The organism is Ilumatobacteraceae bacterium (assembly GCA_033344875.1).
GTDB lineage: Bacteria > Actinomycetota > Acidimicrobiia > Acidimicrobiales > Ilumatobacteraceae > Ilumatobacter.
Map to the genome: position 1 here is coordinate 2,700,990 of JAWPMO010000001.1, position 56,192 is coordinate 2,757,181.

Consider the following 56,192-nt stretch of genomic DNA (forward strand, 5'->3'; position numbering starts at 1 on the left):
CGACCGCGACGACCGCACCACGACGACCGCACCACGGAGATCGACATGCCCGACACGAATCGCCTCTCGGCGCTGTCTCGATCGCTCGACGGCCGCTCGGCGATCGTCACCGGTGCGGCGAGCGGGATGGGCCGCTCGACGGCGCACGTCTTCGCCGACGAGGGTGCTCGGGTGTGCGTCGCCGACCTCGGTGACGATCGAGTCGCCGCCGTCGTCGACGAGATCCGCGAGATGCATGGCGAGCACGCCGCGATCGGTGTCGTGTGCGACGTGAGCGACCGCGCCCGGCTGTCGGTCCTCGTCGACGAGACCGTGGCTGCATTCGGTGGGATCGACGTGGTGGTCAACAACGCCGGGGTCGCGCTTCCCAACTCGTTCCTCGACCCCGACGACGACCTGTTCGAGTCGAACTGGGCCGCCACGATCGACGTCAACCTCACGGCGCACGCTCGACTCGTGCGACTCGCCCTCCCCCACCTGATGGCGTCCGACGCCGGCCGCATCGTCAACATCGCGTCGACCGAAGCGGTCGTCACCGCAGCCGGCCTCGCGGCGTACGCCGCGACCAAGGCCGGGGTGGTCGGTCTGACGAAGAGCATGGCGGTCGAACTCGGTCGGCACGGGATCACGGCGAACTGCATCTGCCCGGGTCCGATCCTCACCGGGATGACCGACGAGATCCCCGACGACGCGAAGGCGACCTACGCGCATCGTCGGGTGCCGCTGCGCCGGTACGGGACCCCCGAGGAGGTCGCGCACATGACCCTCAACCTCTGCCTGCCGGCGTCGAGCTTCGTCAACGGCGCGATCATCCCGGTCGACGGCGGCATGTCGATCCGGCACGTCTGACCGTGTTCGAACCGCTGACCCGCGTGACCGATCGGGTCCGTCCCTGGGCGGCTCCGATCCCGCGGGCGGGCGCACCCGAGTTCGCCGTCATCGGTGCGGGGCCGGCCGGGCTGGCGACCGCTGCGCTGCTCCGCCGACACGGTGTGCGCGCCGTCGTGTTCGACCGGTCCGACCTCGTCGGGTCGTCGTGGGCGGCTCGGTACGACTCACTGCGCCTCAACACCGTCCGCTGGATGTCGGACCTGCCGGGCCTCCGGATGGAGCGATCGCTCGGTCGCTGGGTGGGCCGCGACGACCTGGTCGACTACTTCGAGCGGTACGCCGAACATCACCGCCTCGAGTGCGTGCTGGGCGAGACCGGCGCGGTCGATCGCGTCGACCCGGACGGCGGTCGGTGGTCGGTGCTCGGCGCCGCCGGTCGACGGAGGTTCGCCGGCGTCGTGGTCGCCACCGGTCACTCGCAACAGACGACGGTCCCCACGTGGGAAGGGCACGACCGGTTTGCCGGCCGAATGATGCACGCGGTCGACTACCTCCGGCCGGACGACTTCGTCGGGTCGAGGGTGCTGGTCGTCGGCGCCGGCAGTTCCGGCGGCGAGATCTGCGTCGACCTGGCCGGCGCCGGGGTCGACGTGACATGGGCGGTGCGCTCGGCACCACGGGTGTTCCCTCGCGAGGCGGTCGGCGTCCCCACCACGCCGTTCGCTCCCGCCGCCGACGCGTTGCCCGACGGGGTCGCGAATCATGTCGCGCCGTGGCTCGAGCGGCGCATCTACGGCCCGCGCGACTACCTGCCGGAACCGGCCACTCCGATGATGGAGTTGCTCGCGGGCTGCAAGGAACCGATGACCGCCGACGGCATCGTCGAGTCGATCCGAACCGGACGGGTGCGGGTGGTCGCCGCGGTCGCCGACCTCGACCGTTCGGGCGCACTGCTCGCCGACGGTTCGCACGTCGATGCCGATTGCGTGATCTCGGCCACCGGCTACCGACCGGGGCTCGAGCCGCTCGTCGGGCACCTCGATGTGCTCGCCGACGGGCGACCGACCGCGCTCCTGCCGCGACCGGGTCTCGGGTTCGTCGGGTTCCGCGTGCCGCTGACCGGCACGCTGTGGGCGATCGAGCGTGATGCGCGACGGGTGGCCACCGAACTCGCCCGAAGGTGTCGGTGAACAGCGGCTCGACCCGTCGATACCCTCACCTCATGACGACGCCCGCATCGCTGGAACGACGACAGTTCGCCGACGACCTCGCCGCCGCCGGTCCCGACGCACCGACGCTCTGCGAGGGGTGGACCACCCGAGACCTCGCCGCCCACGTGCTGGTCCGCGAACGTCGACCCGACGCAGCGGTCGGCATCCTCGTCAGTGCACTCTCCGGCTACACCGACAAGGTGCAGGCGAAGACCGCCGACGACGATTGGGGCGATCTGGTCGAGCGGGTTCGCAGCGGGCCGCCGCGGTGGTCGCCGACCCGGATCGACAAGGTCGACCGTGCGGTCAACACGATCGAGTTCTTCGTGCACACCGAAGACGTCCGCCGCGCCGCCGACGGCTGGACGCCCCGCGACCTCGACGCCGAGTTGGAGAACGACCTGGCCGCGGCCTTGACACGGGCGGCGAAGATGTTGACGAAGTCGGCACCGACCGGCGTGACGCTTGCGCCCGACGGCCGCGAGCCGTTCGTCGCCCGCGAGGGCGAGCCGATGGTGACGGTGCGCGGCCCGATCGGTGAACTCGTGCTGTTCGTCTACGGCCGCCAGGACCATGCCCTCGTCGAGATCGACGGGACGGACGATGCCACGGCGCAGCTCCGCGCCGCGAAGTTCGGCATCTGACCGCCGGGTGCGGTGCGGGCACGTCGGCCCGGTCGCGGCGTCGTGCATCGGTTGGGTGCGCCCCCAGGGACTCGAACCCTGAACCAATGGGTTAAAAGCCCACTGCTCTACCATTGAGCTAGAGGCGCGGGACCGGCGCGACTCGCGGGAGAAACCCCGGTCGTCGACACGAGGCCGGCCGTGCGACGCACCAGCGTAGAGGTTCCGACGGCGTTCGCGAAGCCCGATGAGGCTCGAGGGTGCCGGGTGCGCGCTCCGGCCGCGGCTCGTTCGTCTGAGAGCATCATGCAGCGACGCGTGGCGCACGCTCGGGGATCGGTCGCCCTGGTGTCGCTCACGTCAGCTGTTGCTCACAACGGTTGCCCATCCCCTCGCTCGGGGGCTGGACCTCCGGCGGTCATGCCGACAGCACGGCAGCGCTCACACCGGCACACCCCAGCCACAGCGGGCCGAGCGCAAGCTGCATGGGATGATGCGAACGTGAGCGACGAACTCGAGACGGCGGCGCGTCAGTGGCAGGAAGAAGGCTTCGCCATCGTGGAGGGGCTGGTTCCCCACGACGACATCGACGCTGCGATACCCGAGCTCGACGCCCTGTACGGAGGCGACACCTTCGACGACTACAACCGGGCGAGCGGGCTCGGCGACGGCGAATCGGCGGGCAGGCGGTTCCGGTCGACGCAGTTCGACGGCATGCGCGGCTTCCCGATGCCAGGGTGTCCGCGACTGAACGACCTGTTCGTCCACCCGCACGTGGCCTGGTTCGCCCGCCGTGCGCTCGGCGACGACGATCTGCGCATCTACCAGGCTGCGACGTGGGCGAAGTGGGCCGGGGAGATCAACTACGACCAGCCGCTGCACCAGGACGGCAACCACTCGCTGCTGCCACCGCGTATGGAGCCGGGCTTCTGGCACATGGAGACGTTCCTGTTCCTCACCGATGTCGACGAGGGCTGCGCGCCACCTCGCCTCGTGCCTCGCAGTCGGTCGAACGGTTCGACGGACGAGATGTACGACCACGAGATCGCCGCCACCGGCACCCGCGGCACGCTGCTCGCCTATCGCTCCGACGTGTGGCATCGCGGCTCCGACTTCACTCGCCCCGACGCATCACGGGCGGTACTCGTGATCGGTTTCCGGCCGGCGGCGGCGGAATGGTTCAGCTACGACGCGTTCGGTCGACTGGGCGGCAACCCGCTGTTCGCCGAGTTCGTGCGGGGGAAGTCGCCCGACGAGTTGGCGTTGTTCGGGATCCCCCGGCCCGGCCACCCGTACTGGAATGCGGCGACCATCGACGCCATGTGCGAGCGGTACCCCGGCCTCGACATGGGGCCCTGGCGAATCGCACTCGACCACAGCTGAGGTCGGGGCAGTGCCACCCGCCACCCGCCACCCGGCGAGCCAGGCGAGGAGGAGTTCGATTCGTCTCAGCGGGTTGCGCATCGAACACATGTTCGATATAGTGGCTTCACCGACTTCCCCTCCACTCACCCCGATGGAGGCCACGTGCGACATCCACCCGACGAACTGTTCCGATTGGTGAGCGACACCGATCCCGATGTGTCCGACGCCGACGAACTCGACACGTACACCCGTCACGTCGCCGACCTGAAGGCATGGTGCGACGCTCGACTCGTGCGAGCGACCCGGCGCCAGCGAGCCCTCGCCGCCGAGGGGCGGGCCGCCGATCCACGCTCGTCCCTGTCCGCCCACGGTAGAACCTCGAGCAAGGAGGCGGCCGCCGCTGCCGATCGCGAGGCGGTCTGCACATCGATGCCCGGCTTCGAAGAGGCGCTCGCCGGCGGCGAGGTGTCGGCGGGCCACGTCGACGCGATCGCGTCAGCGACCAGAGGTCTCGATGACGCCGAGCGATCAGAGTTCGTCGGCGAAGCCGATTCGCTTCTCGACGATGCCACCGAGCACGGCGTCGACAGGTTCGCGAAAGACTGCCGTGAGCTCGCCAAGAGCATTCGAGCCCGACACAACGCCGGTTCCGATGTCGACGAGCTCGAGCGCCAGCGCGCGCAGTCGAAGATCACCCGCTGGATCGATCGGACCACCGGCATGCACAAGACGTTGATCGAGGCCGACCCGGTGTCCGATCGGATCATCTGGACCGCCATCCAGCGAGAGCGCGGGCGACTTCGGCGGCGCTCTCAGGTCACGGAGGGGCCCAAGCCCTCGTGGGACCGACTGACCGTCGACGCGCTGGTCGAAGCGGTCGCCACCGCGGGTGATGGCGACCATCGCTGTCGCCCGACGCTCGTGGCCCACGCCGATCTCGAGACCCTGCGCCACGGTCTCCACCAGAACGGCATCTGCGAGACCGACTCCGGCATCGATCTCCCCGTCGAGACGGTGCGACATCTGGCCTGCGACGCCGACACCATCCCCGTCGTCCTCGACGGCGACGGCATGGTGCTCGATCAGGGTCGTGCGAAAAGGCTCGCAACCGCCGAGCAGCGGGTGGCGCTCGAGGCCATGCACGCCACCTGCTCCCATCCCGACTGCACCGTGTCGATCGACGACTGCCGGATCCATCATCTGCACCCGTGGTCCCGGGGCGGCACCACCGATCTGTCGACCATGGCGCCGGTCTGCGAAACCCACCACCACCTCGTCCACGAGGGTGGGTGGGGATTCACCCTGGCCGACGGCCGCATCGCCACCTGGACGCGACCCGACGGCGAGATCTACTGGACCGGACCGATCGCCGATCGACGCCGGGTCGTGGCCTGACCCGTCGCCGGGTCCACTCGTGACACGCCCGACGTCGGGCACGAACAAAACTGCACAACGTGGCGGGCGAGCGACGTCGATGCGCGCCCGGCATCGCGGCGGACGCCGGTTCGGCAGTGTGCCACGACCGGACGCATCGTGGCGGCGGGACAGGTTGCGGTTCGTACCTATTGTCCGTACATTTGTTTTCCGACATCGACCAACGGGCCGAGACGACGAGCCGAGACGGCGACCGCGCCGCCAGGAGCTGGTCCGGGCCGAACCCGAGGAGACCAACGTGTGCCAGCGAACCACCTGCACCACCTGCCAGAAGCCGTCATGGCGCGGCTGCGGAGCGCACGTCGAGAGCGTGCTCGGCGACGTCGACCCCGCCGACCGGTGCAACTGTTCGGCGTCCGCCGCCCCGAAGTCGGGGCTGCTCGGTCGGCTCCTCAGCCGCTGACTCGGCTCGACGGCTACCGCGCCGCGGCGGCGTACGGCACCCAGGTGCCGGCGTCGAAGTCGTACAGCTTGCAGTCCCGCGTCGCTCCCAGGTAGTCACGCTGCGACATGCGCGCCGACCGGATCGTGTCGGGATACGCGGCGGCGATCGCCACCGCCGCCTTCGGGAGTTGATGGAACGGAATCCGCGCATCGACGTGGTGCGGCACGTGCACGAAGATGTTGTGGAACCACAGACGATTCACCAGAGCCGGGATTCGCAGGATCGTCGTCGACTCCATCTGGCCCTTGAACTGCGACCATTCGCGACGTGGCCACCACCTGATGTCGGGCGCGACGTGGTGCACGTACACCGTCCAACCGATCACCTGCACGAACACCAGGAACGGGACGATCACCAGCTTGACCGGCAACCAGATCGCACCGATCAGCCCGCCGGTCACGGCGCCGACCACCGCCGCCGCGACGAGAAGTACGCCCATCGCCGTGCCCAGCGTGCGCTTGTCGCTCACGATCGCGTCGTGGCGTTTGCCCGCCGGGCTGATGCGCCACATCTTGTCCCACCAGACGGTCCGCAGGTAGTACGCACCCGACCCGAGGAACGACCACTCGAACCGGTGGCGCAGGCGACCGAGCCGGCCGAGCGCTCGGTACTCCTCGACGGTCGACGGGTGCCACACGAAGTCGAATCCCTGACGCGTCGTGTAGCCGTGGTGAATGCGGTTGTGACCCAGGTCCCAGGCTGCTTCGGCGTGAATGCTCGGCGCCATGCACAGCCGGGCGACGACCCGGTTCGCCCGGCGCGATTCGACCAGCGCGCCGTGTGAGGCATCGTGGCCGAGCACGAACAGACCGGCCACCCCGAGACCGGCGAACACCCACAGGACGATGACCGCCCACCATCGGTCGGTCAGGGCAAGACCGACCACGGGAGCGAGGTACAACACCGCCGCCTGCACCAATGTTCGCCCGGCGGGCGCGGTCGGCCGCTCGTAGCACGCTCGCGGAATCACCGCTCGGACCTCGTTCAGCGACGCTGTCCGGGGTCGGCTCGTCACGTGTTCGCTCATCGGGTCCAGGCTAGAGAAGCGGGCGTTCGGGCATCAGGGACGGAAGTCCCGGATGCACCGTCGGTTTGTGGACCTTGCCGGGCAGGTCCACGACCCCGAGCGCCGGCGCGGTACGCCCGATCGGCGATCGGCCGCTTCGCCTACCATCGGCGCATGCGCTACGGGGTTGCGATCGATCTGCACGCGACGAGGGCGACCGCCGACGAGGTCTCCTGGCCTCGAGTTCGCGAGCAGGCACTCGCAGCCGAGCAACTCGGATTCGATCTGGTCGTCCTGCCCGATCACCTGGCATACCGTGCCGGGGGCGAAGGCGACTACGTCCATGCCGACGTGGCGGTCGGGGTGCGCGAGAGCGTCACCGTGATCGCGGGTCTCGCCGCGTCGACCACCCGGATCGGGGTCGGCCATTCGGTGATCAACGCGCCCTACCGCACGCCGGCGATGCTGGCCCACATCGCGGCCACGCTCGCCGACATGTCCGACGGGCGCTACTCGCTCGGCATCGGGGTCGGGAACAGCTTCGACTACGACCAGGTCGGCGTCGGCGCCGACCACCGGGTCGCCCGCTTCGAGGAGGCGGTCGAGATCGTCTCGGGGATGTTGCGCAACGGCAGCGTCGACCTCGAAGGAGTTCACTGGAACGCCTCCCGAGCCGAGCTCCCGCTCGGCCCGGACGCCGATCGTCGTCCTCCCGTGGTGGTCGCCGCCGGCGGACCGCGCACGATGGCGATCGCCGCCCGATTCGGCGATGCCTGGAACGGGTGGTGCCCGACCGACCCGACGAGCACGGCCGCCGCGGACCTGCTCGGGCTGCTCGACCAGCAGTGCGCTGAAGCGGATCGGGACCCGTCGACGATCGGTCGCACCTTCGACCTCGGCGTCGACCCGCTCGACCTCCACGACGCCCGTGGTCGCTCGATCGAGATGCTCGGACGACTCGCCGAACTCGGGGCCGACGAGATCCGCTGCTACGCAGCCGCGGCACCATCCCACACCGCCCGACAAGAAGCGATCGCGGCGCTCCGCGAGATGATCCCCGAGAGCTGACGCGGCACCACGAGCCGCCCGGTCAGGACGTGGCCTGTGGCAGCGTCTACCCGGCGGCGCGTACCCAAGCTCGCAACGGCGAAGCGATCGTCAGCCGGGCACCGATCGAGATGCTCGGACGACTCGCCGAACTCGGGGCCGACGAGGTCCGCTGCTACGCAGCCGCGGCACCATCCCACACCGCCCGACAAGAAGCGACCGCGGCGCTCCGCGAGATGATCCCCGAGAGCTGACGCGGCACCACGAGCCGCCCGGGTCAGGTCGGCGAACCGATCGTCACCCGTTGCACCGAGCGACCGCAACCGATCGGCGAAACGCGCCCACTCGACCGCCCGGCGCTGTCGGGCGTCGATGACGACATCCAAGTCGAGGATCGACTCGAAGAACGCAGCGTCGCGCGTGGACGCAAGTGAAGCCGTGTTGAAATCCGTGTCGGAAGCCGTGTCGGAAGCCGTCAGGTTGCTCATGACTCCACCCTGACGATCGGCGTCGCCGCGGTCATGAAGAGCACCTGGAGATCCGAGGGCCCGTCGCCCTCCACGAGGTCTTCAGCCGACCTCCAAGACCGTCCGAGCAGGGCGGCGCCGACCGACGCTCAGGAGACCGGATCGAGGCGGACGATCGCACGGTCGAGGGGGAAGATCGTCCGGTCACGACGCAGATACAGCACCCCGTCGTCGACCACCGGCACGATCGGCGTTTCGTCTCGCCACATCGGCGCCAGATCGCAATCGTCCCGCTGCAGCCCCTCGAACTCGACCTCGATCGACGGCACGTCGGTCGACCGGTCCGGGTTCGGCTCCTCGACCGGTGACCACGAACCGTCGCACCCCTCGATCTGGAACAGGCCGCGTGGGCCGATGTCGATCTGTCGGTCACCGCTGCGCCACGTCCCGGCGAAGTCGTCGACGCTCGCCGCGTCACGCTCTCCCAGCGCGACGGCGCGGACCCGACCCGTGTCGGTGGTGATCTCCATCACGGTGCCGTCGACATCGACCTCGCCGCCGTCGGGCAGGTAGGTGCGCGTCCATCCCTCGTCACAGTCGATCTGCGTCTGGGTCTGCCAGTCGAGCGTGAGTTCGGCCGCGCGCTCGTCGTAGCTCCAACGACCGCTGGCCACGTTGCACCGAACCGGGCCACGAATCTCACCGTTCCCGTCGAGCACGAACGTCGACACCGTCCCGATGTCGTTCGTGGCAGGTTCGCCGTCGACGTGGGTGATCGTCCATTCACGTCCGCCGATGCTCGTCAGCAGGTCGTCGGGACGTCGGATCCACCAGAACGCGACGCCGATCGCGACCAGCAGCACCAGCACGGCGAAGGTCCGGATCGAGTTGCCCAGTGGCGCCCGCACCGGACGACCACGGGCATCGCGCTCACCATGCTCGGGCTGCAGGAGCGGGTCGGAAATCGGGCGGTCTGACGGCGGCCCCATTTCGTCCAGCTTGTCAGCGTTCGGGGGCCGGCATGCTTCGGCTCGGAGGATTCCGGTGTGACGTCCGACTCGTCGAGCGGAGCGTGCGACCTGGCTTCGACGGACCCCGCACCGATCGCGCGAGACTGCGACATGGACGTCACCGCTGCTCGACTCGCCGAATCGGTCGCCGAACTGGTCCGGATCCCGAGCGTCAACCCGCTCCACTCGGGCCCGGTGTCCGATGAGCACGGTTCCGGCGGCGAGCGCGCGATCGCCGAACACCTGGCCACACGATTCGACGAGGTCGGGGCGAGCGAGGTGGTCCTCGACGACGTCATCGACGGACGTCCGAACGTCTACGGGTGGTTCCCCGGCCGGACCGACCGTCTCGTCGTGCTCGACGTACACACCGACACGGTCACCGTCGAACACATGACCGATCCACCGTTTGACGGACGGATCGAAGCCGGCCGTGTCTGGGGCCGTGGCGCCCTCGACACCAAGGCGTCACTCGGCATCATCCTCACGCTCCTCGAGTCGTGGCAGCACCGTGGGCTCCGACCCGACCCGACGCTCCTCGTCGTCGGATCGGTCGCCGAGGAGACCGGCGGGATGCTCGGCGCGGTGCAGTTGCGGGCGTGGGCCGACGATCGCGAGCTCGAGGTCGACCAGCTGATCGTCGCCGAACCGACGCAGCTCGCTCCGATCCACGGGCACAAGGGCGGGGTGTCGTTGCGGATCACCGCGATCGGGGCATCGGCCCACAGCTCACTCCCCCACCTCGGGAGCAACGCGATCGAGGCGATGGCCCCGGTGATCGTGGCGATGCAGCGCGAGCACGAACGCCTGCAGACGCTCACTTCCGAGACCGAGGTCGGCAACGGCACCCTGTCGGTCACCATGATTTCCGGCGGCACCGGATCGAACGTGATCCCCGACGAGTGCACGATCGTGGTGGGACGCAGGATCGCCCCAGGCGAGGACGCCCACCGGGTGTACGACGACCTGGCTGCGCTGGCGGCCGACGCCTGTCCGCTCGAGGTGCGTGTCGAATCGGCGCTCGAGCCCGGGCCCGACGGTCGTCTGGGCCTCGACGCGTTCTACCAGCAGCCCGATGCACGCCTGGTCGCCGACCTCGCGACGTGGGCCGGCACCGCGCCGGCGGTCGCTCCGTTCGGCACCAACGCACTGCGGTACTCGGGCTTCGCACGCGAGACGGCGGTCTTCGGCCCCGGGCCGATCGACGAAGCCCACCAGGCGACCGAGTCGGTGGCGATCGACGATCTCGTGGCCTGCGCTCGGGTCCTGACGCGGTGGCTCGATCCGGCCTGACGTCCGGGCTTCGCCCGCTCAGAGTTCGCCGCGGGCCCGGAGCGCGTCGCGGTCGAGCACAGTGACGGCACCGTCGGTGGTCGACACCCAACCGAGGTCGCGCAGCTTGCGGAGCGCCTTGACCACCGCCTCGCGCGACAGACCGCACCACTGGGCGAGCTCGGTCTGCGTGATCGGCAGGTCGATGTGCACCGCGTCGGGGGCATCGGCGCTGCCGTAGCGTTCCGCGAGTTCGTCGAGGCGGGCGCAGACACGGCCGAGCGCGTCGGACGTGGTGAACTCGAGTTGACGCCGGTTCGACAACCGGAGTCGTCGCACCGTCACCGCCAACAGCGCCCCCATCGAGGCCGGGTGCTGCTGGAGGAAGGTCAGGAACCGGTCGACCGGGATTGAGGTCAGGTCGACGGCGGTGAGCGCCACGGCGGTCGCCGACCTGGAGGTGCCGTCGATCGCCGACAGCTCACCGAGCACTTCGCCGGCGCTCAACACGTCGAGCAGCGTCTCCTGACCGTTCAGCGCCGTGGTGACCAGCTTGATGTCGCCCGACTCGATGATCATGAGGTCGTACGGGGCATCGCCCTCCAGGAACAGGGTGGCGCCCGCCGGCAGGGAGCGTCGCGTGCCCAGCTCGCGCAGCTGCCCCAGATCGGTGGCGCTCAGCCAGCTCGGTTCGGCAAGATCGTCGATCCCCATCGGGGCCCATCATGAACCACGAACCGGCCCGATACCAATCACGGCGAGTGAGCGACGCACCGCGATCCGTCACGGAGCACCAAGGCGTCTGAGCACCAAGACATCGCTGAGTACCAATACCCAGCGCCGGGGGTTCCAGGACGCTGCACCCCGGCTGGTGGTCAGCGCATCATGGGTGCATGCCGTCCATCACGTCGACCGCCGCCCACATCGGGCAGCACCCTCATGGGAACCTGGGACCGACCGAATGCACGGCGCCAGTGTTCGGATCGCATCACACCGGCGGCGAGTCGTCGGAACGGCGGAAGTCCGCCGACTCGTGTGTGATGCCGTTCGGATACGTCAACGAGGCTCTCCACAGCGTCGACCACACGCTTCTTCGGCCTCTTCCACGGAGCTGATCGTGGGGCACCCTTCGGGAGAGGGGCCCCACGATCGCGACGGTCGACATCGTCGCCCCGAGATCCGACGCTCTAGGGTCCGGATCCATGTCGGAATTCTCAGGTCGCGTCATCCTCGTCACGGGTTCGTCCAGTGGAATCGGGGAGGCGGTGGCTCGCCGCTTCGCCGCCCTCGGTGCCACGATCGTGGTCAACTCGGCATCGTCGGTCGAGGCCGGCGAGCGGGTCGCCGCCGAGCTCGGCCACGATGCGACGTACCTGCAGGCCGACATCAGCGATCGGGAGCAGGCGCGTGCCCTCATCGACCGGGTGATCGAGCGGTACGGGCACCTCGACGTCCTCGTCAACAACGCCGGCTGGACCACTCGTGTCGACCATCGCGACCTCGACGCACTCACCGACGAGATCTTCGAGCGGACCTTCGACGTCAACGTGTACGGCACCTGGTGGCTGACCAAGGCGGCGATCCCCCACCTCCGCGAGGTCGACGACGGCAACGTCGTGACGATCACCTCGATCGCCGGCATTCGTCCCGTCGGTTCGTCGATGGCCTACTCGATGTCGAAAGCGGCGCTCAATCAGATGACGCGGCTGCTCGCGAAGTCGTACGGCCCGCTGCGCTTCAACGCGGTCGCCCCCGGCCTGGTGGCCACGCCCTGGACGAGCGACTGGGAGGACCAGCACCGGGCGATGGAAGCCCGCAACCCGGTGCCCCGGTCGGCGACCCCCGACGACTGCGCCGAGGCGGTGCTCGCGTTGGTGCGCAACCGGTACGCCAGTGGCGAGATCTTCGTCGTCGACGGCGGGGCCACGCAGCTCATCTGACCGCGGTCGCGGCGGCCACTCCGCCCGCGCGGCTCGCAGCGTCTAGAGTTCCGATCAACGCACAGAGGGGGCGCACGTGGCGAAGAAGTCGCATCATGAACATCTCAGAGAGGTTCCGCTGTTCGCGAGCCTCGACGCCAAAGAGCTCGACGCGGTCGGCCTGACCGCCACCGAGCTCGATTTTCCCGCCGGACGGGTGCTCATGCGCGAGGGCGAACGCGCCCACGAGATGTACGTCTTGATCGAGGGCACCGTCGAGGTGACCCAGGACGGTGCCCACGTCGCCGACGTGGGGTCCGGCGGCTTCGTCGGCGAGATGGCGCTGCTGGCCCACTCGAGCCGGAACTCGACCGTGACCGCCAAGAGCGACATCGTGGTCCTGCACATCGACGGGCGCGAGTTCACGACGCTGCTCACCCGCGTGCCCACGATCGCGGCCAAGATGCTGCCGATCGTCGCCGGCCGCGTGGTCGACAACTCCGACCATCACAGCCACTGACGGCCGCTCCGACGGCGGCACCGATCAGGCCGCGTCGGCGGTCTCCGTGACCCCGTCGGCGTGCCGGGCGAACCGCTCGCCCGACGTGCCGTGCACCGGGTCGTCGCGATCCCACGGCCAGCCGCCGAACTGCGTGCGCTGGTAGTCGTCGAACGCCTGCTGGATCTCGGCGCGGGTGTTCATCACGAACGGCCCGTACTGCGCGACCGGCTCGCCCAGCGGCTTGCCCTGCAACATGAGGATCTCGACTCGTCCCGCCGCCGACAGTTCGACCTCGGCGGTCGGGTCGACCACGACCCCGGTCGACCCGCCGACCTCCTCGCCCGCGATCGCGACCCCGTCGCCGTCGAACACGTAGAGGGTGCGTACCGTCTCGTCGGAGGCGGCGCTCGGCAAGGTCCAGGTCGTGCCGGGTTCCATCACGATGTGCCAGATCGACACGTCGGCATCGACGCGCGACGCCCACGACGCGGGCGGCGGGGCCGGCGGCTCGGACTCGCCGAGCGAACCGGCGATCACGGTCACCTCGACCCTGCGTCCCGCGTCGTCGGTGGCGACGTCGCGGGGGATGTCACGGTCCCAGAACATCGAGAAGTGGGCGTCGACCATCTTGTCGGCTGCCGGCAGGTTGATCCAGATCTGGAACAGCTCGGTCGTGTTGGGCCCGTCGCGGTCGAGCAGCGGGAACATCTCGCTGTGCACGATGCCGCTACCCGCGGTCATCCACTGCACGTCGCCGCGGCCGTAGCGCGCCGCGGCGCCGAGCGAGTCGGAGTGATCGACCAGGCCCTGACGCACGTACGTGACCGTCTCGAAACCACGGTGCGGATGAGCGGGGAACCCGGGGACCACCTGACCGTGGTACATCCTCCAGCCGTCGCGTGGCTCGAAGTCCTGACCGAGGGGCCGGTCGGCCAACGAGGCGGACGGTCCGAGTTCTGCGGTGGCGGCCGGGTAGCGGTCGAGGTGGTGGACGCAGAACAGGAACGGGTCGACGGTCTGCCACTGGAAGCCGAGCGGCACCGTCTGCAGAATCGGGGAGGCCATGGCCCCATGCTACACGGGTTTCCTTGCGTCCGCAAGCTTTGATGAGCGGGGAGACCTCCATTCCCCGTGGTCGGTCCGGATCGGCAACGATGGCCGGATGGACACACCGCTCGAAGGGCTCGTCGTCGCCGACTTCACGAGGGTGCTGTCCGGCCCCCACTGCACCCGCATGCTCAGCGACCTCGGCGCCACCGTCATCAAGGTCGAACCGCCGGCGGGCGACGTCACCCGCTTCACGGCACCCCGCCGCCACGGCATGCCCTCGTACTACGCGCAGCAGAACACCGGGAAGATGTCGGTCAGCATCGACCTGCGCCGACCGGAGGGCAGCGAACTCGCGATGCAGATCTGCGAGCGAGCCGACATCCTCGTCGAGAACTTCCGGCCCGACGTGATGGAGCGATTCGGTCTCGACTACACCGCAGTGGCGGCCCGGAACCCACGCATCGTGTACGCATCGATCACCGGCTACGGGGCCACCGGCCCGTGGAAGGATCGGCGCGCGTACGCCCCGGTCGTCCAGGCCGAGACGGGTCTCACCAAATCGCAGGGCGACCACGGGCGTGACGGGGTGTACCGCACCGATCGTCACAGCCACGCCGACGTCTACACCTCGGTCGAAGCCGCGGCCGCCGTGCTCGCCGCGCTCTACCAACGCGAGCGAACCGGTCGCGGCCAGTGGATCGACATCGCGATGGCGCAGGTGATGCTGTACGTGAACGAGCACGTCCACGACGCACTGTGGGACGACGACATCGACCCCAACTGGGTTCGGAGTTTCGGCAACGAGGACCAGCCGGTGGTGACCGTCGCGAACGGCGAGGCGGTCGCGATCTCCGGGAACCCGACGGCGAAGGGACTCTTCGAAGCGTTCCTCACCCTGATCGGCCGGACCGAATTGGCCGACGAACCACGGTTCGCGACCGTCGCCGGCCGACAGGAGCACATCGCCGAGATCTCCGGCCACATCGCCGACTACGCGGCGACCGTGCCCGACGCCGCCACGCTCGAGGCCGAGTGTTCGCGGTACAAGCTCGCCGCCGGCGTGATCCGTTCGGTGGCCGACGTCTGCGACTCCGACTGGGCCCGTGAACGCGACGTCGTCGCTTCGGTCGACGACCGTGGGGGTGGCCGAGTCCGGGTCCCGAACGCACCGTGGAAGTTCAGCGACGCACCGGCGGTCGGGGTGACCGGGGTGCCCCGGTACCGCGGCGAAGACAACGCCGCCGTGCTGCGCGAGTACCTCGGCATGTCCGACGAACACATCGCCGAACTCGCCGAGGCCGGCATCCTCTCCGATCACCTCCCCCGGTGACGACATGGCACTGACCTTCCCGGTCAAGCCGATGAAGGCCGGTCTCGGTCGGTTGCCGCCGAACGACGACGAGTGGGCGTACGAGATCAAGTACGACGGCTACCGCACGCTGGCGTTCGTCGACGACGGCCAGGTTCGCCTCCAGTCGACCAACCTGCACGACGTGACCGCCACCTACCCCGAGCTCACCGAACTCCCGACCGGGGTCCACGCCCACACCGCCATCCTCGACGCCGAGTTCGTCGTGCTCGGCGACGACGGCCGTCCGCGCTTCGAGTTGGTGCAACGCCACGAACGACCGGGAGCGCTGTACCTGTTCGACGTGCTCCGGATCGACGACCACGACACGATCGGGCTCCCCTACGAGGATCGGCGCCGGCTGCTCGAGCAACTGGTCGAGCCCGGCGACAGCTGGCTGGTGCCCGCCCATCGGGTCGGCGACGGCGAGGCCCTGCTGGCCGCCACCGACGAACAGGGTCTCGAGGGCGTGATGGCGAAGCGCCTCGGCTCGGTCTATGTGCCCGGCAAGCGGTCGCCCAACTGGCGCAAGATCAAGAACCGCCGACGAATCGAGGTCGTGATCGGTGGCTTCACGACCGGAGACGGCAATCGGTCATCGACCTTCGGCTCGCTGCTCGTCGGCCGGTGGCAGGACGACACCTTGGTGTTCGCCGGCGGCGTCGGCACCGGCTTCGACCAGCGGACCCTCGAGGCCCTGCACCGACGACTCACCGACCTGACCGTTGCCGAGTGCCCGTTCGACCCGGCACCACCCGCCGCGTACCGACGCCAGGCGATCTGGGTGGAGCCGCAGCTCACCGCGACGATCGAGATGGCAGAGTTCACCAACGACGGCCTGGTGCGACACGCGAGCTTCATCGAACTCGCCGACGGCACCTGACGCCGGGTGAGTCACAAGAACCCGAGACATCAGACGGAGACGGAGCACGACGATGAACGACGACCTGCAGCGACGTGCCGACCGGCTCGACCGTGACGACCCGCTGGCGCACTGGCGGAACGAATTCCACGTCCCGAACCCCGACCTCGCGTACCTCGACGGCAACTCGCTGGGGATGCCCCCTCGACGAACACTCGAGCGGGTCGACGCGGTGATGCGCGGCGACTGGGCGACCGATCTGATCCGCAGCTGGGAACACTGGGTCGAACTTCCCCAACGAGTCGGTGACCGACTCGCGCCGTTGATCGGCGCCCGGCCCGGTGAGGTCGTCGTCCACGACAGCACCACGGTGAACCTGTACCAGATCATCCGCGCCGCACTTCGGCTCCGGCCCGACCGCTCGGTGATCTGTGTGGATGCCGGCGACTTCCCGACCGACCGCTACGTGGTCGACGCGATCGCCGCCCACGACGGACTCACGGTCCGTTCCGGATTCGATCGACTCGACGACGTCGCCGTGGTCGTGCGGTCGATGATCGACTACCGATCGGCCGAGATCGTCGACCTCGCCGCCGAGACCGCCCGCGCTCACGAAGCCGGTGCGCTCGTGGTGTGGGATCTCTCCCACGCGGCCGGGCTGCACCCGGTCGGCCTCGGCGCCGCCGGTGCGCAGCTGGCCGTCGGGTGCACGTACAAGTTCCTCAACGGCGGACCCGGTGCCCCGGCGTTCACCTACGTCGCCCACGAGCTGATCGACCGGATCGACGAGCCGTTCCACGGCTGGTTCGCACGGGCCGACCAGTTCGAGATGGGTGCCACGTTCGAGCCGCGGCCCGACATCGGTCGGATGCTCGCCGGCACACCCGGCATCCTCGGGTTGGTCGCAGCCGAGGCCGGGATCGAGGTGACCGCAGAAGCGGGCATCGACGCGATCCGCGCCAAGTCCACCGAGCTGGGTCGCTTCGCGCTCGAGTGCTGCGACCGACTGGGGCTCGCCTCGGCGACGCCGCGCGACGACCTCCGCCGTGGTGGCCACGTGTGCGTCAACCATCCCGACGCGCAGCGCATCACCGACCGGTTGGCAGCCGACCACGAGGTGCTGGCCGACTTCCGCGAACCCGACGTGATCCGGCTCGGCTTGTCGCCGCTCACCACCCGGTTCGGCGACGTGGCCCGGGCCACAACCGCAATCGCTGCGCTGGCCTGACCTCCGCCCGAAAAAGACACGTGGGGGTGCTCCGCCCGAAGCACCCCCACGTACGGCCGATCACTTCGAGTGAACGAAACGACCGGTCGATCTTGTTGGTGTGTCCATCATGCCACCTGGGGACCCGTCGGGCGTGATATCACCCGCGCGACAGCTGTTTCAGACCGCTCGATAGTCGGCGTCGAGCCTCGGGGGTCCCATCCCCTCCACCTCGACCGAGCCGTTGGCGACCAGGCGCTCGAGATGCGCCCAGACACTCCTCCCGGCCGGCTTGTGCAGCTCCTCGCGCACGTCGGCGTACAGGAGCGCGACCATCTCGGGGATGGTCGACCGACCGGCCCGCACCGCCTCGAGCACGCCCCGCTCGCGGTCGAGTCGGTGCTCGATCAGCGCGTTCACGTAGCTGCGGGCGTCGTCGCGCGGCGGCCCGTGGGTCGGCCAGAGCACGGCGTCGTCGCGCCCGGCGACGCATCGGAGCGAGTCGAGGTACGCCGTCATGTCGCCGTCGGGCGGTGACACCACGGTCGTGCTCCACCCCATGATGTGATCGCCGGTGAAGAGCGCCCGCTCGGCGTCGAGCGTCCAGCACATGTGGTTGGACGTGTGGCCGGGGGTGTGGACCGCACGCATGCGGAGCCCACCCTCGTCGACCACCACATCACCGTCACCCGCCACGGTGTCGGGCTCGAAGTCGTAGTCGGTGGTCTCCTCGGTCTCGACGCCGTCGGTCGATCCGTCGGTGGTCTCGTCGTCGGTGGTCTCGTCGGCGGTGGTCTCGTCGGCGGTGGTCTCGATCGGCTCGGTGCCGGGTTCGGGACGCGGGTGCGGACCGAACGCGATCGTCGGCGCACCCGACTCCGCTCGCAGCCATGCGGCCAGCGGTGAATGGTCGGCGTGGCAGTGCGTGATCAGGATCGCCCGTACCCGCTCGCCGTCGAGCGCGGCCGCCAGTGCGTCGCGGTGCGAGTCGAGCAGCGGGCCCGGGTCGATGACGACGACGTCACCGTGACCGACGATGTACGTGCCGGTGCCCTGGTAGGTGAACTTCGACGGGTTCTCGGCGATCACCCGGCGGATCAGCGGGCTGACCTGTTCGACCGCGCCGTACGTGACGTCGTCGAGCGACCGGAACTCGGGGCCGGTCATCTCACACCCCCGAACGTCGGCCGGACCCGACCGACCGGCTCGCCGTGACCGAGGATCGGCGACCCGAGTGCGCCGGGGTCGACGTCGACGCCGGCCGTGCGGAGCGCGGCGGCGATGACCACCCCGGCGGCGCGACCGGCGCCGTCGGCGATCTTCACGGCGGCGGCACGCCCGTCGGGCAGCGCGGCCGCGAACACACCTTCGGCGCCGTCCTTGGCCATCAGGCCCGGTACCAGTCGCATGAGGCGGGTGGCGTCACGTCGTTCGCCGGCGACCAGTTCGGGGTGGCTGGTCATCGCCGACCACACCGCTCCCCGGCCGACCGCCAACGAGCGGAACGCCTGACACAGCCCGACCAGCGACACCGCGTGGGCGGGGGCACCGCACCCGTCGACGCCGATGTGCGCGACCGGACCGGCGAGTTCGACGATGCGAGCGGTGATCGCTCGCTGCAGCGGATGGTCGGGGTCGAGGTACCCGTCGACCGGCCAGTCGTTCTGGCAGCACGTGGCCACCATCGCCGCGTGTTTGCCCGAACAGTTCATCAGGATCGGCGAGGCGACGCCTCCGCCGGCCACCACGCCGTCGGCGGTCGGTCGGTCGAGCGGGAGGTCGGCGGTGTTCTGGAGTGCCGACGCGGTGAGGCCGGCGTCGGCGAGGGTGCTCGACGTGACCTCGACGTGGCGGGCGGTTCCGTCGTGGCTCGCACACGCGAGTGCCAACTGCTCGGGCGTCGGCGCCCAACCGAGCCCGATCATCGCGTCGGCCTGCATCGGCTTGTTCGACGAGCGTGGGTACACCGGAGCGTCGACGTCGCCGATCCGGGTGACGATCGTGCCCTCACGGTCGATCGCGACGACCACTCCCTGGTGCCGGCTCTCGTCGAACCCCGACCGATCGGTGATCGCGACCAGTTCGGTCTCACCCATCGCGGTGGGCCTCGTCGTCTGCGTCGTCGCCCTCGGGCGGGCTCGCATCGTCGGTCAGGGTCGCCAACCGATCGAGGCGGATGCCGAGTTCGACCAGTTCGTTGTCGACCACGGTGTGACGCTCCCCCCACTCGCCGATGATCGCCTGCAACATCGCCGCGGCAGGCAGCGCGAGGAGCGCGCCAGCGGCGCCGAGCAGCGAAAACCCGGCCAACGCGGCACCGAACGCGACCGCCGGGTGCAACTCCATCGTGCGGGCCGTGATGCGCGGCGCGAAGAAGTAGTTCTCGATCTGCTGGTAGACGATGATGAACCCGAGCACGATCGCCGCCTTGATCGGGTCGTCGAGGAAGGTGATCAGCACCGGCAACAGCCCGGCGATGTATGTGCCGACGACGGGGAGGAACTGGCTGACGAGCCCGACCCAGAGCGCGAGCGGGATCGGTGCCTGGATGCCGGCCGACTGGAAGACGATCCAGTGGAACAGCGCCGAGAGGAGCGCGAGCAGCGCCCGAGAGTAGAGGTAGCCGCCGGTCTTGTTGATCGCCAGCTCCCACGCCGAGAGCACCTGACGCTGCCGATCGGGACGCAGGCGACTGCAGATGGATCGTCGGAGCCGCGGGCCGTCCGCGACGAGGTAGTAGGTGAACAGCATGATCGACAGCGCGGCCAGCATCCCGCTGAGGGCCTGGATCGAGAGCTGGACCACGTTGTCCTGCTGGCTGTCGATGAACCGCTGGACCGGGCCGTCGTCGCGGTTGAACTCGTCGACCACCTCCTGTGGGTCGAGTTCGGTGCCGAACGTGTCGTTGATCGTGTCGACGGTGTCGCGGATGTAGGTCTCGGAGTTCTGCAGGAGGTCGGCGATCTGCGTGCCGACCAGCGTGCCGATCGCACCGACGAACACGCCGGCCGCGAACAGCACACCGAACAGGATGAGCGCGGTGGCGCTTCCCCGCCGCCAGCCACGTCGCCGGTGCAGCCGGTTGACGCCGGGCTCGATCGCGAGCGACAGGAACAGTGAGATCAGGAGCAGGAGTCCGAGGCCGGCGAGACGATCCCAGACCCGGCCGAGGATGGCGACGACGATGTAGCCGATCCAGAACAGGGCGATCGCACGCACGACCCAACCCGGTACCCGCTGGTGGGCACCGGGCCCTCGCAGGTCGACCGCACCGCGGGCGACCACGCCACCGGGGATCTCGGCGACGTCCTCGTCGTCATCGGAAGGATCGATGAGGAACGGTGAATCCGACGGCACGACAGGCGAGCGTAGTTCTCGCGTGTCACGATGCTGGGATGGCGACGCACGATGACCTGCGGGGGTGGATCGCCGAGCAGGTCCGCAGTCGGGTGGCCGGCCCGGACGCAGCCCAGCGTCACGCGGCCTTCGACGCGACGGCGACCGAGCGGTGGTTCGACGACGACGCCGTGATCCGTCGGGTGCACGCCGACAGCGCGATGTTCGTCGGCGGCCTTCGGGCGCTGCTCCTGCAGTCGCTCCATCCGTTGGCGATGGCGGGTGTTGCCGACCACAGCGACTACCGCGCCGACCCCTGGGGCAGACTCCAGCGCACCGCGTACTTCCTGGCGGCCACGACGTTCGGTTCGGCCCAGCAGTCGGAGCAGGCGGTCGCACGGGTCCGATCGGTGCACGAACACGTCGTCGGCGTCGCTCCCGACGGCCGGCCGTATCGCGCGGATGACCCGCACCTCCTGCGATGGGTGCACGTCGCCGAGGTCGACAGCTTCCTCGCCGCGTACCGCCGTTACGGCAGCGAGCCGCTCACCGACGCGGAGGCCGACGAGTACGTGGCGCAGATGGCCGTGATCGCACGCGGGCTCGGGGTGCCGGCGCCGCCCGAGTCGGTGCGCTCGCTCGCCGACCAGCTCCGTTCGTTCCGGAGCGAGCTGCACGGGACCCGGCAGGCCCGCGACGTCGCCCGCTACCTGCTGTGGCAGCCGCCGATGTCGTTGGCCGCTCGCGCGCCGTACGGGCTCCTGGCGGCGAGCGCGGTCGGCCTGCTCCCGCGCTGGGCACGTCGACCGCTCGGTCTTCCCTGGTTGCCGCTCGCCGAGGCGGTCGTGGTCCGACCCGCCGGCGACGCCGTCACCCGGACGCTTCGATGGGCGTTGCAGGCACCGCCCGTCGGAGTTGATCACTGAGGTCGCCGCGCCGCGCGACCTCGATCCGTTCGAGGCCGAGCCATCCGGCCATCAGTGCCAGTTCGGCCGCGACCTCGTCGGCCACGTGAGCGGCCGCGACGCCCGGTTCGGACCACGCGCTCTGCACCAGCAGCGTCCGGTTCGCCCGATCGGCCTTGAGGTCGACCCGCCCCACGAGCGCATCGCCGAGCAGGACCGGCAGGACGTAGTAGCCGAACTGGCGTTTCGCCGCCGGGACGTAGATCTCGATCCGGTAGTGGAAGCCGAAGAGCCGCTCGGCGCGATCGCGGTACCAGACGACCGGGTCGAACGGGCTGAGGAGGGCGCGTGCGTCGATCCGTCGCGGGAGCTTCGCGTCGGGGTGCAGGTACGCGACTCGGTTCCACCCCTCGACGTCGACGTCGATCAGCCGCCCCTCCTCGACCAACTCGGCGAGCAGCGGGCGGGTGTGCGCGAGCCGGTGATAGTCGGCCAGGTCACCGGCGGTGCCGACGCCGTGGTACTTCGCCGCGAGCACGAGCATCTCCTTCTTGGCGTCGGCCTCGTTCGGCGCCGGCGCGTTCAGGATCTCGGCGGGGATCACCCGCTCGGCGACGTCGTACAGCCGGGCGAAGTCGTTCGGGCGCCGGGTGCACGCGACCTCGCCGGTACGGAACAGGTACTCGAGGGCGAGCTTGCCCTCGTCCCAGTCCCACCACGCCTCCTTCGGGCGCTCGCGGGTCTGGAGGTCGCCGGCCACGATCGGGCCGTCGGCGCGGACCCGCTCGCGGACCGCTTCGACGAAGTCGGCACGCTCGGCGGCGAACTTGCGGAACCCCTTCCACCTCGGGTGACGTTCCATCGCCCAGCGATGAAGGGGGTACTGCGCGATCGGCACGTGGCTCGCCTCGTGGACCCAGTACTCGAACAGCTCACCGGCCGCGGTGGCGTCGTCGATCAGCGTGCGCGGGTGAGGTCCGAGCCGGGCGAAGAGTGGGAGCTCCTGGCTGCGGACCAGCACGTTGACCGAGTCGATCTGGATGAGGCCGATGTGGTCGAGCACCTTGCGGAGGTGGCGTCGGTCGACACGACCGGTGGGCCGCTGGTGGCCGAACCCCTGCGCCCCGAGCGCGATCCGGCGCGCCTGCGCGTTCGACAACCGTCTCCGACCACCCATCCGCACAGCCTCGCACGCCGGTGTGACACCCCGCAGAACCCGACCCCACACGCAGACCGAGCCCGGCCCGGCCACCGTGTCGCGAACCTGCGCACCCGAGCCCCGAAACCGCGACACACCTCACCGCACCCGCTCGGCCTGGCCCGGCCCGGCCACCATGTCGCGAGCCTGCGCACCCGAGCCCCGAAACCGCGACACGGTTGGAGGCGCGGACATCCAGCGCGCCGTGTCGCGATCCTGAACCCGACACCCCCAAGTCCGCGACAAAGCCGTGCGAACCGCCGCCGCACCGGTCAGTCTGTCGCGCCTTTGGGCGCCGGAGCCCCAAGACCGCGACACGGTTGGAGGCGCGGACATCCAGCGCGCCGTGTCGCGATCCTGAACCCGACACCCCCAAGTCCGCGACACAGCCGTGCGAACCGCCGCCGCACCGGTCACTGTGTCGCGTCCTTGGGCGCCCGAGCCCCAAGACCGCGACACGCACCGACCGCTGCTGTGGTCGGCGAGGCGCAACGCAGCGATCGGGCCATCCGGCCCAGCACGAGTGGGCAAGACAGAAGCCACCAACCGACCCGCGTCGGACGAACCAAGAATCAGCTTGCTGATTCGGGATCGGATGGTTCGAGCGCAAGGCGCGATGAGCCCGAGTTGCCTCATGGCAACGAGCGGCGAGGCGCAACGCAGCGATCGGGCCATCCGGCCCAGCACGAGTGGGCAAGACAGAAGCCACCAACCGACCCGCGTCGGACGAACCAAGAATCAGCTTGCTGATTCGGGATCGGATGGTTCGAGCACAAGGCGCGATGAGCCCGAGTTGCCTCATGGCAACGAGCGGCGAAGCGCAACGCAGCGATCGGGCCATCCGGCCCGAATCAGGGATCAGTCGTCGTGTTGGGTGATGGTGACGGAGTTGATCACCACGTCGGTCTTCGGACGGTCGCCGCCGCCGGTCGGCACGTTCTGCATGGCGTCGAGCACATCGAGCCCCTTGACGATCTTGCCGAACAGCGAATACTGCGGCGGCAGGCCGGCACCGTTGGGGCCGGAGATCAGGAAGAACTGGCTGCCGTTGGTGTTCGGGCCGGCGTTGGCCATCGCGACCGAGCCGATCTCGTACTGACCCGGCTTGGGCAGTTCGTCCTCGAAGCGGTAGCCGGGGCCGCCGCGACCGGTACCGGTCGGGTCGCCACCCTGGCACACGAAGCCGTTGATGATCCGGTGGATGATCACGTCGTCGTAGTAGTGGTTGAGCGCCAGGAACACGAAGTTGTTGACCGTCTTCGGGGCCTTGATCGGGTCGAGTGCGATCACCATGTCGCCCATCGACGTACTCATCACGGCGGTGTAGCGCTTGGCGGGGTCGATCCCCATCTCGGGCGGTTCGGAGAACTGCTGCTGCTTGGGCGCGGATCCGTCGAAGGGCGGGAAAGCTGAAGCCATGCGAGCCACCCTACCGAGGTACGCCCGACTCACCCGCCGAACCGGGTCGACTCAGGGGTTGGTCGCGGTCACCGCCCACGCGCGTGCGGTCAGCCGCTCCGTTCGTCCGTGCAGGGTCACCGCCAACGCCCCGCGCAGCCGCTCGCAAGCCTCCGGTTCGAGACCGGCGAGATAGCCGGGCGCCGGGCCGGCCCCGAGCGTGAACGGGTGCCAGAAGGCGTCGAAGTCGACGAAGGGTGTCGCGATCTCGATCGGGCGCACGGTGACGTCGGCGAACCCGGCAGCGATCACGTCGCCGGCGAGCCCGGTGTCGGTGCAGAACGGGAAGCGAGCGGCCTCGTCGAGCGCGCCCGCAGCCGGGTCGAGGACCGACGCATGCCTCCAGAACTCGTCGATGAACCCCACCCCGCCACCCGGGTAGTCCCACACGTAGAACGCCAGCGTGCCGCCGGGTCGACAGACACGCCGGAACTCGGCGAGCGCCGCCGGTCGATCGGGCACGAAGTTGTACGCCAGCGCGGAGGCCACGACGTCGACCGAATCGGGGCCGAGCGGCAGGGCATCGGCGGTACCGACCTCGAACCGCGCCGCGGTCACGGTCGCGGCCGCTGCAGCGACGAAATCGGCCGACGGGTCGACGCCCGTCACCGCGAGCGGCGAGCAGGCGGCGGCGATCCGCGCAGCCAGGGCACCGGTTCCGCAGCCGACGTCGACCCATTCGAGGTCGGGCGCCGGTGCCAGTTCGTCGAGGAACCGGGCGGCGACGGCTCGGCTCCAGCGGCCCATGTACTCGTCGTAGCTGTGGCCCAGGCTCCAGGTGTCGTGGTCGCTGGACTTCGCCATCCCTGCTCCGATCGGTCGAGCCACCGTATCCCGTTCGTGCGGAGCGCCCGGACGGTGCCGGCCGGGGCGCCGAACGGCGCGGTCCGCCGAGCGACGTGCCGATCGATCGGTGCGGTCGTTCGGTGCCGGTCGCTCGACAGAGCGGGCGGCGGTCAGTCGGTGACGGTCAGTCGGTGACGGTCAGTCGGTCACGGTGACGGCCGGGTAGAACGCGACGTGGTCCTCGATGTTGCTCGCTGCGTCCATCGGCGCCGGGTAGTACCAGGCGGCGTTCGTGCTGCGCTCACCGTCGACGACGACGTCGTAGTAGGCGGCGTCACCCTTCCACGGGCAGTGGGTGGAGTGATCGGTCGGTTCGAGCACTCCGTCGACCACGGACGACGGCGGGAAGTAGTGGTTGCCCTCGACCATCACGGTGTCGTCGGAGCGGGCGATGACGGTGCCATTGAAGGTTGCGGTTGCCATACGGGGAACAACCCCGACACCGCAGCCCTTGTTCCGCCATCGCCCGTCGCCGGCGACGGACGACGGGCGATGGGCAACGGGCGATGCGGGTCAGGCCGTCGCCATCTTGGTGGCGATGTGGTCGATCACCGTCGAATGCTCGGTCTGATGACTGAACATCGCGAGTTCGGCGTCGGCTTCCACCCGCACGCTGTGACCGGGCGGCCAGTAGAAGAGATCGCCCGCCGAACAGCGCTCGTCGGTGCCGTCGCGATAGGTCACGACCACCTCGCCGGCGACCATGTAGCCCCAGTGCGGAGAGTGGCAGCTGTCGTGCTCGAGACCTTCGAGCAGTGGCGCCAGGTCGGCACCCGCACCCATGGTGAAGTACTCGGCGGCGAGTTCGGCGTTGGCCGTTCCGAACTGGCCCTGGTGCTGTGCCTTGGCGCCTGGCGCATCGATCCTGGTCGGGATCTCGTGCTGGGACATGTGCATGGTGTGCTCCGTGGTGGTTGGTGTTGGTTGGTGGTGGTTGGTGTTGGTTGGTGTTGGTTGGTGTTGGTTGGTGTTGGTTGGTGTTGGTTGGTGTTGGTTGGTGTTGGTTGGTGGCTGGTGGTTGGTGTTGGTTGCTGGTGCGTGCCGGTGGGCCCGCGGCTCGGATCGTCCCGACGTCGAATCGCTCGCGGTGACGAGGTCGGTCAGACCGAGCGACCGCTGAACGCAACCAGGCGTTCGAGCGGCGTGGCCGAGACGGGCGCCTCGGTCGTCTGCTTGAACGTGTCGCCGTCGCGCATCTCGTCGGTCAGGGCGCCACGGGCGAACTCGTCGACCGCATCGACGACTGCCGGCGGCAACTCGTACGTGAGCCCGGTGCCCCTGGCGAGGTCCCATCCGTGTGCGGTGCCGTCGAACGCGACGAAGCGGGCGAACGACCCGCCGGGCATCTCACCCATCGGTGTGGCGATCGTGCGGTCCATCGCGCCGGGCGACCGCACCGATTCGAGGAGATCGCCCATCGCCGCACCGAACTCGGCGGCGGGAACCCGGCCGTACACGGGCGGCGCCGAGATCTCGGGTGCTTCCTCGCCCCGGAACCAGTACGCGAACGTGCCGCCGAGCACCATCATGTGATCGAGCACGTCATGGACGGTGAACTTGTCGCAGGGCGTCGGGTTGGCGAGCTGGGACGGGTCGATGTGATCGACGAGTTCGGTCAGTGTCGGGATGATGTGTTCGAGCTGTTCGATGGGTTGCATGCGTGTGCCTTTCGTACGACCGTTGCCGGCGGGTGGCGCCCCGAGAACCGGTGCGCTGACGAGAAGGCGTGACAATCGGTGTCACAATGCGACATGAGTGACATCTCGGCGGCGCGTGAGGCGGTCGACCGAGGTGCGTGGCGCGACGCGCTCGATCTGCTCGACTCGGCCGGCGACCGGTCCGGTGACGCACCAGGCCTGGAGGTCCGGGCCATGGCCCACTACGGCGACGGCGACTTCGAGGCGTCGATCTCCGCGTGGGAGGAGCTGCACGAACTGCTGCTCGAACGAGGGGATCGGCCCGAGGCGGCGCGAGCCGCCGCGATGATCGCCATGTTCGTCATGATGGACACCGGCTTGATGGCAGCGGTGCGGGCGTGGGTGCGGCGCGCCGAGCGGGCGCTCACCGGTCTCGGCGAGGCGCCGGCGCACGCCATCATCAGCGTCGTCCTCGCCTACGAACGCTTCATGTGCGGCGACATGACGGCCGCCCGGTCACACGCTGCACGGGCGATCGAGCTGGGCACCAGGCTGGAGATGCCGTCGATGGTGCTGATCGGCCGGGTCTGCTCGGCGCGGGTCACCATCCTCGAAGGTGAGGTCGGCGACGGGCTCGACCAGCTCGACGAGATCGCGATCGATCTGCTGTCCGGTGCGGTCGACCCGCTGACGACGGGGATCATGTACTGCGAGCTGATCTGCGCGGCCCAAGGGCTGGCGTTGCACGACCGCGCCGCCGAGTGGACGGAGGTCATGCACCTCTGGCGGCACGGCGGGGGGATCGGCGCGATCGGCGGCCGGTGTCGGGTCCACCGGGCCGAGATCCTCCGGATGTCCGGGCCGTGCGACGCGGCCGAAGCCGAGGCGCTCGGTGCCTGTGACGAGCTTCGACCGTGGATGCGTCGCGAGTTCGGGTGGCCGTTGGTCGAGCTCGGCAACATCCGTCTTCGGCGCGGCGACCTGGTCGGTGCCGAAGAGGCGTTCCTGGGCGCACACGAACATGCGTGGTCGCCGCACCCCGGGCTCGCCCTGGTGCGGCTGGCCCAGGGCGAGGTCGAGACCGCGACGAAGATGATCGCCGATGCGATCGAGCACCCGTTCGACATCCCGTCGAAGGAGCGTCCTCCGTTCGGCGATCTCCGACTGGCCCCGCTCCTCGATGCTCAGGCCGAGATCGCGACCGCGGCCGGCGACGCCGAGTCGACACGTCGGGCGGCCGATGCGTTGCGGGCGATCGCGGCGTCGTATCCGAGTCGGTCGTTGGCCGCCTCGGCCGTGCTCGCCGACGCCAGGGCGAAGATGCTCGAAGGCGACCTCGACGGCGCCGTTCACGACGCGACGTCGGCGATCGCGGCCTGGGCTGACGTCGGCGCTCCGTTCGAGGGAGCCCAGGCGCGCATGGTGCTCGCCGAGGCACGCGAGCGATCGGACCACCTCGACGGGGCGCGGCTCGAGTGGCAGGCCGCGGCGACGGCGTTCGAGGCATTCGGAGCGGCCCGGTGGGCCGAGCAGGCCACGAGCCGGTTGGCGGGTGCGTCCGGCCATCCGTCGACGCGGCGTTCGACCGCCACGCCCGTCGCTGTCTTCCGCTGCGACGGCAACATCCGTCAGGTCTGCTTCGGTGATCTGACGATTCACATGCGCGACCTCCAGGGGTTTCGCTACATCGAGCGGATGCTGGCGGATCCGGGTCGCGAGTTCCACGTGCTCGACCTCGTCGCCGTCGAACACGGCTCGATCCGCACGGATCGGTCGGGACGGCCTGCAGGTGCCGGCGATCGCGAGGCGACGCCGGGGACGGCGGGCTCGGGGCTCCCGGCGATCGACGACGCAGCCCGCGCCGCCTACCGACGCCGCCTCCTCGACGTCGACGACGACATCGAGGAGGCCACGCGGCTCAACGATCTCGGTCGACTCGAGCTGGCGCAGCGGGACCGCGAGTATCTCATCGCCGAGCTCTCCCGGGCGGTGGGGCTCGCCGGCCGACGGCGAGTGCTCGGCAGCGACGCCGAGCGTGCACGCACCGCAGCGACCCGGTCGATCCGGTATGCGCTGAAGCGCCTGGCCGAACACCATCCCGCGGTGGCGGCGCATCTCGAACAGAGCGTGCAGACCGGGACGTACTGCGTGCACACCCCCGATCCCCTGGCACCGATCACCTGGCAACTCGAGTAGCGCTCGACGCCATCTCCCGGTCGCCGGCGACGGGCCCTGGCCTCGCATCGCCGGGTCTGCCACACCCTCACGTCAGACTGCTCCCATGGCCAAGGTGAAGATCGAACACGTGTGCACCGACTGCGGCGCCTCGCATCCGAAGTGGGCAGGGCAGTGCACGTCGTGCGGGCAGTGGAACACGCTGGTCGAAGAGGTCGCGCTCCCCTCCGACGCCGTACCGCTGGCGCCAACCAGCGCGACCCCGATGTTGATCGGCGACATCGACCCCAAGGCCAGCACGCCGCGCACCACCGCGATCGGTGAGCTCGACCGGGTGCTCGGCGGCGGCCTGGTCCCGGGTTCGGTCACGCTGCTCGGCGGCGAGCCCGGCATCGGCAAGAGCACGATCCTGCTCCAGTTGCTCGCCGGCTGGACGGGTCAGTCGCTGTACGTCACGGCCGAAGAGAGCGCCCAACAGGTGCGTCTCCGCGCCGAGCGGCTCGATGCGGTTCGCCCCAACCTGTGGCTGTTCGCGGAGACGGCGCTGCCCCACATCATCGCCGCGATCGACGACGTCAAGCCCGACTTCGTCGTGATCGACTCGATCCAGACGGTGCACGACCCGGCGATCGGCTCGGCACCCGGCTCGGTCACCCAGGTGCGCGGGTGTGCGCAGCAGCTCGTCAACATCGCCAAGCTCCGCAACATCCCGGTCATCCTCGTCGGTCACGTCACCAAAGAAGGTTCGCTCGCCGGCCCGCGGGTGCTCGAACACATCGTCGACACGGTGCTGTCGTTCGAGGGCGAGCGCCACCATGCGCTCCGGCTACTTCGGGCCACCAAACACCGGTTCGGGCCCACCAGCGAACTCGGTCTGTTCGAGATGGCGGGCGTCGGGCTCGTCGGCGTGCCCGACCCGAGCCAGCTGTTCCTCGGCGACCGCCGCACCGGCGTGCCCGGGTCGGCGATCGCCCCCACGATGGAGGGCCACCGGCCGATCGTCGTCGAGGTGCAGGCGCTCACCACCCCTGCCCCACCCAACGTGCCCGCACGCCGGACCGCGCTCGGCATCGACGGCAACCGCCTGGCGCTCCTGCTGGCGGTGCTCCAGCAGCGGGCCCGGGTCGCCGTGCAGCAGCAAGACGTGTACGCGTCCACGGTCGGCGGCGTCCGGCTCGTCGAACCGGGGCTCGATCTGGCGGTGTGCCTGGCGATCGCGAGTGCGATCACCGACCGGCCGATCCCGTCCGACATGGTCGCGTTCGGCGAGGTCGGGCTCGGCGGTGAGCTCCGTCAGGTCGCCCACACACCGCGCCGGCTGAGCGAGGCGTCGCGCCTCGGGTTCACGCGGGCGATCGCGCCGAAGAACTCGCCGGCCCCCGACAGCGGCTCGATCCGCCTCGTCCGGGTCGGCACCCTGCCCGAAGCCCTCGCCGCTGCCGGGCTCACGTAGCCCGAGCCACCGCACGAACGAAGCGGCGATCAGCCGCCGGTCTCGATGATGATCGGCGGTGGTTCGGGCGGGCCGTCGAGCAGGTCGAACACCAACGGCCCGTACGGCAGGGTGGTCAGGGTGAGGACGTCGTCCTCGCACGTGTAGCCGGAGGCCTCACCCTGGGCGTCGCTGAAGACCGACGACGAGATGTCACCGATCGATGCGGTCGACTCACCCTGCCACCCGGTCACCGTGATCCGATCCCCGTCGGCGTTGTACCGGCCGCTCTCCGTTCCGGTGAGTTTGGTCGCGGGTGCCGCACCCACGTTCGCGATCGAGGCCAGCAGGGTGAAGTCCTTCACGGCGCTCAGGGTGCCGTCGGCCTCGAACTCGAAGATGTAGCTGCCGTCCATGACGAGGCTCATCCCCGGCACCTGTTCGCCGCCCGATTCCATGACGGTCATGATGTAGTCGGCGAACGTGCCGAGCTGCAGGCCCCACGTGCCGAGCAGGCACGGGTCGCACACCGCTTGTTCGGCGGTGCTGACGTTGGCCTTCGGTGACACCGGCTCCTCGGCGGTCGTCACCACCGTGATGTACGTCCGGTTCTTCTCGCAGGTCGGACGCACTTCGACGGGCATTTCGGTCCACGCGCCGAGATCGGTGGCCTCGTTCGCCCAGGCCACCGAGACGTGCGACGACTCGTCCGTGTTCTGCTCGTAGCGCTTGCCCTTCATGTACCGCACCGCATAGCGGGCGGCGCGCATCGGCGAGGTCTCGAGTTCGACCGCCTGCACGGCGTCGACCGGGATGAGCCGGATGACGGCGCCGAGGCGTCCGACCGTGCCACCGCCGGTGTCGAAGATCGCGTCGGCCGCCCCGGCGACCACGAAGTCGCGCCAGAGTTTCTCCATGCCGCTCGTCGAGGCGATCGATTCGACGGTGGCACCGGCTGCCGAGACGGTTCGCAGCAGGTCGATCGTCGCGTCGTCGCCTCGGATGTTTGCGTAGTACTGGAAGAACACGGTGTTCTCGTATGACATCTGTGTGATGTCGTTGCGGAGCGAGTTGGAATCGAAGCTGGGGGTCCACCCGTGTTCGTCGTTGACCGACGGGTACACGACGTTGCTGAAGTATTCAGCCGAGCCTTCGAGCCACCACTTGTGCGTCGCGTACGGCGCCGACGTGAACGACCAGTCCTGCACACAGTGGAAGACCTCGTGGGCGACGGTCTGGCGGAACGTGTCCATCGATCCGGCGGACGCCGACGTGAAGAGCGTGATCGGACACGGTGTCGCGAGGTCGAAGTACGACTGCGACGCCAGCGTCGTCCCGTTGGCACCGATGCTGAACACGGCGTTGATGTCACCGACGGTCGCGAGGCCGCCGAAGACGCCGACGCTCGTCACCATTCCGTCGAGCGCGACGTCGACGAGCGCGAGCTGGTCGGGATCGGTCTGCCAGGTCGACGAGTAGTAGACGCGCAGTTCGTGACCGTCGACGACCTCCTCGACGTAGTGGAAGCACTCGTCGCCGGTTTCGAGCGCTTCACTCGTCGACACGCCGGTCGCAACCACGTCGAAGCAGTCCTGACGGATGATCTCGATCGGCGGCGCCGATGCCGACACGGCCGGCCCGGTGCCGAACGAGGCGTTCGCGAAGCCGGCGGTCGGGCCGGGTGCCGGCGCGCTGATCGCATCGAGCAGCTCCTGGCTCGGGCTGAAGAACCGGAGCGCGTCCGCGAGCATCGTGCGCTCGTCATCGTCGAGGTCGCCGCTCTCCAACAGGTCGGCGCCCCGACGCGTCAGTGCGGTGAGACCCGCTTCCTGTGCGTCGTCGGGTCCGAGGCCCGGCGTGGGAACGCCGCGCCCGCTCACGCCGTTCAGCGCTCGGGCGATCCCCTCCGCTTCGGAGAACGAGCCGGCGGCGACGCCGCGTTCGATGACCTCGAGCAGGTCCGCAGGCGGCATGGTCTCCTCGGTCTCGTCGGCACCATCGACGTCGTCTCCGGCGACCCGCACGACCGAGACGGGTTCGACGGCCGGGATCGGCGTGTCGAGCGGGCCGAGGTCGACCGGCTCGGTCGCGACCGGTTGGCTGCTCCCGGTCGTCGCCTCCGCCTCGTCGTCCTCGGAATCGGGCTCCGATGCCGGCTCGTCACCGTCGCTCGACGCCTCATCGGAGACGGCACCGGACTCCTCCGACGTCGGCGGCTCGGCGTCGCCGTCTCCACCGCCGCCGGAGCATCCGACCACGAACAGGGCTCCACACAGGAGCAGACTCACGTTCCGCCGCGCGCACTTCATCCACCCTGTGTAGTACGTCCGACCGTCCCCGCACCACGCTTTGTCTCGCCGATCGAGCGAGCGCGACCGGGCCGGTCGATCCGGCGCCGACTAGGATCGGCCCGTGGACGGTCAATATCGGGGTGCGAACGAGGCGATGCGAGATGCGCTCGCCCGCGTCGGACCCGGGACGCCACTGCGCGACGGTCTCGACCGTGTCGTGCGATCGAAAGCCGGTGCGCTGCTCGTCCTGTCCGACGACCCCGAGGTGCTGTCGATCTGTTCGGGCGGCTTCCTGGTCGACGCGCCGTTCAGCCCGCAGCGGGTATCGGAGCTGGCCAAGATGGACGGCGCGATCATCATCTCGAACGACGGTGGTCGCATCGCTCGCGCCAACGTGCACCTGGTGCCCGACCCGACGGTGCCGACCAGCGAAACGGGCACCCGTCATCGCACCGCCGAGCGGGTCGCCCGATCGCTCGACGTGCCGGTGATCTCGGCGTCGGAGGAGATGGGCGTCATCAACGTGTACGCCGGCGGCCTGAAGCGTCAGCTCCAGGAGGTCGGTCGGCTGCTCGACCGGGCCAATCAGGCGTTGCAGACCCTCGAGCGCTACAAGGTCCGTCTCGACGACGCGCTCGACAACCTGACCGCACTCGAGATCGAAGACGTGGTCACGGCCCGCGACGTGGTCACCGTGCTGCAGCGCGGTGAGATGGTGCGTCGGATCGCCGACGAGATCGAGACGATGATCATCGAGCTCGGCGTCGACGCCCGTCTGCTCCGGTTGCAGCTCGACGAGATCTACACCGACATCGACGACGAGGTCGACCTCGTGGTCGCCGACTACCTGCCGCCGCACCGTCACGCCGACGACACGGTCGCCGAGATGTCGCGGATGAGGGACGACGACGTGCTCGACGCCCGCATGGCGTTGGCCACGATGCACCTCGGTGACGCCTCGCTCGACGACGAACTCGCCCCGCGCGGCCTCCGGTTGCTGCGCCGGGTCAGCAAGCTGACCCCCGATGTCGCGGCGTCGATCGTCGATCGCTTCGGCGGCCTCGCACGCTTGCAGCGGGCCACGGTCGACGACCTGTCCGCGGTCGAGGGTGTCGACGCCGAGATCGCGACCTCGGTCAAGGAGACCTTGGAGCGCGTGACCGAGAACACGATCCTCGGCCAGTACAGCTAGTCACGAAGCCACCTTCACGATCCCCAGGGGAGTCACCGATGCCGTTCCGTCATGTCGTCATGTTCAAGTGGGCCGACCACGTCTCCCCCGAGCACATCGAGAAGGTGAGCGCCGGCCTCAGCGAGTTGCCGGGTGAGATCGACGTCATCCGCAGCTACGTGCACGGTGCCGACGTCGGCGTCTCGGAGGGCACCTACGACTACTGCGTGGTCGCCGACTTCGACAACGTCGACGACTACTACACCTACCGCGACCACCCTCAGCACGTGCTCCTGATCGCCGAGAACATCAAGGACCACGTCACCGACCGGGCAGCGATCCAGTACCAGACCGGCCCACGCTGAGCCGACGTCAGCGTGACGGGTTCAGCAGCCGTTTGCGCAGTTCCACGAGCTTGGGTGCCGGCTCCCCGTCGCTCCAGGGGTCGCCGTTGATGACCCGCTCGTAGCTCTCCCACTCCTGACGGACGCCGGCGTGGTCGCCGGCGCGAGCATGCGCTTCCATCCGGAGGCCGATCAGTTCTTCGTGGGCGGGCAACACCTGGAGCCCGCGGGCGGTCGCTCGGAAGACACCTTCGATGTCTCCGATCGACAGACAGTGCGCCCCCAGTTCCGTCGTGGCCGTCGTGACGAGCAGGACGAAGTCGGACGTGATGCCTTCGCTGTCGGGCCACAGGTACGACGTGCCCTCGAAGGGCATGCCGCTGATCAACTCGACCGCCGGGTCCAGCGTCGCGATCGCCTGGCCCGGCGGTTGCAGCCGGGCGACCTCGAGCGCGTGGCGGAGCAGATCGGCGTCGGAGCGCACGAGTTCGTGCAGCGGGAGTGCGTCGGTCATCGTCCGCCCGACCCACTCGTCGCCCTCCGGTGGTTCCACGAGACGAGCCAGCGAGCGGCGGGCCTCGGAGACCACGTTGGCGAAGGTGGCGTCGCGTACGTCGAGTTCCCATAGCGCCGTGCGTGCGGCGGACCGGGTCGACCGCTCCCGATGGGTTGCCAACCAGGCGACGAGCTCACGGGTTTTTGAACGTTCGAACGACACCTCGTTGCCCTCGCGATCGATCACTCCGACCGGACCGATCATGCGGACGAGCAACTCGTACGACGGCGCCGGAACCACGTTCGGTTCGAGCCGGGCCTCGGCCGGTGCGTCGACGGCATCCGGGCGTTCGGCGACGTCGTCTGGGCCGATGATCGTGGGCTCGCCCAGCGCTGCGCGATCGAGCGGCACCGTGCCGGACGGTGCTGCCGCGGGCGCCGTGTGGGTTTCGGGCTCCGGATCGGTGATCGTGACCAGTTCGGCGATCGCCGCGATGTCGTCGGGCGACAGCCCGACCGGGGTCAGCCGGATGCCGGCGGGCTGCAGGAGCCAGGCATCTCCGTCGGGAGCGAGTCGACTCGACCGACCGTGGATCGGTGACGCCGAGACCACCGCCAACCCCGTGCGCTCGTCGGGCACGGGTACGGTGCCGGCCGACGCTCCGACCAACACGACCGCCGGCTCCCAGGTCTCGGTCGCGGTGCCGGTCGAGCGGAGTGCGAACGTCGACCTGCCGGACCCACGGGTCGAACCGATCGCCTCGGCGGAAGCCTCGAAGGCACGCTGCTGATCCGGCACGGGCACGTAGCGGCGGTGCGCGAGGAACGCCTCGTCGGGTACACCGAGACCGACCAGCGTGGTCACTTCCGCCAGGAGCGAACCGGCGAGCGTCGCGGCGAGCGCTGCCACGAACGCATCGGCCTGCGCTCCCGGACCACCCACCTCGATCGCCTCGATCGCTTCGAGATCGACGTACACATCGCGTCCGGCGTCGTCGGTGCCCAACTGCACCAGGGTCGGGCACGGTGGGTTCACCGAACGGGCTGCATCGGCGAGGAGTTCGAGCGGGATCGATGCGGCGAGGTGCCAGACCGACCCATCGCCGTCCCACGGGCTCGGCAACGCGACCGGGCCGCTGGTGCGAAGCTCCAGGGAGCCCTCCGGCGCGACGAGGACGGCGACCACGCGCCGGTCTCGCTCGACGAGCGTCATCGCGACCGCCCGGATGGCGGTCTCGACCCTGACGAATCGCTCGCCGACGTCGATCGCACGCAGCGTTCGTTCGGTCGCGGCCGGGCGGGGCGACGGGTCGGGCAACGAGGTGCGCGGGCGGGCTCGGCGGAGCTGGGCGCGGCGTCGTACCGCGAGCAGCGTGAGCACCCCCGCCGACATCATCGCCGCACCACCGAGCGGCATCATTCGAGGCGCTGCCGACCTCGAATCGCCAGCGTCGACGCGCTCGTCGGTTCCGTCTCCGGCCGATGCGGTGGCATCGACGGCTCCGGGTGTGTCGGCACCCACTTCGTCCCAGACGTTGTCACGTCGCGACGAAGCGACGACGTCACCGACGACGGTGGCGTCATCGACGACGGTGGCGTCGGCCGGCGCCCCGGAGTTCGCCGGCGCATCGACATCCAGCGAGGCAGCCAACCGGTCGGGCACGGCGACCTCGTCCTCGACCAGGGCGGGTGTCGTGATGTCGGCCGACGACTCGACGTCGTCCGACTCGGGTATCGGGGCCTCGGCGGCATCGGCCGGCGCGTCGGTCGGAAGCCGGAGATCCCACCCGGGTCGGATCAGGTCAGGGTCGGTCAGCCGGCGGCCGTCGTCGAACTCGCGGCCCTCGTTGGCCCCGTAGACCTCGGGCCATCGCGTCGGGTCTCCGAGTTCGTCCTCGGCGATCGACCACAGCGATTCACCCTCCTCGACCACGCGGGTTCCCGCAACGTCGCGGCGCAGCGACGGCGCTGCGCCGGCACCATCGGGCAGTTCGAGCACCCAGCCGACGTCGATGAAGGCCGCGTTGTCGAACAGTCGGCCATCGGGCATCCGGCGCCCCAGATTGAGGTCGACGAGCCGCTCGGCAAACGCTGCGACGCGCGACGAGTCGGGCCCGACCAGCCGCTCGGCGATCCCGTAGACGGAGTCACCCGGTTGCACGACGTACTCACCCGGCGCAGCCGTCGGTTCGGCTCGCTCCGCGGTGGACGAATCGATGTCGAACGGAGCATCCTCGGCGCGGACCGGCTGCCGGAGGCGCGAGCCGGCGGCGGAGGTCGAGGCACGAGCGGCCGACGAGCCGGTTCCGGGTGTGGGGCGTTCGACGCGCAGGACCGACGCCACGCTCCGGTCGGGCAGGCGTGTTGCTCCCTGGTTCGCGACTGCACTCGTCGGCGAGGTGAACAACGGGACGACGACGAGCAGACCCGACGCGATGACTCGGGCCGTTCGCTGGGTGAACCCGAGCCCACGGATGTCGGGCATGGCGAGCCCGTCGTGGCGGAGCATGTGGGCGACCTCGGCGACGACCGTGACGACGAGCACGATCACCCCGACCCAGGCGACGACGAGCGCCAGCCGGATGACGATGTCGGTGATCGTCTGCTCGGTCAGTCGCTCGGTCAGCGCGGTCCGGATCCGGTTGGCGCTCCAGTCGGCGGGAGACGCCACGCCATGGAACGGTGCGCCGCCGCCGAACCGCTCACGTGCAGCGACGACCAGCGCCAGCGGAAGACCGACCGCAACGAGCCCGAACAGGACGAGCGAACGCGTGAAGACGATCAGCCTGGTGCCGACGCTCTCCCGATTCGCTGCTCGATCAGCCATGCGTGCTCGATTCTCTCCTTGTCAGTGGGGGGAACGATGTCGACGAAAGGGAAATCGCCGCCGATCACGGACCAGTCTGCGCCTGGACCGAACCGGAAGCAGTCTGCTCACCCACCGGATCGACGATCGTGACCGTGACCGTGACCGTGTCACCGTCGACCACCATCGTCCAGGAACCGGTCACGCCGTACGACTCGAAAAAGCGGTCGGCGGCGGCGCCGACCGCTTCGCGAGCGCGCGGCTCGTCGATCCTCACCTCGGCCCCGTCGCGCAGCGACTCGATCTCGACCTGCTGGGCCCCGGCGCGCGCCGATTGGAAGGCGATCGACTGGGCGGCCGACCGGTTGGCGACCACGCGGTTGACATCGCGCGACAGCCAGATCACGCCACCGGCCGTGAATGCGAACAGCAACACCAGCGCCGTCACCACCGCCGAGCCACGTTCGCCGCGAACTCGCTCCACCGTGGCGTGGGCGTGGCCGGGCACGTCGCGCTCGCTCATCGGCGTGCCCGGAAGAAGTCGACGGTGGCGACCGCCGTGACGGTCTCGGCGTACGGCTGGCCGATCACCTCGACGCCGCGGTTCGAGACCTCACACGTGATCGTCACCCGGACCATGTCGACCCGGACTCCCGACCCGGCGTCGGCCGGGTCGAAGACCGTGGACACCGACGGGTCGTTGCAGTTCGTGCTGTCGGCCAGGAGCGCGTCGGCGGCCCGCTGCGCCGCTGCCGACGCCGCCTCCGGGCTGCGCTCCAAGGCGGCGGCCTGGGCTGCGGACTCGGCCGCCGAGCGCACCTCGGCCTTGGCGTCGACCCCTCGCCCGAGGGCGATGATCAACAGCGCGAGACCGAGGACGGCCGGCGCGATCAGCACCAGCCCCAGCGCGTCGGCTGCGCCACGATCCCTCACGGGCGGAACCCCTCGACCGGCAACGACTCGGTGATGTCGATCCCGGTGGCGGTACCGCGGATGATGCCCGGGGCGTTGCCCGTCAGCCGGACCACGACGAGCCCGCCCTCGATGCTGATGTGGAGATCGGTGGCGCTCAGCAGGTCGGCGTCGCGAAGGACCCCCTCGGCCGACGCCTCGACCTGTTCGGGCGGCTCGCCATGTCGAGCGACGAGCACGGCCGCATCACGAGCCACCGAGCGAGCCTCCGAGCGGGCATGGGTGAACATCGCCGCCTGAAACGCCGTGAACGCCAACCCGACGAACACCGGGGTCAGCAGCACGGTGGTCAGCGATGTCGACCCCCGATCCGACTGCGGCATGGGCCGGGGCTACGGGTTGTCCGCCGGCGCGACCGGTACGTCGATCTCGGTCTCGGCCTGGTCGCGGATCTGATTCCACAGGATCGCTGCGATGACGGCGACGCTCACGCCTGCGGCGACGAACCACAGCACCTGTTCGAGCGACACCGCGCCACGGTCACGTTCGACCACGTCGTCGTCGGTCCCCCGTCGGCCGACGGCACCCAGCAGCGCGTCGTACATCTGGTGGGTGGCTCCGCTGATGATCATCGGGAGTTGGTTCATGCTTGCTCCTTGTCTCACGAGTTGATTCACGAGAAGTTGAGGGCCGGGTACATGACGAGGGCCATGAAGATGAGCGCCATGCCGACGATCGGCGTCGTCAGCCGACTCGTCCGCAATCTCGCCTCGGACTCCTGTTCGGTCGACAGCGCCGAGCGGAGGGTGGCGCACTTCGCCGCCAGCGTACGCGCGACCGGCGCACCCTCTGCTGCGCTCAAGGCCGCCGTCGCCGCGACCTGCTCCAGCTCGTCGAGGCCGAGGTCGATACCCGTGCGCTGCAGCGCGTCGGTGAGGCTCGATCCTCGTGCGCCCGATTCGCGTACCCGTCGCCGCAGTTCGACGAACAGCCGACCGTCACCCGCGTGCGCTGCCTGTTCGAGCGCTCCCTCGTAGCCGGTGTTGCCCGCGAGCAGCATCGTCACGACGTCGAGGTATGCCGAGACCTGATAGCGCAGGTCGGCACGCAGTGTCCGTGCCTCGTCGACGAGCACGGTGTGTACGACGAACGGTGCGACGACAACGAACACGAGCGACGCGCCCAGCGGTACGAAGACGCTCAGGCTGACCAGTCCGAGACCTTGGAGGACCGCGATGACGAGCGGCGGCCCGACGAGTCCGGTCATGGCGGCGATCACGAGATACACCACGTGCTGCTCGACCGTGCGGTTGACGAGCTGGAGTTCCGAGGCCGACGGCAACAACCGCGGCTGGTTCGACATGAACCCGACGATCGGCCGCACCACGCGCGGCGACCGGCCGTGATGTCCGACACCGCTCACCGTGCCGGGTCGCCGAAGATGCTCGATCGTTCGAGTGAGCGTCGGCGCCGGCTGCATCCATCCGCTGACGACGACGAGTAGCCCGATCGCGCCGACCACGCTCAAGACGATCATCGTCGTGAACTGGCTCACGATCGCGCCCCGAAACCGGCGGCCGTCAGGAAGCGGCTCGGCCGTGGAAACGCGGCAAGCTTCTGCACACGCACGATCAGGGCCGTGTAGCCGGCCAACGCGACACCGAGGAACAGTTGCCCGCCCGTCGTGTCGTAGGCATCGAGATACCGGCTCCGACCGAACACGAGCAGCAGGACGACGAGTGTCCCCATGATCAACGTGAGCGCTTGCACCTCACGCCGGGTCGGTGCCCGCTCGGCCTCGATCAATCGACGCCGGTCGACCTGTTGGCGGGTCTGCTCGGCGAGCGCCGTCAGGACCGGCACGGTGCGAGCGCCGCGCCGGATCGCGATGGCCAGGCCCGCCGCCACCAGATCGGCGAGCGGATCGTCGAGGTCGTCGGCGAAACGACGGAACACGACGTCAGGGTCCTGCCGGCCGAGTCCGGCCGCGAGCCGACGGATGTGCGGTCGGATGATCGGCGGGCACGCCCCGACCGTCGACGAGATCGCTCCGATCGGTTGCTCGCCTGCCATCAGCACGTCGCGCACGTTCTCGATCCAGCTCGCCAGCGCATCGAGTCGCGCGATCTCGACGTCACCGGCGCGATCGCGGCGTTGCCAGCCACCGATCGCCCAGAACGCGCCCGCACCGACGACGAGGCCCGGCATCACCCAACCCGACACGATCAGGACCAGGAGCCCCGTGCAACAGGCTCCGACGAATCTGATCCCCAACCGGCGGACATCGCGGGTGCCCATCGTGATCATCGGAGCGTCGCCAGGAGGCGCCACTGCGATGACGACTCCGGCCACGAACAGCAGCGACAGCGCGATGGCGATCAGCATCACCAGCCTCCCGTCGGCGCGAACAATCGGGTGTCGTACCCGGAGATCCGGAGCCGCTGCAGATGACGTGCCGACAGCGGCGCGAACTGCTCGAGTTCGCCGCTCTCGCCGATGCCCCACACCTCCGTCGTCGCCAGGCCGCCACCCTCGCCCAGACCGCCGATCTCGATGATCGACGTCACGCGGCGGATCGGCGCATCGTCGCGTTCTTCGTTGCGAACGAGGTCGATGTGGATCACGAAGTCGACGGTCTGGGCGATCAGACTCCAGACCGCGAACTCCGGCAGGCTGGTGTCGGATTTCGACACGTAGTACGCCAGCCGCTGTACGACGACATCGGACGTGTGGGCGTGGATCGTCGCCAGGGAACCCCGCTTGCACATCGACGCCACGTCGAGCATGTCGAGCGCCTCGTCCTCGACGAGTTCACCGACGACGACACGGTCGGGGTTGAGACGTCGGGTCAACTCGACGAGCTGACGGGTGGTGATCTCGCCCTCACCCTCGGCGTTGGCGTGGCGGGTGAACAACGCCGGCGCGTCGGGATGGCGAGGGTCGTCCTCGAGACGCAACTCCAGCAGGTTCTTCTCGACCGTGATGATGCGCTCGCGAGGCGACACCGCACCGAGTAGTTCGGTGAGGAGCGTCGTCTTACCGGCGCCCGGCGGACCACTCACGAGCACCGTGAAGCCGCAGCGGATCATCGCTTCGAGTTTCGGTACGAGCCCGACCGGGAACAGGCCGCGTCCGGCCAGACCGTCGAGACCCTCGTGGCGCAGTACGAAGCGGCGGATCGCGATGCGCGGGTGTGTCGAGATGCCGTGCTCCGAGCGTCCTCCGAGCACCATCACGACACGTGAGCCGTCGTCGGCCTGGAACGTGAGCATCGGCGACTGCGTGTCGAGCCGTCCTTCGCCGGTTCCGTTCATTCGGCGAGCGAGCCGCTTCTGGTACGCCGTCAGATCGGCCGAGGAGTCCCAGAGTTGCCCGACGTCGACCTTGCGGCCGTCGCTGTAGGTCACCCAGGTCGACGCGTGCCCGTTGACGTCGATCTCCTCGACTGCGGGATCGCTCATGTACGGCTCGAGCGGGCCGGTCCCGGTCAGCTCGGCGACGACGCGCGCTCGGACCTCGCGATCGGCTATCTCGGACATCGGTGGGTCGCCACGATGCATCCGATCCTGGTTGAGCACGGCGATCTCTTCGCTGAGCCATGCCCCCACCAGCAGCTGCTGACGACGCGAATCGCCGGCGAGTGGGCGGTCGCCGGCGGCGAAGCCGTCTTGATGATCGTTCTCATCGGTCTCGATCGCTTCGACGAGACGGGTTGCGACGCGGTCGGTGACGAAGCGCACGGTTGCCGCACGGTCAGGATCGGGGCCACACCCGTCGGGAGTCATCGCGCCGCTCTCCAGAGCCCGTCGGCGGCGTCGTTCACCGAGCGTTCCGCGATGCTCGCGAGGTCGCGCGCTGCACGTGCCAGGGGCAGCCGGGTCAGCCGGCGTTCGGACACACCGGTACGTCCGGCGTAGACCGCTGCTGCAAGTTCGTCGACCGGGAGACCGATGGTCGCATTGACGCCGACCGAGTCGGCGAGGAAGGATTCGATCTCACCGAGGTCGAACGGCGCGGCCCCGACGACGGCGACGATCAACGCCGACGGTGTCGACGCGAAGGCCTCGAGTTGTTCCGAGAGTCGCTGGAGTCGCACCGCCGCGGCCCGCGACGACTGCGGCGACTGACGGTGGACGACCACGTTGACCGCGGCAGACCCGACGAACGGGTTCGCGGCAGGTGGCCGCTGGAGCCGACCGGTGTCGGCGATCGTGACCGGCGAACGCAACGACGCGAGTGTCGCGACCAACGACCGAGCGGATTCGCCAACGGCTTGCCCGGCTTCACCGGCACGGGCCGGGCCCGGAATCAGCCGAATGCCCGCATCGGCGAGTCGCGTGAAACGTTCGATGTCCGGCCACGCACCGTCGGTGACGCGGGTGACCACGGTCGACAGCGAAGGGGTGACCGGCATGTCGAACCATGCCGCCAGATCGCCACCCGACGGGTCGGCTTCGACCAGCACGACGTCATCGGACGTCGGCCACGCCGACGCGAGCGCGACCGTCGTGGTCGTGCAGACGTCGCCGGCGACCGCGACGATCGTCATCCGCCGTTCGCCCCTCGTTCGGTCGCCGGGTCGACGCCCGGCTCGATCAGCACCACTCGGACGTCGTCGGCGGCAGCGACACGCGGCGCGTCCGCCACGGCCACCTCGACCGACAGGGCGCCACCCTCGTCGCCGTCGGTCCCGCGCCGGACGACACGGCCCTCGGTCACGAACAGTTCGTCGGACCCGCCCTCGACGACGACCAGCAGCACCTGCGAGCGCGTGCTCAGACCGGACGGCAGCCGCGTGGCCCTGATCTCGACGGCCACCACACCTGCCCCGTCGGAGACCAGCGGTGTCGACTGCACGAGCTGGTCGAAGATCAGCGTGCCCGAAGGAAGGTAGACCCGTGCGTAGCGATTGACCACGAGCCCGATGTCGCCGGCAGCCACCGACGGGACGGTCGGGTCGAGGTCGACTTCGACGATGCGGAGGTCTTCGCTGGTGACGACCTCACCGGCGCGGACGTTGCGGACCAGCTGGAGCACCTCGGTCTGATCGTCCAGCGATGCGTACAGCAACACGTTGCCGCCGATCGCGATCGCGGCGAGGATCGCTCCGGCGGCGAGACGCGATCTGCGCCGCGACGCCGGCCGGAAACCGCGGGGCTCGGATCGATCGGCGGGCGCGACGGGCGGGTCGGCCGCACGTCGTTCACTCATCGCCATGGGAGTGATCCTTCCAAGGTCGGCAGGAGCAGCACGAGCGCAGCTCCGACCACGAGGCCGGGGGCGAACGGCAGCGAGGACCGGCGCCGCACGAGCGCCACCGCCGCGGTCAGTCCACTGGCCAGGCAGAGCGCGGCGACCGACATCCGCCAGTCGACGAGTCCGAGTGCGGCACCGAGCGAGACGGCGAGTTTCACGTCGCCGAAGCCGAGCGCACTCGGAGCCGCCAGGTGAACGGCCAGGAGCGGCAGCGCGAAGCCGATCGCGCCGAACACCACCCCGGGCACGGCGGTCGGGCCGTCGCCGCCGATCGCTGGGGCGGCGATCACGATGGCGGTCGGCACCAGCGACCAGAGCACGATCCGATCGGGGATCCGGTGCGTGCTCGAGTCGACGAGCGCGGCACCGGCCGCGATCAGCAGCACTGCGGTCACACCGAATTCGACCCACCAGGCTTCGGCCAGCGCCCACGGGATCGATGCTGCGAGCACCGGGATCACGGCGACGAACGCTGTCGGGGCGCGGTCGCCTCGGAGCGCCGTCGCCAAGGGCTGAGGTCGTCGAACGATCGCGAGTACTGACATGGGGTTCCGCCGGTGTGCGGTCATCGTAGACGCGCTTGCGAACCGTGTCGTCGGGCAGGCTCGTCACGCACATCGGAGTGAGGGGAACGACGCGGACCGGAGGGGAAACCGGTGAACGATCCGGGAACTCGCGCTCCCGCGTGTGTGGGGGTGCTGCGGATCGGGCACGATGGTGACATGAGCGATACGAACGTCCCCAGCACCGACGAGCTCAAGCTCCGCCTCACGCCTCAGCAGTTCCACGTCACCCAGGAAGCCGGCACCGAACGGCCCTTCACCGGCGAGTTCTGGGACACGAAGGATCCCGGCACCTACCACTGCATCGTGTGCGGGACCGAGCTGTTCGACTCCGACACCAAGTTCGACGCCCACTGCGGCTGGCCCAGCTTCTACGAGTCGCTCGGCACCGACAAGATCGAATACATCGAAGACCGCTCGCTCGGCATGACCCGCACCGAGGTGCGCTGCGCCAACTGCCACGCCCACCTCGGTCACGTGTTCCCCGACGGCCCGCCGCCGACCGGCAACCGCTACTGCATCAACTCGGCCAGCCTCGGCCTCGAACGCCGCCCCGCCTGACCCGGCTCCCTCGCGGAGCGGGTCGGATGCGAGACTCGTGGCCATGATCGTCGACTGGGCGGATGCCGAACTACGGCTGACCGAGCACGTGAGCGTGCTCGTCGGCACCGACAACGGCAAGTACCCGTCGGGCAACTCGCTGGTCGTGCGCGGCGACGGTGAGGCCGTCATCATCGACCCGTCGGTCGACGTGGTGGCGCGGGGCGGAGCACCCGTGAGCGTCGATGCCGTCATCAACTCGCACAGCCACGAAGACCACATGCCCGGCAACGGGTTCTTCACCGACGCGAAGGTGCACATCCACGACGACGACCTGCCCGGCGCCCGCAGCCTCGACGGCCTGATGGACGTCTACGGCCTCACCGGCACACCGCGCGACGAGTTCTCACGCGAGGTCATCGAGGAGTTCAACTACCGGCCACGTCCCGACGCCGAAGGTTTCGTCGACGGGCACGTCTGGGACCTCGGCCGCACCCAGGTCGAAGCGGTGCACCTCCCTGGGCACACCCGGGGCCACAGCGGCTTCCGGATCTCCGGCGGCGTGTTCTTCCTGAGCGACATCGACCTCACCGGGTTCGGCCCCTACTACGGCGACGTGTGGAGCGACCTCGAACAGTTCGAAGCGTCGCTCGACCAGGTCCGCGACGAAGAAGCCGATCACTACGTCACGTTCCACCACAAGGGCGTGATCGAGGGTCGGGAGCGGTTTGTCGAACTGCTCGACACGTTCCGCGCCGTGATCCCCCGCCGACACGCGGCCATGCTCGAGTTCCTCACCGAGCCACGGTCGCTCGACGACATGGTCGCGCACCGGTTCATCTACCGGCCGCACGTGCAGCACGTGTTCGCCGACAGCGTCGAACACCGCTGCGCCGTGATGCACGTGCAGCGCATGCTCGTGCGCGGCGAAGCGACCGAGATCGAACCCGGGCTGTTCCGCGCGACCTGAACGATTTCGCCGCCGCTCAGCGCCGCAGCGAGAAGTCCTCGATCATGGTCCACGCGTCGTGGCTCAGGTGGTGGGCGAGATCGTGCAGCGCGCGAGCGGTCGCCAGTTCCTCGCCGACTTTCGGGACGGTCGGGTCAGCGGGATTCCGCCGCGACCGACCGGTGCCCGCAAGGCTGCGATCCCCGGCATCGAGGTGCGCCGTCACGTAACAGTGATCGTCGTCCTCGACCAACTCGAGCCGCACGTCCCAGTGGTGCGTTGTGCTCGTCATGCCTCCACCGTGGACCGGCCGGTGACCGGCGGCCAGGGCAGAAGGTCACTCAGCCGACGACGTCGGCGACGGCCGCCTGGTACTCGGCGATGCGAGCGAGGTGACCGTCGACATCGGTCTCGCCGGCGTTGTGCGTGGCGACCGCGATGTGGGTCGCTCCGAGTTCCTTCCACCGCTGCGCATGGTTCTGCCACCGCTCGGGTGTCTCGCCGCTCCACTGGGCCTGCGGCCGGATCTCGAAGTCGTCCCACGACTTGCCCGTCGCCTCGCGGACCCGGCGCATCTCCGCGATGCGATCGACCGACTTCTCGTTCGGGATCCCGAGCGGGAGCCACCCGTCGCCCATCCGGGCGCAGCGATCGAGCACGGCCGGCGCCGATCCGCCGAACAGGATCGGGATCGGTTCGGTCGGCCGGGGCAGGATGCTCGCGTGTTCGAAGGAGTGGAACTCGCCTTCGAAGCTGAAGGCGTCCTCGGTCCAGAGGCGCCGCATCAGCTCGACCTGCTCCTCCTGCCGCTTGCCGCGATTCTCGAAGTTCTCGTTGAGCGCGTCGTACTCGACGGTGTTCCACCCCACACCGATCCCGAACTTCAGCCGGTTGCCCGACAGGATCGCCACCTCGGCCGCCTGCTTCGCGGCGAGCACGGTCTGGCGCTGCGGCAGGATCACGATCGCGGTGACGAGACCGACCCGTTCGGTGCACGCCGCGAGAAACCCGAACAGCACCATCGGCTCGTGGAACGCGGTGTCCGAGTCGTACGGCCCGACGAACCCACCGGGCCGGTTGCGGTCGACCCCGACCACGTGGTCGTAGATCATCAGGTGGGTGATGCCGAGTTCCTCCGCTCCCTGCGCAAACGCCTTGATCGCACCCGGGTCATTGCCGATCTCGTTGTGGGGGATGACCGCACCGATGTCCATCCCGCAGTCATATCAGCCCACCCGATCCCCCACCGACCCCGACAACCGCCGGCCGCCGTGTCGCGAACCTGAGCTTCCCGGGCCCAGGAACGCGACACGCCGCCGGACCACCCGGCACACCCCAGGGCCGTGTCGCGAATCTGCGCGCACCAGCCCCACCGCCGCGACGCGGCCTCGACCGGGGACGGGCATGGTCGGGGTCCGCGGGTGGTCGGTGAGTGGTCGGTGGGTGCACGGTGAGTCACGGCGGCGTCGGCGAGCCGCCGGGGTGGGTCACCAGGAGCCGGAGCTGCCGCCGCCACCACCGCCTCCGACGCCACCGCCGCCGCTGTACCCGCCGCCGCCACCACCGCTCGACGACGGTGCGGTCCGGGTGTCGCGCATCGACGACCCGCGGCTGTGCACGATGATCACCGGTCCGGCGACCGCCCGCGCCCGCTCGGGCACGTTGGCGTTCTCCAGCGCCTTCGACCAGGCCTCGGCCTCACCGAGCGCGACCGCCCAAGCGCTGTACTCACGAAGGATCCGCTGCGACCACGCCCACTCGACGTGTTTGCCCTCGCTCGCGTGCAGGAACCGTCGGAACGACTCGGCCCGCAGCGCCAGCGCCGAACCCTGCGCGCTCCGGGCAGGCAGCAGGGCTCGATAGACGAAGTACGCGACGACGGCCGGGAGCAGCAGACCGAGCGCGAGCGCCGGGAACAGCGACCGGAACGCCCCGAAGAACGCCGACGCCGCCGATCCCGACCAGATCAGCACGAAGATCACGATCATGATCAGCCCGAACGGCGACCTGCTGCCCTTCGGCCGCAACCCCGAACCGGGCGGCAGGTGCTTCCACCAGCCGCTCGACGCGATGCGTTCCTCCAGCGAGGTGCGGATCGCGCTCCACGCCGCCGCGAACTGCGGATCGTACGTGCCGGTCGTGTACGGATCGTCGATGTCGAGGATGCCGCTCAGCAACCTCGCGTCGTCCTCGTCGAGCGACTTGCGGTCGGAGCCGGACCTGATCGAGAGTTCGTCGCCCTCCTCCGAGATCTTGATCGCCTTCTTCGCGACGAGACCGGAGATCCAGGCCTCGACCGTGTCGTTGCCGACCTGCTCGTCCAGCAGCACCGATGCCTCCCAGGGCTCGATCCCCTTCGGGGGCACGAACTCGATCGTGGCGAGGTCGGCCATGTCGTCGTCGGCCACGAGCCGGACCGGCGGCGCGGGGGCGACCGTGCCGTCGAGTCGAGGCGCCGGCAGGTCGCCGTACGCGGCGTCGGCCGCTCCCCCGGCGAACACCTCGTTGCGACCACGGCGGCGAGCCCGGCGGTACACGGGCACCGCGCCGGCGGTGCCGAGGGCCGCCACCCCGAGCGCCAGCAGCCCGGTGTTCGGATCGTCCCGACGCTCCGGAATCGCTGGTGCCTCGACGTCGACCGGGTCGGTGCGCTCGACGATGGTCCCGCCGATCGACAGTCCGGCGTCCTGCTCGAGTGGTTCGATCACGGCGCGATACGTGCCGACGTCGTCGGTCGGCACCAGTTCGCAGCCGCCCGTCGCACCGGCGGACCCGATGTCGCAGAACGTGTCGTCGAGCACGAAGCCCGTCACGATCACCTCGAAACGACCGGTCTCGTCGTCGCCCGGGAAGGCGCCACCCTTCGGGGCGACGATGTCGAGGTCGAGACCGAGCAGATCGAACCGGGCGTCGGGCAACGTGTAGGAGAGCTCGTACCGATGCTGCCCCGTGAACGTCGTGTCGGGGTCGCCCACTCGGATGCGCGTCGACCCCACCAGATCAGCCATACCGACATCGCCGTTGGCGTCGGGAGAACTCGCCTCGACGTCGATCGGCGCGCCGAAATCGTTCGGGATGACCCGCTCGTAGCCACGCCGGTCCTCGTTCCCGAAGTCGATGTCGACGAACTCGGTGATCCGCAGCCCGTCGCCGACCGGCGCGACCACCACGGTCTTCGCATCGAACCGCTCGGGGAACGAGCCGCCGCCGATCACGCCCGTACCCGCCAGCAGCGTGGTGCCACCGATCGTCGCACCGACGATCGTGTGCCGGATCTTGGAGACTCCACCGATCATGCGCCCATTGTGGCCGGTCGGGCACGCCGTCATGGTGGGGTTCTCCCCACCCGCCACACGCCGGGACGCTCCATCGCCCCGATCGGGCCCGTGTCGCACGCTGGAGGCATGTCACTCGCGACCTCGACCTCCGTCCCCACCCTGCTGTTCGCCGCGTTCGCCGCCGTGGCACTCGCGGGGTGCGGCGTCAACGTCTCACTCGGCGGCGACGCCACGGTCCGGACCGACGAACAGACGCTCCCGGCCACGGGCATCGACACGCTCGACGTGACCACCGACAACGGAGCGGTCGAGGTCCGTGTCGGCGGGATCGACGAGATCACGATCGAGACGATCCGGCGTGAGGAACACGACGGCGACGCCGAATCGACCATCGAGGTCGACGGCGACCGTGTGGTGGTCACGGGCGACTGCGACAGCCGTTGGTGGGACACGTGCTCGGTCGGCTTCGTGATCACGGTGCCGTCGGAGACCGACGTCGACGTCACGACCTCCAATGGACGGGTCGTGGCATCGGGCGTCGACGGCGACGTCACGATCGAGACCGACAACGGAGCGATCGAGGCAACGGCGCTCGGCGGCGGTCACGTGGTCACATCGACCGACAACGGCCGGATCCGACTGACGTTCGACGACGCTCCGGGGTCGGTCAGCGCTCACACCGACAACGGTTCGATCTCGATCCGGCTCCCCGACGACGGCAACCGCTACTCGGTCGACGCCGACAACGACAACGGCACCGTCGACGTCGACGTCGACACCGACCGCGAGGCCGAACGTCACGTGGTGGCACGATCCGACAACGGGTCGATCGACATCGGTTACCGAACGACCTGACGCGCAGCGCCATCGGATGACCGCCATCGGATGAAGCGTCATGGGATGGCCGCCATGGGATGATCACGGCATGCTCGACCTGCGATCGATCGCGCGGATCGTGGCCCTGATCTCGGCGCTCGCCGGCGCGTCCGGCGGCCTGGTCGAGGCAGCACGGTCCGCGATCGACCGGCCGACCGTGACCGACGACTGGGCGGCACGCGGCGACGTCCGACCTGTCGGCGAGCCTGGACGACCGACGTCGACGCCGTACGGGGTTCCGGTCGCCGACGGTGCCGCCGCGGGTTGGGGCGACACCCATTCCACCTACCCGGCGACCGACATCTTCGTCGGCTGTGGCGCCGCCCTGGTCTCACCGGTCCGGGGCACGGTGCTCGAGGTCCGCCGAGTCGACTCCTACGATCCGGCCGTCGACAACCCGGCCACCCGCGGCGGGCGTTTCGTCGCGATCCTCGGGTGGGACGGTGTGCGGTACTACCTCGCCCACTTCGACACGATCGAACCCGACCTCGCGCCCGGCGACGTCGTCGAGATCGGTCAGACGCTCGGCACGATGGGCGACACCGGCCGGACGTCGGCCTGCCACCTCCACTTCTCGATCTCACCGCCGTGTCCCGGCAAGGAATGGTCGGTGCGACGAGGCGTCGTCTGGCCGTATCCGTATCTCGACGCGTGGCGACGGGGCGAACAGCTCAGCCCGGTGGCCGAGGTCGACGGATGGCTCGCGGCGAATCCGTCGGCCTGTGTCGACGCGATGGACGACCCGTTCGCCCCCGACGCCTGACACGCTCGGCGGTACGGGTCCGGCGTACGCTGGGGTGATGTCGGATCGCACCGCACCGCCGTCGCCCCTGTTGCGGATGATGGAGTCGCGAGCGGTGTTCGAACTCGGTGCGGTCGCGGCCGCCTCGCCGCTCCTCCGCCTGATCGGTCGCGGCGACCAGCACCCGGTGCTGATCCTGCCGGGGTTCCTGGCCGGCGACCCGTCGACGGCGCCGCTCCGGTCGGTGCTCCGCGGGCAGGGCTACTGGGTGCACGGGTGGCAGCTCGGCCGCAATCTCGGCCCCACCCAACACGTGATCGACGGGCTCGTCGACCGTCTGACGACGCTGTACGAACGCCACGAACGACCGGTCAGCCTGATCGGTTGGAGCCTCGGCGGCATCTATGCCCGTCGTCTGGCACGGCGGTTCCCCCACATGGTTCGTCAGGTGATCACGCTCGGCAGCCCGTTCCGCATCGACCCCGACGCCGACCGCAGCGCCGTCTCGTCGCTGTACGACCGGCTGAAGCCGACCCACGCGATCACGATCGACGAGGTCCTGCCCGGCATGGACGCCGGCGCGCTCGCGGTCCCCGCCACGGCGATCTACACCCGGACCGACGGCGTGGTGCGGTGGTGGCAGTGCCTCGAGTCGATCGGCCACGAGCGCGAGAACATCGAGGTCCGCGCCAGCCACACCGGGCTCGGTTTCCACCCGGCGGTCGTCTATGCGATCAGCGATCGACTCGCGCAGCCGATCGGGGAATGGAAGCCGTTCCGGGCGCCGCTGGGGTTCGGACACCAGTATCCGCACCCCGCCGACTGGATGCCCGGCGAGTCCCGCACCGTCGCCTGAGCAGGCGGCGTGGCACCCGGACGGGTGCCGCCAGTAGCGTCCCGGGCATGTCACGCCCGCCCGCCACGCAGTACTCGATCCACCTCCGCGTCTCGCTGAGCAACGTGCCGGGTGTACTCGGCAGCCTCGCGACCGCGATCGGCGAGGCCGGTGGCAACATCTACGCCGTCGACTCGTTCGTCGCCAAAGGCAGCCGGGTCGACCGCGACATCGTCGTCAACTGCACGAGCGTCGAACATCAGACGGTCATCGTCGAGGCGGTGCGCAACACGCCCGGCATCACCCTGCACGACTGGTGGGACCGCACGTTCCGCATGCACGAGGGCGGCAAGATCGAGGTGCTGCCGCTCTGCCCGGTCGGCGACCAGGAAGACCTGTCGATGGCGTACACGCCCGGCGTCGCCCGTGTCTGCAACGCGATCGCGGCCGACGAGTCGCAGGCCGACGAGTACACGATCCGCAAGAACACGGTGGCGATCGTGTCCGACGGCACGGCCGTGCTCGGGCTCGGCGACATCGGCCCGAAGGGCGCGATGCCGGTGATGGAGGGCAAGGCGCTGCTGTTCAAGGAGTTCGGCGGGGTCGACGCGTTCCCGATCTGCCTCGACGTGTCATCGCCCGAGGAGATCATCGAGACCGTCGTGCGACTGGCCCCGACGTTCGGCGGCATCAACCTCGAAGACATCGCCGCGCCCGGGGCGTTCCAGGTCGAGGAGGCACTGAAGGAACTGCTCGACATCCCCGTGTTCCACGACGACCAGCACGGCACGGCTGTGGTCACGCTCGCAGCACTCGAGAACGCACTCCGGATCACCGGCAAGCAGATGGCCGACCTGTCGATCGTGATCTCCGGCGTCGGCGCGGCCGGCGTGGCGATCGGCAAGATCCTGCTGGGCGCCGGAGCGACCGACATCGTCGGCGTCGACTCGAAGGGTGCCGTCTACGACGGGCGCGACGGGCTCAACCGGTGGAAGCAATGGTTCGCCGAGAACACCAACCCCGAGCGCAAGCAGGGCGCGCTCTCCGACGTCATGCACGGTGCCGATGTGTTCATCGGGGTCAGCGCCCCCGACATCCTCACCGTCGACGACGTGCGGAACATGGCCGACGATCCGATCGTGTTCGCGATGGCCAACCCCGATCCCGAGATCCGCCCCGAACTGGTCGACGGCATCGTCAGGGTGATGGGCACCGGTCGGAGCGACTACCCGAACCAGATCAACAACGTGCTGGCGTTCCCCGGCATCTTCCGTGGCGCGCTCGACGCCCGCGCGAAGGAGATCACCGAGAACATGAAGCTCGCGGCGGCCACCGCGATCGCGGAGTCGGTCACCGACGCCGAGTTGTCCGAGACGTTCATCATGCCGCCCGTGTTCGACAAGACGGTCTCGCAACGGGTCGCCGCCGCCGTCGCCGCAGCCGCCGTCGCCGACGGCGTCTGCCGCCCCTGATCCCCGCCGCGACCTCCGCCGGCGCGAGAATCGCCGACATGGCGATCCAACGGATGGACAACGTGCTGATCGTGGTCGAGGATCTCGACACGGTCATCGATTTCTTCGTCGAGCTCGGGATGGAGCTGGAGGGCCGCGGTCCGGTCGAAGGGCGGTGGGTCGAACGCGTCATCGGCGTCGACGACGTCCGACAGGAGGTCGCGATGCTGCGAACCCCCGACGGCCGCGGCCGCATCGAGTTGGCGATGTTCCACACTCCGGCCGCGACCCGCAGCGAGCCGATCGACGCGCCGGCCAACACGCTGGGCATCCGCCGCGTGATGTTCGCCGTCGACGACATCGACGACGTCGTGGCGCGACTGCGCGACCACGGCGCGAGTCTCGTCGGCGGACTGGAGCGGTACGAGGACCTCTACCGGCTCTGCTACGTCCGCGGTCCCGAAGGCATCGTCGTCGGTCTCGCCCAACAACTCACCTGACCGGGCCGACGGCATCGGCCGTCGGCAGTGCCGGACCTGGATCTCAGGTCAGACGGGGAGGCCGCCGCCGGCGACGATCGCCTGGCTGAACGGTCGGCACAGTTCGCGCAGACGTGCGCACCCGTCGTCGCCGATCGTCTCGTACGGCACCAGTGCGAGTTCGTCGGTGCGGTCTTCGACCCACTGACGTCGCTCGGCCCCCAGTTCGCTGAGGGTGCCGTCGGGATCGAGCAGCCCGCGGTCGATCAGGCGGTCGCTCGCTGCCGTCCACGCGTCGTCGTCCCAGCTCCTGGTGCGCTGCAGCACGCCGGCGGCGATCGCTCCGGTGCCACCGTGCATCAGCAGTGCCTCGATGCCCGACACACCATCGGCGACGAGCGCGGCGATGTGGCCGTCGCCGCGGAACTCGCGCAGCAGCGTCTGTGCGTGCCAGAGCACCAGGTGTGGAGCGGTCGGCCACGGCAACGCTGCGTGCCCGGCGAAGAGCGGGCGTCCGTGCAGGTGGTCGGTCGCCGAGAGCGCGGCCGTGCGCGCGAGTTCGGCGGCCTCGGCGATCTCCTCCCCGTCGACCACGTCGTCGCCGAGCAGGCGCCGCAAGGACGCATCGGCCACCATGAACCGGGCGTCGATCATCTCCTCGGCGCGGACCGTCTGCCACACGCCGTTCATTGCCTCGCGGACCGTGACCGGGTTGAAGTTGAAGAACGTCGCGATGACGACGTCGGCCGATGCCTCGCCGAGCGCGGCCGACCTCGACGCGAAGTAGCCGGACCGCACGTCGAGCAGCCCGACATTGCGGTAGTGCTCGGGGCCCTCGGGAACGAAGTAGATCATTCCGTGGATGGGTTCGAGCGTGCGCCACGTCTTCCGGGCGATGACGGGATCCATCGCGAGACCGTACCGGTCGTCGGTCGTGAGCGGCGGGTCGGTCGACGGCGCCGGCGTCAGCCGGCGACAGCGGTCCGGCGTGACGCCAGGAGTTCCTTGGCCTCGGCGGAGAGCGGTTGACGGAACAGACCGTCGGGCACCGGGGCATCGGCGCGGATCAGCGACACGTGCCATGACGGCGAGGAGCCGAGCGCCCATCGAAGCGAGTTGGTCGCGGCGCGGCCGATCTCCCGGGAGCGCCACCGCGGACGGAGGCCGGTGATGTCGAGGATCCGTTCAGGAAGTGTCGCCACCGCCGCGTTGAACAGCGGCGCGTAGCCGATCTTGACCGGGATCGACAGCGGCGGATCCCGGAGGAACTCCATCGCGCTGCGGAGGTCGTCGGTGGCGGCGAGCGCCGGGTGATCGCAAACCCACGCGGTGAGCCCGGCGGCGGTGGTCGGCATGGGGTCGGCGCCGAGCAACGCACCGATCCGGGTCTGTTCGGCGACGAACCGGTCGGCCTCGTCGGGCGTGAGCGGTGTGGGCCCGTACGCCTGGTACGCCGCGAGGAACGACTCGGTGAGCACGTTGTGCACCCAGGCCGCCATCTCGGGATGACCGGCGCTGTACGGCCGATCGCGTTCGCTGCGGCCGTGGACCGGTCGGTGGGCGTGGCGGACCATCTCGACCGCACGCTCCACCTCGGGCATCGCGCCGTACGTCGTCTCGGTGACGTAGAACGATGTGCGCGTGAGGCGGCCGAGCGGGTCGTCCCGGTATCGGGAGTGCTGCTCGACCCCGGCCACCACCTCGGGGTGTGCGGTCTGCACGACGAGGGCGCGGATCCCTCCCACGAAGGCAGCCGCGTCGCCGATCACCTTCCACGACACCGAGTCGGGCCCGAGCAGACCGGGATCGGGCGCGTGGTCGAGCGTGTGCTCGAGGGGCCGAGGACCGTGCGAGAACAGCGCGGTGGTCGCCTCGACGACGCGGTTCTTGACGCCACCGACCATCGACCTCACGCCGGACGACGCCTCACCGAGGAGCTCCATGTCAGCCCCGCCGCGCCACGGCCACGTCGCGAGCCAGTTCGACCAGGTCGTCGAGCCGGCGTCCCGGTGCACCGACCAGGGTCTCCGTACCCGAGGTGCGGATCATCTCACCGGCGCTCGTCGCGGCGTCGGTCAGGGTCGCGTTGGTGACGGTCACCACAGCGAGGTCGGCGGCGCTCTCGCTGCACGCGGCGACGAACTCGGTGACCGGGACGTCGGCGCCGAGGTGGTGGACATGCCATTGATCGGACCGCAGGACGGCGGCCGCCATCGTCGTGGGCAACCCGTGGTGATCGCCGGTGACGGCGCCCACGACGGCGACACCTCGGCGGCGTCCGCGTGGGTTGGGCACGATGTCGCCGAGCATCCGTTCGACGATCGCCGAGCTGCGGTGCTCCACCCAGATCGACAGCTCGCCGCGATGCCAGGCCTCGCCGATCGCCTGCAGTGGCGGAACGATCACGTGCTGGATGAGGTCGATCACCGGCGTGCCGTCGTCGGCCAGTCGACGGACCAGCATCCGCGCCATCGCCTCGTCGCCGTCGACCAGCAGCTGCTCGAGCCGGGCGGCGCTGCGGTCGAGCCGGGCACTGCTCGGGGTCGTGACCGGCTGGGGCGTCGAACGATCGCGGTCGAGATCGGCGAGGTCGGACCGTTCGACGACGTACTTGCCGT

57 protein-coding genes and 1 tRNA gene (1 of these 58 only partly in view) are annotated in these 56,192 nt (G+C 69.6%); 26 read left to right on the top strand and 32 right to left on the bottom strand.

Annotated features, from left to right (window positions below; all coding sequences use genetic code 11):
- Window positions 1–45: 45 nt before the first annotated feature.
- From R8G01_12765 to R8G01_12775, 3 genes are read left to right on the top strand one after another with little or no spacing between them, the layout of a single operon-like run.
- Window positions 46–849 carry an SDR family NAD(P)-dependent oxidoreductase gene (locus R8G01_12765; protein ID MDW3214867.1) on the top strand — a complete coding sequence of 268 codons (804 nt, stop codon included), beginning with the start codon at window positions 46–48 and terminating at the stop codon, window positions 847–849.
- A 2-nt stretch (window positions 850–851) separates the two neighbouring features.
- Window positions 852–2,021: an NAD(P)/FAD-dependent oxidoreductase gene (locus R8G01_12770; protein MDW3214868.1), complete on the top strand. Its 1,170-nt coding sequence runs from the start codon at window positions 852–854 to the stop codon at window positions 2,019–2,021.
- Window positions 2,022–2,053: 32 nt separating this feature from the next.
- Complete coding sequence (locus R8G01_12775) at window positions 2,054–2,686, top strand: TIGR03085 family metal-binding protein (protein MDW3214869.1); 633 nt, start codon at window positions 2,054–2,056, stop codon at window positions 2,684–2,686.
- Window positions 2,687–2,742: 56 nt separating this feature from the next.
- Here R8G01_12775 and R8G01_12780 read toward each other — a convergent pair.
- Window positions 2,743–2,814, bottom strand: a tRNA-Lys gene (locus R8G01_12780).
- A gap of 352 nt (window positions 2,815–3,166) precedes the next feature.
- Between R8G01_12780 and R8G01_12785 the strand changes: the two genes are divergently transcribed.
- From R8G01_12785 to R8G01_12795, 3 genes are all read left to right on the top strand, one after another.
- Window positions 3,167–4,048 (top strand): hypothetical protein, encoded by an 882-nt coding sequence (locus tag R8G01_12785; protein ID MDW3214870.1) that lies wholly within the window; start codon window positions 3,167–3,169, stop codon window positions 4,046–4,048.
- Between the two features lie 144 nt (window positions 4,049–4,192).
- Entirely contained in the window at window positions 4,193–5,425 is a 1,233-nt protein-coding gene (locus tag R8G01_12790) for an HNH endonuclease (protein ID MDW3214871.1), read from the top strand.
- Window positions 5,426–5,702: 277 nt separating this feature from the next.
- The gene (locus tag R8G01_12795; GenBank protein ID MDW3214872.1) at window positions 5,703–5,867 is read left to right on the top strand and encodes a hypothetical protein; all 165 of its coding nucleotides are present in this window, start codon (window positions 5,703–5,705) and stop codon (window positions 5,865–5,867) included.
- A gap of 13 nt (window positions 5,868–5,880) precedes the next feature.
- On the opposite strand, the gene R8G01_12800 is transcribed toward R8G01_12795, so the two are convergent.
- A complete protein-coding gene (locus tag R8G01_12800; GenBank protein MDW3214873.1) occupies window positions 5,881–6,936 on the bottom strand; it encodes a fatty acid desaturase in 1,056 nt (351 codons plus the stop codon).
- Between the two features lie 153 nt (window positions 6,937–7,089).
- Here R8G01_12800 and R8G01_12805 point away from each other — a divergent pair, with 153 nt between their 5' ends.
- Window positions 7,090–7,983, top strand: coding sequence for an LLM class flavin-dependent oxidoreductase (locus R8G01_12805; protein ID MDW3214874.1), 894 nt, complete (start codon window positions 7,090–7,092; stop codon window positions 7,981–7,983).
- A 29-nt stretch (window positions 7,984–8,012) separates the two neighbouring features.
- Window positions 8,013–8,216: a hypothetical protein gene (locus R8G01_12810; protein MDW3214875.1), complete on the top strand. Its 204-nt coding sequence runs from the start codon at window positions 8,013–8,015 to the stop codon at window positions 8,214–8,216.
- A 362-nt stretch (window positions 8,217–8,578) separates the two neighbouring features.
- Here R8G01_12810 and R8G01_12815 read toward each other — a convergent pair whose 3' ends face one another.
- Window positions 8,579–9,337 (bottom strand): hypothetical protein, encoded by a 759-nt coding sequence (locus R8G01_12815; GenBank protein ID MDW3214876.1) that lies wholly within the window; start codon window positions 9,335–9,337, stop codon window positions 8,579–8,581.
- A gap of 213 nt (window positions 9,338–9,550) precedes the next feature.
- Here R8G01_12815 and R8G01_12820 point away from each other — a divergent pair, with 213 nt between their 5' ends.
- Window positions 9,551–10,732: a M20/M25/M40 family metallo-hydrolase gene (locus R8G01_12820; GenBank protein MDW3214877.1), complete on the top strand. Its 1,182-nt coding sequence runs from the start codon at window positions 9,551–9,553 to the stop codon at window positions 10,730–10,732.
- Between the two features lie 18 nt (window positions 10,733–10,750).
- Here the strand turns inward: R8G01_12820 and R8G01_12825 are convergent, their stop codons facing one another.
- Window positions 10,751–11,425 (bottom strand): Crp/Fnr family transcriptional regulator, encoded by a 675-nt coding sequence (locus R8G01_12825; protein MDW3214878.1) that lies wholly within the window; start codon window positions 11,423–11,425, stop codon window positions 10,751–10,753.
- Between the two features lie 488 nt (window positions 11,426–11,913).
- Here R8G01_12825 and R8G01_12830 point away from each other — a divergent pair, with 488 nt between their 5' ends.
- Together R8G01_12830 and R8G01_12835 are read left to right on the top strand one after the other, a co-directional pair.
- Window positions 11,914–12,651 carry an SDR family oxidoreductase gene (locus tag R8G01_12830; GenBank protein MDW3214879.1) on the top strand — a complete coding sequence of 246 codons (738 nt, stop codon included), beginning with the start codon at window positions 11,914–11,916 and terminating at the stop codon, window positions 12,649–12,651.
- A gap of 76 nt (window positions 12,652–12,727) precedes the next feature.
- The gene (locus R8G01_12835) at window positions 12,728–13,150 is read left to right on the top strand and encodes a cyclic nucleotide-binding domain-containing protein (GenBank protein ID MDW3214880.1); all 423 of its coding nucleotides are present in this window, start codon (window positions 12,728–12,730) and stop codon (window positions 13,148–13,150) included.
- A gap of 24 nt (window positions 13,151–13,174) precedes the next feature.
- Here R8G01_12835 and R8G01_12840 read toward each other — a convergent pair whose 3' ends face one another.
- Window positions 13,175–14,197 (bottom strand): pirin family protein, encoded by a 1,023-nt coding sequence (locus tag R8G01_12840; protein ID MDW3214881.1) that lies wholly within the window; start codon window positions 14,195–14,197, stop codon window positions 13,175–13,177.
- 97 nt (window positions 14,198–14,294) lie between these two features.
- On the opposite strand from R8G01_12840, the gene R8G01_12845 reads away from it, so the two are divergent.
- From R8G01_12845 to R8G01_12855, 3 genes are read left to right on the top strand one after another with little or no spacing between them, the layout of a single operon-like run.
- On the top strand, window positions 14,295–15,512 hold the full coding sequence (locus R8G01_12845; GenBank protein ID MDW3214882.1) for a CoA transferase: 1,218 nt from the start codon (window positions 14,295–14,297) through the stop codon (window positions 15,510–15,512).
- A gap of 4 nt (window positions 15,513–15,516) precedes the next feature.
- Entirely contained in the window at window positions 15,517–16,413 is an 897-nt protein-coding gene (gene ligD, locus R8G01_12850) for a non-homologous end-joining DNA ligase (protein MDW3214883.1), read from the top strand.
- A 52-nt stretch (window positions 16,414–16,465) separates the two neighbouring features.
- Window positions 16,466–17,620 (top strand): aminotransferase class V-fold PLP-dependent enzyme, encoded by a 1,155-nt coding sequence (locus R8G01_12855; GenBank protein ID MDW3214884.1) that lies wholly within the window; start codon window positions 16,466–16,468, stop codon window positions 17,618–17,620.
- A gap of 159 nt (window positions 17,621–17,779) precedes the next feature.
- Here R8G01_12855 and R8G01_12860 read toward each other — a convergent pair whose 3' ends face one another.
- From R8G01_12860 to R8G01_12870, 3 genes are read right to left on the bottom strand one after another with little or no spacing between them, the layout of a single operon-like run.
- Complete coding sequence (locus R8G01_12860) at window positions 17,780–18,766, bottom strand: MBL fold metallo-hydrolase (GenBank protein MDW3214885.1); 987 nt, start codon at window positions 18,764–18,766, stop codon at window positions 17,780–17,782.
- The gene (locus tag R8G01_12865; protein MDW3214886.1) at window positions 18,763–19,695 is read right to left on the bottom strand and encodes an asparaginase; all 933 of its coding nucleotides are present in this window, start codon (window positions 19,693–19,695) and stop codon (window positions 18,763–18,765) included. The genes R8G01_12860 and R8G01_12865 overlap by 4 nt, the downstream gene beginning before the upstream one ends.
- The gene (locus R8G01_12870; protein ID MDW3214887.1) at window positions 19,688–20,956 is read right to left on the bottom strand and encodes an AI-2E family transporter; all 1,269 of its coding nucleotides are present in this window, start codon (window positions 20,954–20,956) and stop codon (window positions 19,688–19,690) included. The genes R8G01_12865 and R8G01_12870 overlap by 8 nt, the downstream gene beginning before the upstream one ends.
- Window positions 20,957–20,994: 38 nt before the next feature.
- On the opposite strand from R8G01_12870, the gene R8G01_12875 reads away from it, so the two are divergent.
- On the top strand, window positions 20,995–21,861 hold the full coding sequence (locus R8G01_12875; GenBank protein MDW3214888.1) for an oxygenase MpaB family protein: 867 nt from the start codon (window positions 20,995–20,997) through the stop codon (window positions 21,859–21,861).
- Here the strand turns inward: R8G01_12875 and R8G01_12880 are convergent.
- The 6 genes from R8G01_12880 to R8G01_12905 form a co-directional block, all read right to left on the bottom strand.
- Window positions 21,806–23,017 (bottom strand): crosslink repair DNA glycosylase YcaQ family protein, encoded by a 1,212-nt coding sequence (locus R8G01_12880; protein ID MDW3214889.1) that lies wholly within the window; start codon window positions 23,015–23,017, stop codon window positions 21,806–21,808. The two genes, R8G01_12875 and R8G01_12880, sit on opposite strands and share 56 nt — an antisense overlap.
- Before the next feature lie 879 nt (window positions 23,018–23,896).
- Window positions 23,897–24,457, bottom strand: coding sequence for a peptidylprolyl isomerase (locus R8G01_12885; GenBank protein MDW3214890.1), 561 nt, complete (start codon window positions 24,455–24,457; stop codon window positions 23,897–23,899).
- A 51-nt stretch (window positions 24,458–24,508) separates the two neighbouring features.
- Window positions 24,509–25,300, bottom strand: coding sequence for a class I SAM-dependent methyltransferase (locus R8G01_12890; GenBank protein MDW3214891.1), 792 nt, complete (start codon window positions 25,298–25,300; stop codon window positions 24,509–24,511).
- A gap of 180 nt (window positions 25,301–25,480) precedes the next feature.
- Window positions 25,481–25,765, bottom strand: a complete 285-nt coding sequence (locus R8G01_12895) for a DUF427 domain-containing protein (GenBank protein MDW3214892.1) — start codon at window positions 25,763–25,765, stop codon at window positions 25,481–25,483.
- Window positions 25,766–25,855: 90 nt separating this feature from the next.
- Window positions 25,856–26,239 carry a cupin domain-containing protein gene (locus R8G01_12900; protein ID MDW3214893.1) on the bottom strand — a complete coding sequence of 128 codons (384 nt, stop codon included), beginning with the start codon at window positions 26,237–26,239 and terminating at the stop codon, window positions 25,856–25,858.
- Between the two features lie 203 nt (window positions 26,240–26,442).
- Entirely contained in the window at window positions 26,443–27,000 is a 558-nt protein-coding gene (locus R8G01_12905; protein ID MDW3214894.1) for a TIGR03086 family metal-binding protein, read from the bottom strand.
- 93 nt (window positions 27,001–27,093) lie between these two features.
- Between R8G01_12905 and R8G01_12910 the strand changes: the two genes are divergently transcribed.
- Together R8G01_12910 and radA are read left to right on the top strand one after the other, a co-directional pair.
- A complete protein-coding gene (locus R8G01_12910) occupies window positions 27,094–29,175 on the top strand; it encodes a hypothetical protein (protein MDW3214895.1) in 2,082 nt (693 codons plus the stop codon).
- 85 nt (window positions 29,176–29,260) lie between these two features.
- Entirely contained in the window at window positions 29,261–30,607 is a 1,347-nt protein-coding gene (gene radA, locus R8G01_12915) for a DNA repair protein RadA (protein MDW3214896.1), read from the top strand.
- A 29-nt stretch (window positions 30,608–30,636) separates the two neighbouring features.
- On the opposite strand, the gene R8G01_12920 is transcribed toward radA, so the two are convergent.
- Window positions 30,637–32,895 (bottom strand): hypothetical protein, encoded by a 2,259-nt coding sequence (locus R8G01_12920; protein ID MDW3214897.1) that lies wholly within the window; start codon window positions 32,893–32,895, stop codon window positions 30,637–30,639.
- Between the two features lie 103 nt (window positions 32,896–32,998).
- Here R8G01_12920 and disA point away from each other — a divergent pair, with 103 nt between their 5' ends.
- Together disA and R8G01_12930 are read left to right on the top strand one after the other, a co-directional pair.
- The gene (gene disA / locus R8G01_12925; protein MDW3214898.1) at window positions 32,999–34,069 is read left to right on the top strand and encodes a DNA integrity scanning diadenylate cyclase DisA; all 1,071 of its coding nucleotides are present in this window, start codon (window positions 32,999–33,001) and stop codon (window positions 34,067–34,069) included.
- 38 nt (window positions 34,070–34,107) lie between these two features.
- Window positions 34,108–34,413 carry a Dabb family protein gene (locus R8G01_12930; GenBank protein MDW3214899.1) on the top strand — a complete coding sequence of 102 codons (306 nt, stop codon included), beginning with the start codon at window positions 34,108–34,110 and terminating at the stop codon, window positions 34,411–34,413.
- Between the two features lie 7 nt (window positions 34,414–34,420).
- Here R8G01_12930 and R8G01_12935 read toward each other — a convergent pair whose 3' ends face one another.
- The 11 genes from R8G01_12935 to R8G01_12985 form a co-directional block, all read right to left on the bottom strand.
- Window positions 34,421–37,714 (bottom strand): LysM peptidoglycan-binding domain-containing protein, encoded by a 3,294-nt coding sequence (locus R8G01_12935; GenBank protein MDW3214900.1) that lies wholly within the window; start codon window positions 37,712–37,714, stop codon window positions 34,421–34,423.
- 64 nt (window positions 37,715–37,778) lie between these two features.
- Window positions 37,779–38,216, bottom strand: coding sequence for a hypothetical protein (locus R8G01_12940; GenBank protein ID MDW3214901.1), 438 nt, complete (start codon window positions 38,214–38,216; stop codon window positions 37,779–37,781).
- Entirely contained in the window at window positions 38,213–38,626 is a 414-nt protein-coding gene (locus R8G01_12945) for a hypothetical protein (protein MDW3214902.1), read from the bottom strand. Before R8G01_12945 ends, R8G01_12940 begins: the two co-directional genes overlap by 4 nt.
- Window positions 38,623–38,988: a pilus assembly protein gene (locus R8G01_12950; GenBank protein MDW3214903.1), complete on the bottom strand. Its 366-nt coding sequence runs from the start codon at window positions 38,986–38,988 to the stop codon at window positions 38,623–38,625. Before R8G01_12950 ends, R8G01_12945 begins: the two co-directional genes overlap by 4 nt.
- A gap of 9 nt (window positions 38,989–38,997) precedes the next feature.
- Window positions 38,998–39,252: a hypothetical protein gene (locus R8G01_12955; protein MDW3214904.1), complete on the bottom strand. Its 255-nt coding sequence runs from the start codon at window positions 39,250–39,252 to the stop codon at window positions 38,998–39,000.
- A 26-nt stretch (window positions 39,253–39,278) separates the two neighbouring features.
- Window positions 39,279–40,160 carry a type II secretion system F family protein gene (locus tag R8G01_12960; protein ID MDW3214905.1) on the bottom strand — a complete coding sequence of 294 codons (882 nt, stop codon included), beginning with the start codon at window positions 40,158–40,160 and terminating at the stop codon, window positions 39,279–39,281.
- Entirely contained in the window at window positions 40,157–40,990 is an 834-nt protein-coding gene (locus R8G01_12965) for a hypothetical protein (GenBank protein MDW3214906.1), read from the bottom strand. The genes R8G01_12960 and R8G01_12965 overlap by 4 nt, the downstream gene beginning before the upstream one ends.
- Window positions 40,990–42,345, bottom strand: a complete 1,356-nt coding sequence (locus tag R8G01_12970) for an ATPase, T2SS/T4P/T4SS family (GenBank protein ID MDW3214907.1) — start codon at window positions 42,343–42,345, stop codon at window positions 40,990–40,992. The genes R8G01_12965 and R8G01_12970 overlap by 1 nt, the downstream gene beginning before the upstream one ends.
- A 41-nt stretch (window positions 42,346–42,386) precedes the next feature.
- Window positions 42,387–43,154: a hypothetical protein gene (locus tag R8G01_12975; GenBank protein ID MDW3214908.1), complete on the bottom strand. Its 768-nt coding sequence runs from the start codon at window positions 43,152–43,154 to the stop codon at window positions 42,387–42,389.
- Window positions 43,151–43,822: an SAF domain-containing protein gene (locus tag R8G01_12980; GenBank protein MDW3214909.1), complete on the bottom strand. Its 672-nt coding sequence runs from the start codon at window positions 43,820–43,822 to the stop codon at window positions 43,151–43,153. Before R8G01_12980 ends, R8G01_12975 begins: the two co-directional genes overlap by 4 nt.
- Window positions 43,813–44,322 carry a prepilin peptidase gene (locus R8G01_12985; GenBank protein MDW3214910.1) on the bottom strand — a complete coding sequence of 170 codons (510 nt, stop codon included), beginning with the start codon at window positions 44,320–44,322 and terminating at the stop codon, window positions 43,813–43,815. The genes R8G01_12980 and R8G01_12985 overlap by 10 nt, the downstream gene beginning before the upstream one ends.
- Before the next feature lie 261 nt (window positions 44,323–44,583).
- On the opposite strand from R8G01_12985, the gene msrB reads away from it, so the two are divergent.
- The gene (gene msrB / locus R8G01_12990) at window positions 44,584–44,985 is read left to right on the top strand and encodes a peptide-methionine (R)-S-oxide reductase MsrB (protein MDW3214911.1); all 402 of its coding nucleotides are present in this window, start codon (window positions 44,584–44,586) and stop codon (window positions 44,983–44,985) included.
- A gap of 43 nt (window positions 44,986–45,028) precedes the next feature.
- Window positions 45,029–45,934 carry an MBL fold metallo-hydrolase gene (locus R8G01_12995; protein ID MDW3214912.1) on the top strand — a complete coding sequence of 302 codons (906 nt, stop codon included), beginning with the start codon at window positions 45,029–45,031 and terminating at the stop codon, window positions 45,932–45,934.
- 16 nt (window positions 45,935–45,950) lie between these two features.
- Here R8G01_12995 and R8G01_13000 read toward each other — a convergent pair whose 3' ends face one another.
- From R8G01_13000 to R8G01_13010, 3 genes are all read right to left on the bottom strand, one after another.
- Window positions 45,951–46,205 carry a dsRBD fold-containing protein gene (locus tag R8G01_13000; GenBank protein ID MDW3214913.1) on the bottom strand — a complete coding sequence of 85 codons (255 nt, stop codon included), beginning with the start codon at window positions 46,203–46,205 and terminating at the stop codon, window positions 45,951–45,953.
- A gap of 49 nt (window positions 46,206–46,254) precedes the next feature.
- A complete protein-coding gene (locus tag R8G01_13005; protein MDW3214914.1) occupies window positions 46,255–47,127 on the bottom strand; it encodes an LLM class F420-dependent oxidoreductase in 873 nt (290 codons plus the stop codon).
- Window positions 47,128–47,400: 273 nt separating this feature from the next.
- On the bottom strand, window positions 47,401–49,209 hold the full coding sequence (locus R8G01_13010) for a DUF2207 domain-containing protein (GenBank protein ID MDW3214915.1): 1,809 nt from the start codon (window positions 49,207–49,209) through the stop codon (window positions 47,401–47,403).
- Window positions 49,210–49,317: 108 nt separating this feature from the next.
- On the opposite strand from R8G01_13010, the gene R8G01_13015 reads away from it, so the two are divergent.
- From R8G01_13015 to R8G01_13035, 5 genes are all read left to right on the top strand, one after another.
- The gene (locus R8G01_13015) at window positions 49,318–50,046 is read left to right on the top strand and encodes a DUF4097 family beta strand repeat-containing protein (GenBank protein MDW3214916.1); all 729 of its coding nucleotides are present in this window, start codon (window positions 49,318–49,320) and stop codon (window positions 50,044–50,046) included.
- Window positions 50,047–50,116: 70 nt separating this feature from the next.
- Window positions 50,117–50,830: a M23 family metallopeptidase gene (locus R8G01_13020; protein ID MDW3214917.1), complete on the top strand. Its 714-nt coding sequence runs from the start codon at window positions 50,117–50,119 to the stop codon at window positions 50,828–50,830.
- A gap of 37 nt (window positions 50,831–50,867) precedes the next feature.
- Complete coding sequence (locus R8G01_13025; protein MDW3214918.1) at window positions 50,868–51,665, top strand: alpha/beta hydrolase; 798 nt, start codon at window positions 50,868–50,870, stop codon at window positions 51,663–51,665.
- Window positions 51,666–51,712: 47 nt separating this feature from the next.
- Entirely contained in the window at window positions 51,713–53,116 is a 1,404-nt protein-coding gene (locus R8G01_13030) for an NAD-dependent malic enzyme (GenBank protein ID MDW3214919.1), read from the top strand.
- 38 nt (window positions 53,117–53,154) lie between these two features.
- A complete protein-coding gene (locus tag R8G01_13035) occupies window positions 53,155–53,595 on the top strand; it encodes a VOC family protein (GenBank protein ID MDW3214920.1) in 441 nt (146 codons plus the stop codon).
- Window positions 53,596–53,643: 48 nt separating this feature from the next.
- On the opposite strand, the gene R8G01_13040 is transcribed toward R8G01_13035, so the two are convergent.
- The 3 genes in view from R8G01_13040 to R8G01_13050 are tightly spaced (at most 56 nt apart) and all read right to left on the bottom strand, a layout consistent with a single transcriptional unit that may run on beyond the window.
- On the bottom strand, window positions 53,644–54,483 hold the full coding sequence (locus R8G01_13040; GenBank protein MDW3214921.1) for a hypothetical protein: 840 nt from the start codon (window positions 54,481–54,483) through the stop codon (window positions 53,644–53,646).
- Window positions 54,484–54,539: 56 nt separating this feature from the next.
- Window positions 54,540–55,517, bottom strand: coding sequence for an oxygenase MpaB family protein (locus R8G01_13045; protein MDW3214922.1), 978 nt, complete (start codon window positions 55,515–55,517; stop codon window positions 54,540–54,542).
- Between the two features lies 1 nt (window position 55,518).
- Window positions 55,519–56,192: the 3' portion of a helix-turn-helix domain-containing protein gene (locus tag R8G01_13050; GenBank protein ID MDW3214923.1), read on the bottom strand. 130 nt of this gene lie beyond the right edge of the window; 674 of the gene's 804 nt are visible here — the last part of the coding sequence; its start codon lies off the right edge, out of view — the gene reads right to left on this strand; the stop codon is at window positions 55,519–55,521.

Excerpts from the sequence above, each read along its gene's own strand:
- R8G01_12765 (MDW3214867.1), top strand. The coding sequence starts at position 46 with ATGCCCGACACGAATCGCCTCTCGGCGCTGTCTCGATCGCTCGACGGC.
- R8G01_12775 (MDW3214869.1), top strand. The coding sequence starts at position 2,054 with ATGACGACGCCCGCATCGCTGGAACGACGACAGTTCGCCGACGACCTC.
- R8G01_12800 (MDW3214873.1), bottom strand. The coding sequence starts at position 6,936 with ATGAGCGAACACGTGACGAGCCGACCCCGGACAGCGTCGCTGAACGAG.
- R8G01_12805 (MDW3214874.1), top strand. The coding sequence starts at position 7,090 with ATGCGCTACGGGGTTGCGATCGATCTGCACGCGACGAGGGCGACCGCC.
- R8G01_12820 (MDW3214877.1), top strand. The coding sequence starts at position 9,551 with ATGGACGTCACCGCTGCTCGACTCGCCGAATCGGTCGCCGAACTGGTC.
- R8G01_12825 (MDW3214878.1), bottom strand. The coding sequence starts at position 11,425 with ATGGGGATCGACGATCTTGCCGAACCGAGCTGGCTGAGCGCCACCGAT.
- R8G01_12830 (MDW3214879.1), top strand. The coding sequence starts at position 11,914 with ATGTCGGAATTCTCAGGTCGCGTCATCCTCGTCACGGGTTCGTCCAGT.
- R8G01_12840 (MDW3214881.1), bottom strand. The coding sequence starts at position 14,197 with ATGGCCTCCCCGATTCTGCAGACGGTGCCGCTCGGCTTCCAGTGGCAG.
- R8G01_12845 (MDW3214882.1), top strand. The coding sequence starts at position 14,295 with ATGGACACACCGCTCGAAGGGCTCGTCGTCGCCGACTTCACGAGGGTG.
- ligD (MDW3214883.1), top strand. The coding sequence starts at position 15,517 with ATGGCACTGACCTTCCCGGTCAAGCCGATGAAGGCCGGTCTCGGTCGG.
- R8G01_12855 (MDW3214884.1), top strand. The coding sequence starts at position 16,466 with ATGAACGACGACCTGCAGCGACGTGCCGACCGGCTCGACCGTGACGAC.
- R8G01_12860 (MDW3214885.1), bottom strand. The coding sequence starts at position 18,766 with ATGACCGGCCCCGAGTTCCGGTCGCTCGACGACGTCACGTACGGCGCG.
- R8G01_12865 (MDW3214886.1), bottom strand. The coding sequence starts at position 19,695 with ATGGGTGAGACCGAACTGGTCGCGATCACCGATCGGTCGGGGTTCGAC.
- R8G01_12875 (MDW3214888.1), top strand. The coding sequence starts at position 20,995 with ATGGCGACGCACGATGACCTGCGGGGGTGGATCGCCGAGCAGGTCCGC.
- R8G01_12880 (MDW3214889.1), bottom strand. The coding sequence starts at position 23,017 with ATGGGTGGTCGGAGACGGTTGTCGAACGCGCAGGCGCGCCGGATCGCG.
- R8G01_12885 (MDW3214890.1), bottom strand. The coding sequence starts at position 24,457 with ATGGCTTCAGCTTTCCCGCCCTTCGACGGATCCGCGCCCAAGCAGCAG.
- R8G01_12890 (MDW3214891.1), bottom strand. The coding sequence starts at position 25,300 with ATGGCGAAGTCCAGCGACCACGACACCTGGAGCCTGGGCCACAGCTAC.
- R8G01_12895 (MDW3214892.1), bottom strand. The coding sequence starts at position 25,765 with ATGGCAACCGCAACCTTCAATGGCACCGTCATCGCCCGCTCCGACGAC.
- R8G01_12900 (MDW3214893.1), bottom strand. The coding sequence starts at position 26,239 with ATGCACATGTCCCAGCACGAGATCCCGACCAGGATCGATGCGCCAGGC.
- R8G01_12905 (MDW3214894.1), bottom strand. The coding sequence starts at position 27,000 with ATGCAACCCATCGAACAGCTCGAACACATCATCCCGACACTGACCGAA.
- R8G01_12910 (MDW3214895.1), top strand. The coding sequence starts at position 27,094 with ATGAGTGACATCTCGGCGGCGCGTGAGGCGGTCGACCGAGGTGCGTGG.
- radA (MDW3214896.1), top strand. The coding sequence starts at position 29,261 with ATGGCCAAGGTGAAGATCGAACACGTGTGCACCGACTGCGGCGCCTCG.
- R8G01_12920 (MDW3214897.1), bottom strand. The coding sequence starts at position 32,895 with ATGAAGTGCGCGCGGCGGAACGTGAGTCTGCTCCTGTGTGGAGCCCTG.
- R8G01_12930 (MDW3214899.1), top strand. The coding sequence starts at position 34,108 with ATGCCGTTCCGTCATGTCGTCATGTTCAAGTGGGCCGACCACGTCTCC.
- R8G01_12935 (MDW3214900.1), bottom strand. The coding sequence starts at position 37,714 with ATGGCTGATCGAGCAGCGAATCGGGAGAGCGTCGGCACCAGGCTGATC.
- R8G01_12940 (MDW3214901.1), bottom strand. The coding sequence starts at position 38,216 with ATGAGCGAGCGCGACGTGCCCGGCCACGCCCACGCCACGGTGGAGCGA.
- R8G01_12950 (MDW3214903.1), bottom strand. The coding sequence starts at position 38,988 with ATGCCGCAGTCGGATCGGGGGTCGACATCGCTGACCACCGTGCTGCTG.
- R8G01_12955 (MDW3214904.1), bottom strand. The coding sequence starts at position 39,252 with ATGAACCAACTCCCGATGATCATCAGCGGAGCCACCCACCAGATGTAC.
- R8G01_12965 (MDW3214906.1), bottom strand. The coding sequence starts at position 40,990 with ATGCTGATCGCCATCGCGCTGTCGCTGCTGTTCGTGGCCGGAGTCGTC.
- R8G01_12975 (MDW3214908.1), bottom strand. The coding sequence starts at position 43,154 with ATGACGATCGTCGCGGTCGCCGGCGACGTCTGCACGACCACGACGGTC.
- R8G01_12980 (MDW3214909.1), bottom strand. The coding sequence starts at position 43,822 with ATGGCGATGAGTGAACGACGTGCGGCCGACCCGCCCGTCGCGCCCGCC.
- msrB (MDW3214911.1), top strand. The coding sequence starts at position 44,584 with ATGAGCGATACGAACGTCCCCAGCACCGACGAGCTCAAGCTCCGCCTC.
- R8G01_12995 (MDW3214912.1), top strand. The coding sequence starts at position 45,029 with ATGATCGTCGACTGGGCGGATGCCGAACTACGGCTGACCGAGCACGTG.
- R8G01_13000 (MDW3214913.1), bottom strand. The coding sequence starts at position 46,205 with ATGACGAGCACAACGCACCACTGGGACGTGCGGCTCGAGTTGGTCGAG.
- R8G01_13005 (MDW3214914.1), bottom strand. The coding sequence starts at position 47,127 with ATGGACATCGGTGCGGTCATCCCCCACAACGAGATCGGCAATGACCCG.
- R8G01_13010 (MDW3214915.1), bottom strand. The coding sequence starts at position 49,209 with ATGATCGGTGGAGTCTCCAAGATCCGGCACACGATCGTCGGTGCGACG.
- R8G01_13015 (MDW3214916.1), top strand. The coding sequence starts at position 49,318 with ATGTCACTCGCGACCTCGACCTCCGTCCCCACCCTGCTGTTCGCCGCG.
- R8G01_13020 (MDW3214917.1), top strand. The coding sequence starts at position 50,117 with ATGCTCGACCTGCGATCGATCGCGCGGATCGTGGCCCTGATCTCGGCG.
- R8G01_13025 (MDW3214918.1), top strand. The coding sequence starts at position 50,868 with ATGTCGGATCGCACCGCACCGCCGTCGCCCCTGTTGCGGATGATGGAG.
- R8G01_13030 (MDW3214919.1), top strand. The coding sequence starts at position 51,713 with ATGTCACGCCCGCCCGCCACGCAGTACTCGATCCACCTCCGCGTCTCG.
- R8G01_13035 (MDW3214920.1), top strand. The coding sequence starts at position 53,155 with ATGGCGATCCAACGGATGGACAACGTGCTGATCGTGGTCGAGGATCTC.
- R8G01_13040 (MDW3214921.1), bottom strand. The coding sequence starts at position 54,483 with ATGGATCCCGTCATCGCCCGGAAGACGTGGCGCACGCTCGAACCCATC.
- R8G01_13045 (MDW3214922.1), bottom strand. The coding sequence starts at position 55,517 with ATGGAGCTCCTCGGTGAGGCGTCGTCCGGCGTGAGGTCGATGGTCGGT.